Here is a 56,468-nt window from a genome sequence, read left to right as displayed (position 1 = left end):
TGGACGGCAACGACATCATCTACCACGGCTACCAGGACATCTCGATCGCCGTGTCCACCGACAAGGGCCTGGTGACGCCGGTGCTGCGCAACGCGCAGGACCTCTCCTTCGCCGAGGTCGAGCAGGGCATCGTGAACTACGCCAAGAAGGCGCGCGACGGCAAACTCGGCCTGGACGACCTCCAGGGCGGCACCTTCACCATCACCAACGGCGGCACCTTCGGCTCGCTGCTCTCCACCCCGATCGTCAACCCGCCGCAGAGCGCCATCCTCGGCATGCACACGATCAAGGAGCGCCCGGTGGTGGAGAACGGCCAGATCGTCGCCGCGCCGATGATGTACATCGCGCTCTCCTACGACCACCGCATCATCGACGGCCGCGACGCGGTGCTGTTCCTGGTCGACATCAAGAACCAGCTCGAAAATCCGCAGCGTATGCTGCTAGGTCTTTGAGCGCCCCGCTCAAAGACAAATTAGGTAACAAGGCTCTGGCGGCGAGTCGTGACGTCCATCCCGCGCTCGCCGCTGTCCTGACCGCTTTCCCCTGATTCGCGCCCGGCGCGAATCACGCAGCAAGGAACCACCATGAGCGACAAATTCGACGTCATCGTCATCGGCGCCGGCCCGGCCGGCTACCACGCCGCGATCCGCGCGGCGCAGCTGGGCCTCAAGACCGCCGTGGTCGATGCCTTCGTCGGCAAGGACGGCAAGCAGGCGCTGGGTGGCACCTGCCTCAACGTGGGTTGCATCCCGTCCAAGGCACTGCTCGATTCGTCCAAGCAGTTCTACAACCTGTCACACAACCTGCCCGCGCACGGCATCAGCGTGGAGAACGCCAAGGTCGACCTCAAGGCCTTCATCGGCCGCAAGGACAAGATCGTCAAGCAGTTCACCGGCGGCGTGGCGCAGCTGTTCAAGGCTAACAAGATCACCAGCTTCTTCGGCCAGGGCAAGCTGCTGAAGGGTAACCAGGTGGAGATCACCGGCAACGACGGCGCCAAGCAGGTCATCGGCGCCACCAACGTGATCCTCGCCTCCGGCTCCGTGCCGATCGAGCTGCCGTTCGCCAAGTTCGACGGCGAGCACATCATCGACAACGCCGGCGCGCTCGACATCACCGCGGTGCCCAAGCGCCTGGGCGTGATCGGTGCCGGCGTGATCGGCCTCGAACTCGGCAGCGTGTGGAACCGACTGGGTTCGGACGTGACCGTGATCGAGGCGCTGCCCGACTTCCTCGGCGCCGCCGACGCCGACATCGCCAAGATCGCGCTGAAGGAATTCGGCAAGCAGGGCCTGACCATCAAGCTCGGCGCCAAGCTCTCCAAGGCCGAGGTGAAGGGCGACGAGGTCCACGTGACCTACGCCGACAAGGACGGCGAGCAGACCCTGGTGGTGGACAAGCTGCTGGTGGCCGTGGGCCGCCGCGCCTACACCGAGGGCCTGCTGGGCGAGGACACCGGCGTCAAGCTCGACGAGCGCGGCCGCATCGTGGTGGACGAGCACAACCACACGGGCGTGGACGGCGTGTGGGCGGTGGGCGACGCGGTGCGCGGCCCGATGCTCGCGCACAAGGGCTTCGAGGAAGGCATGGCGGTGGCCGAGTGGATCGCCGGCAAGGCGGGCCACGTCGACCTCGACACCATGCCGTGGGTGATCTACACGGAGCCGGAGATCGCCTGGGCCGGCAGGACCGAGAAGCAGCTCAAGGAGGAAGGCGTGCCCTACAAGGTCGGCACCTTCCCCTTCGCCGCCATCGGCCGCGCCGTGGCGATGAACGAGGCGGTGGGCCAGGTGAAGATGATCGCCCACGCCGAGACCGACCGCATCCTCGGCGTGCACATGGTCGGTCCGGGCGTGTCCGAGCTGATCGCCGAGTGCGTGGTGGCGATGGAGTTCAAGGGCTCCTCCGAGGACCTCGCCCGCATCGTCCACGCCCACCCGACGCTGTCCGAGGCCGTGCACGAGGCCGCCCTGGCGGTGGACAAGCGCGCGATCCACAAGGGCAACTGAGGAAAGACCCTCGTCTCGTGCGACCCACGAACGGTCGGCGATACGAGCTTCGCGGCCCGCTCGTGGCAACATGGGCGGGCCGTTCGCTTTCCGGCAAGCGCCCGCACGACCTCGTCGCCATGCCGGCTTCCGCCGGCATGGCGGACCTCCCCTTCTCACGCACCACTTACCCACCATGCCCCAGCCCACTGCCCTCTGCGTCTACTGCGGCTCCAACGCCGGCATCCATCCCGACTACGCCGCCCAGGCCCGCGCCTTCGGCGCCGAGATCGCGCGCCGCGGCATCACCCTGGTCTACGGCGGCGGCAAGGTCGGCCTGATGGGCACGGTGGCCAACGCGGTGCTGGCCGCGGGCGGGCGCGTGGTGGGCGTGATCCCGCGCCACCTGATGGAGAAAGAGGTCGGCCACACCGGCCTCACCGAACTGGTGGTGGTCGACACCATGCACCAGCGCAAGACGCGCATGTTCGAGCTCTCCGACGCCTTCGTCGCCCTGCCCGGCGGCTTCGGCACGCTGGACGAGATGTTCGAGATGCTGACCTGGGCCCAGCTCGGCCTGCACGCCTACCCCTGTGCCTTCCTCAACCTGCGCGGCTATTTCGACGGGCTGCGCCAGACCATGGACCACATGGTGGCGGAAGGCTTCGTGCGCGCCGCGCAGCGCGAGAGCGTGTGGTTCGGCGACGACCAGCAGGCGATGTTCGACTGGATGGAGCACTACCAGGCCGGCTATACGCCCAAGTGGATCGACGCCGACACCGTCAAGGCGTGAATGCGCGCCAGCCCGGCCGGCCCAACGCCCCCACGAGCCACGTAGGAGCGCGCCTTGCGCGCGACCGCAGCGTGACGCCGCTGCGTAGGCCAGTCGCGCGCAAGGCGCGCTCCTACACGTGACGGCTCTTTTGCACGTTCCGGCACGGCGCCATGCAGCCGGAGCGGTACGCTAGGCCCCTTCCTTTGCAGGTACCCGGCATGACCGACTTCCGCGCCTTCCGCATCCGCCACGACGACGCCGGCCACCGCGCCGGCATCGAGACCATGGACACCTCCGGCCTGTCGCCCGGCGAAGTGCTGGTGAAGGCGGCCTGGTCCTCGGTCAACTACAAGGACGCGCTGGCCGGCACCGGCAAGGGCAAGATCCTCCGCCAGTACCCGCTCAACGGCGGCATCGACGTGGCCGGCCACGTGGCCGCCTCCGCCGACCCCGCCTTCCGCGAGGGCGACGCCGTGCTGTGCACCGGCTGCGGCCTGTCCGAAACGCGCGACGGCGGCTACGGCGAATACGTGCGCCTGGAGTCGCGCTGGACCATCCCGCTGCCCCGGGGCTTGAGCTTGCGCGAGAGCATGGCGCTCGGCACCGCCGGCTTCACCGCCGCGCTGGCCCTGCTGCGCCTGCAGGACAACCGCCAGGCGCCCTCGCTCGGCCCCGTCGCCGTCACCGGCGCCAGCGGCGGCGTGGGCATGCTGGCCATCGACATCTTCAGCCGCGCCGGCTACGCCGTGCACGCGATCAGCGGCAAGGCCGAGCACTTCGACTTCCTGCGCGGGCTCGGCGCCGCCGAGTGCATCGACCGCCACGCGCTCGCCTTCAGCGGCAAGCCGATGGATTCGGTGCGCTTCGGCGGCGCGCTGGACAACGTCGGCGGCGCCACGCTCGCCGGCCTGCTGCCGCTGATCGCGCCCTACGGCAACCTCGCCCTGTGCGGCAACGCCGGCGGCATCGCCTACGAGGGCACGGTGATGCCCTTCATCATCCGCGGCGTGAGCCTGCTCGGCATCGCCTCCGCCGGCACCGCCCGCGACCTGCGCGCGCGCGTCTGGCAGCGGCTCGCCGGCGACTGGAAGCCGCGCCACCTGGACCGCATCGCCACCCGCGAGGCCACGCTGGAGGAACTGCCGCAGGTGTTCGACCAGATGCTCGCCGGCGGCTCCTTCGGCCGCACCCTCGTACGCCACCGCGACGCGGCGTAAGAGCCTGTTGATGATCTCCCCATGGGCCGCGCTTGGAAGCCCCTCCCCGGCGACATAGAATCGCGGCTGAATACCTTCAAGGAACCACCTCTGTCATGGCACGCATCCTGATCGTCGACGATTCACCGTCCCAGCTCCTGGGTCTCAAGCGCATCGTCGAGAAGCTCGGGCATGAGGCGCTGACCGCCGAAGACGGCGCGGCCGGTGTCGAGGCGGCCAAACGCGAGCGCCCCGACCTGATCCTCATGGACGTGGTAATGCCGAACCTCAACGGCTTCCAGGCCACCCGCACGATCAGCAAGGACCCGGACACCGCGCACATCCCGGTGGTGCTGGTGACCACCAAGGACCAGGAGACCGACAAGGTCTGGGGCATGCGCCAGGGCGCCAAGGCCTACGTGACCAAGCCGGTGAAGGAAGACGAGCTGGTCCGCACGCTGCAGGAATTCCTGCCGGGCCAGTGAGCCCGCCGGCGGAAGGCGCTGGCACGCGCCATGCTCGCCTGCAGGAACCACTCCTGCGCGAGGCCCCGCCATGTCTTCCGTTCCCAACCGCGACCCGCGGTTCCACGCCAAGCGCATCGGCGGCCAGCTCGACGCCCTCGTGACCCATCTGCGCGAGGACATCGGGCAAGTGGACGAGCCCAAGGCCCAGGCCTTGTTCGAGACGGCGGCCGAAGTGCTCATCGGCCTGCGCCAGGCGTTCCGGCACTACCAGCAGGGCAGCGAGGCCGCGATGCGGCCGCCGCGCTGAGCGGCGCGGGGCACCACGTCGCCTGCAAACTTTGCCGGAACGCGAAAATGCTTCGCGCGCCCCGCGACCAAAAAGACCGCGCCGTCATGGCCGGCAGCCCCCGCCGGCAGCAACGGCAACGACGGCGCAGCGGCCGCCGGTCAGGTCGATACCGCGGTCAATGCCGCGGGTCGTAGTCCGCGAAACTGGCATGCAGCGCCTCGTAGGCGGCGCGCTGCTTGTCGTCCGCCGCGGCGGGCGTGCGGATGGACAGTTCCACCAGCTGGTCGCCCGGCTGCGGCCCGGGCATGCCGCGCCCCTTCAGGCGCAGCTTGCGGCCCGACTGCGAGCCGGCCGGTACGCGCAGGTCGACCGTGCCGGCCAGGGTCGGCACCGGCACAGTCGCGCCCAGGGCCGCCTCCCACGGCGCGACCGGCAGCACGTGCAGCACGTTGCGGCCGTCCAGCCTGAAACGCGCATCGTCGCGGATACCCACTTCGAGCAGCAGGTCGCCGCTCGGCCCGCCGGCGGCGCCCGCCTGGCCCTGGCCGGCCAGGCGGATCACCTGCCCCGGCTGGATGCCGGCCGGGATCTTCACTTCCAGCACCCGCTCGTGGCCGCTGCCGTCGACCAGGCTCAGGCGCGTGCGGCCGCCGTCGTAGGCCGTCTGCAGGTCGATCTGCACCTGCGCCTGCACGTCGCGCCCGCGGCGCGCGCGCGGCTGGCCGCGCGGGCCGGCGGCGCGGCCGCCGAACAGGCTCTCGAAGAAGTCGCTGAAGTCGCCGCCGGCGCCCTCGCCGAAATCGAAGCCCTGGCCGAAGCCCGGCGGCGGGCGGAACTGCTCGCCGCCGCGGTAGCCGCCGGCGCGCAGCTCGTCGTAGGCGGCGCGCTTCTCCTTGTCGCGCAGCACTTCGTTGGCCTCGTTCACGGCCTTGAAATGCTCCTCCGCACCCGGCTCCTTGTTCTTGTCCGGGTGGTACTTGCGCGCCAGCTTGCGGTAGGCCGCCTTGATCTCGGCTTCGCTGGCGTCGGGCTTCACGCCCAGGATGTCGTAATAGTCTTTGAACTCCACTGCCGCTCCCTACGTGCTCGCCTCATACGGACGGCCCGCGGCGGATCATCGTCCGCCGCGGGCCGTCCCCGCAACACCGCAGGCCGCGGTCAGTTGACCGCGTTGATGGTGATGCGGCGAGGCGTGGTCTGCGCCTTCTTCGGAATGGCGATCTCCAGCACGCCGTGCCGGCCGGTGGCGGTGATGCCCTCGGCGTCGGCGCTGTCCGGCAGCGCGAAGCGGCGGTGGAAGCTGCCGTGCGCGCGCTCCAGGCGCGTGTAGCGGCCGCTCTGCTCGCCGCTCTCCACCGTGCGCTCGCCCTTGATGGTGAGAATGCCCTTCTCCATGCTCACTTCGATGTTGGCCGGGTCCACGCCGGGGATGTCGGCGAAGATCACGAAGCGCTGGTCCTCCTCCTTGATGTCCACGCGCGGTGCCCACTGGCTGGTGACCACGTTGGAACTGTCGCTCTCCTCCTGCTGGAAGAAGCGGTCGAACACGTGGCGCACTTCCTGCGGCAGCGCGCCGGCGGCATTCCACATCAGGTTGCGGTTGGCACTCATGGCTGGTTTCCTCGATGGGTTTGCGGCTCGCTGCCGCTTGATGAACTAAGTAGGTGCGGGCGGCCGCAGTTCAAGCCGGCGGCGCGTGCCGGCTCGCTGTGGCATGCTCGCCGTTGCCCTCGCTTAAGGATCGCCGCCGTGACCATCCAGATCGGACGAGTACTGCCCGACGCCGAGCTGGCGGTCATCGACGGCGCCGTCCCGGACGTGCGGCGCCAGCGCACCGTCGAGCTGTTCGGCGGCCGCAAGGTGGTGCTGTTCGCGGTACCCGGCGCGTTCACGCCGACCTGCTCGGAGCGCCATCTGCCCGGCTACGTGGCGAAGTTCAACGCCTTCCGCGCCCGCGGCCTCGACGTGTTCTGCCTCGCGGTGAATGACGCCTACGTGATGAAAGCCTGGGCCGCCGCGCAGCACGTGCCGCCCGGCCTGCTCATGCTCGCCGACGGCGACGCCGCCTTCACCCGCGCGCTGGGCCTGGCGTTCGAGGGCAGCATGGGCGTGCGGTCGCGCCGCGCCGCGCTCTATGCCGAGGACGGCGTGCTGCGCCAGCTGCACGTGGAGGCGCCGGGCGAATTCCGCGTATCGAGCGCCGAGGCCATGCTGGAGGCGGTCGGCGCCGCCTAGGCTTGGCCCCTCGCGTCCGCCGCCCTATGCCTAGTCCGGGCTTCTTGGCTTCTTCCCTGGCAACTTCGCTAGCAAGCTCGACCAGCCCACCCGGCCATAGCGGGGAACGGCAAGCCCGCTCCCGAAACGAAACGGGCGCGATGGCCATGCGCCATCGCGCCCGTCGTCACGCACGCCGCCCAACGCTCAAGGACGAATGCTCGAGATGCGGGTCGCCCAATTGCCCAGCGCCGCGCGCGTGCCCCCGCACTGGAACAGCGGAGGACTGAGGTATTCGGCCAGCGTGCACGTCTGGGCGATATACTCCGAGGCGGTCCAGATCGTGTTGCCGTCGGCCGCCGCCGCGCCGTAGTCGCCCCAGCGCGGCCGGTCGCCGCCCAGATACGGTATGCCGGTAAAGCCGTCCCAGGGGCCCGCGCCCGCGGCGGCGATATGCACGCTGCCGGCGCCGAGCTTCGCGTCCAGCCCCGCGTAGCCCGCGCTCGGATGGTCGTTGGGGCCCACTACGGTGAATGCGATGACGCCGCGCCCGCTCTGCGTGACGGCCGCCGCGCCGTAGGTCAGGTTGGCATCAGGCAAAGCCAGCGTGCCGTTGGCGAAAACGCCGCGGACCAGCGGGTCGATCACGAAATAGTTGATGCCCGAGCCGTGGCTGCCGTCGGCCAGCACCACATCGGTATCCAGCGTGCCCCAGAGCTTGCCGTTGGCGTAGCTCACCTGCTGCATGCGCGAGTCGTTCACGGCCATCGGACGCGGCGTCGGATAGACGATGGTGGGGTAGCCGAGATAGGTCGGCGCGCAGCCGGGCGTGGCGAAACAGTCGCGCAGCGGCGCGCTGCCCGGCTTCTGCTGGGCCAGGCTGGTCGGCACGGCATATTCGCGCACCGTCAGCGGCGAGACCTTGAGCTTCAGCGACAGCGGCGCCGTGTCGATGGCCCGCGTGTTCGATACCGCCCACAGCCACAGCGTGTTCGAGCGGCCCGAGTCATAGAACACGGCATCCGAGCTCAGCAGGAACTCGGTTCCGCCCTGCACGCCGGCATACTGCCCGCCGGAGGAAATGGCCGGCCACACCGTGAACGCCGGTGCCGGCACGCTCGGATCGCCGCCGTTGAACAGCACCACGTTCGGCGATGCCGCGCCCGCGGCCAGCGCCCGCTTGGAGATGGCGTAGATCTGCGCGCCGTAGAAGCCCGGGCCGAACAGCGAGAACTCGTTGGTGGTGATGAAGAACGCATTGGCGTCGGCGCCGATGTGCGGGTAGTCGCCCAGGCAGAAGCCATCCTCGCAGCCGTGATCCGGCGTGCCCTGCGTGCCGTTGTTCTGCACCGGCAGGTGGTAGATGTTCCACGCGCCCGTGGGGTCGGCGGTCTGGCTGACCGCGATGTCCAGGTGGTTGGGGCCGGCGAGGGCCGAGGTGGTGCCCACCCGGTCCAGCGTCAACACGACCTGGAACCAGCGCCGGGTGCCCGCGTCGTAGTAGCAGGACGGGTCGGTGATGAAAGGCCCGTACGCGCCGGTGCTGCGATTGATCGCGGCCGGGTAGCCGTAGAACGTGTTGAGGTCCACGGGCCCGACGAGCTTGTGGCCGGCCGTGTCGTAGATCGCCAGGACGTCGTTGACGCTCTCCATGACGAACCCGTTGCCGACGCACAGGCCCTGGTCGGGCGGCTCCACCGAGAACTGGTTGCCGTTGTTGGCGTAGCGCTGGTCGTGGAAATTGAGCCCGTCGAAACCGCCGAGCAGTTCGGGGTTCGCCTTGGCGCGCCCGGCGTTGCCCATGACGTTGCTGCCGAAGCGGCCATGGGCGACAGTGCGGTTCACCAGGGGCGGGGGCCCCAGTTCGCCGCCTTCGCCGGAATCGGAGTCCCCGGCCGTCGTCGCGGGGTCCAGCTCGAGGCTGGTCAGCGGCGCGCCCCCGAGGGGCGTGGTCTTCGGCACGGTGGTGCCGCCTTTCTGCAGCGTGAGCGTCGTTTGGGGCGTCGCCGTGGCGCACATGGCGAACGCCGCGGTTGCCGCCGCGATGAGCCATCGAGTCCTCATAACCGGTCTCCCGTTCGTTTGCTAGGTGGCCGCGTCCCCCTGTCAGGCGCTGTGATCGGCCACGCCGACGAGCGTCTCCGCAAGTACGCATACAGGCATATGCGCGCAGGCACGATAGTCCCGTGCGGAGACGTTCTCCATCGGTCAAAGGACAGGTGCCCGCCCCGCCGCCTAGTCCAAAAGAAAAGCCCGGCTTGCGCCGGGCTCTTCTCGTCCTTGCCGATGAAGGCGGACTCAGCCTTCGTCAGGCGCCTGCGCCGGCGCGCCGTCGCCCGGCGGCTGGTCGTCGAGGCCCGCGGCCTCGGCTTCCTCGCCGTTCTCCTCCTCTGCATCCAGCCGCACCACGCTGACCAGCGACTCGCTGGCCGGCAACTTGATCAGGGTCACGCCCTGGGTGTTGCGGCTGGTCTGCGAGACCCCCGCCACGCGGGTGCGCACCAGGGTGCCCTGGTCGGAGATCAGCATCAGCTCGTGCGCCTCGGTGACCTGCACCGCGGCGACCAGCCTGCCGTTGCGCTCGGAGCACTGGATGCCGATCACGCCCTGCGTGCCGCGGCCCTTCTTGGGGAACTCCTCCAGCCTGGTGCGCTTGCCGTAGCCACGCTCGGTGGCGGTGAGGATATCGCCCTCGCCCGCGGCCACGATCAGCGACACCACCTCGGCCTCGTCCGCCAGCTTCATGCCGCGCACGCCGGTGGCGGTGCGGCCCATCGAGCGCACCTCGCTCTCGTCGAAGCGCACCGCCTTGCCGTTGGAGGCGAACAGCTGCACGTCGCTGTTGCCGTCGGTGAGCGCCACGCCGATCAGCGCATCGCCCTCGTCGAGGTTGATCGCGATCTTGCCCTTCTGCAGCTGGAAGGCGAACTCGGTCAACGGCGTCTTCTTCACCGTGCCCTGGCGGGTGGCGAAGAACACGAAGCGGTCCTCGCTGTACTCGCGCACCGGCAGCACCGCCTGCACCTTCTCGCCCTCGCCCAGCGGCAGCAGGTTCACCATCGGCTTGCCGCGCGCGTTGGGGCCGGCCTCCGGCATCTGGTAGACCTTGAGCCAGTACACGCGGCCGGTGCTGGTGAAGGTGAGCAGGGTGTCGTGGGTGTTCACCACCCACAGCTGCTCGACGAAATCCTCGTCCTTCAGCGCGGAGGCCGAACGGCCCCTGCCGCCGCGCTTCTGCGCGCGGTAGGTGCTGGCCGGCTGGCGCTTCACGTAGCCGGTGTGCGAGAGCGTCACCACCACGTCCTCGGGCGCGATCAGGTCGAGCACGTCCAGATCGGTGAGCGAATGCTGGATCTCGGTGCGGCGCGCGTCGCCGTACTCGGCGCGGATCGCCTCCAGCTCCTCGCGGATCACCGCCAGCAGCTTGTCGGGGTCTTCCAGGATCGCGATCAGGCCGCGGATGGTTTCGAGGATCTGGCGGTATTCGTCGGAGAGCTTCTCCTGCTCCAGCCCGGTGAGGCGGTGCAGGCGCATGGCCAGGATTTCCTGCGCCTGCACGTCGGAGAGCTGGTAGCCGTCGGCCTTGAGGCCGTCGCGCGGGTCCATCTCCTCCGGCCGTGAGGCTTCGGCGCCGGCGGCGGAGAGCAGCGCGCTCACCATGCCCGGCTGCCACTTGCGGGCCAGCATGCGCTCGCGCGCCTCGGCCGGCGAGGCCGAGCTGCGGATCAGCTCGATCATCTCGTCGATGTTCGCCAGCGCGACGGTGAGGCCCTCGAGGATATGCGCGCGGGCGCGCGCCTTGCGCAACTCGAAGATGGTGCGGCGGGTCACCACCTCGCGGCGGTGGCGGATGAAGGCCTCGAGGATATCCTTGAGGTTCAGGAGCCGCGGCTGGCCGTCCAGCAGCGCCACCATGTTGATGCCGAAGGTGACCTGCAGCTGGGTCTGCTGGAACAGGTTGTTGAGCACCACGTCCGCCATCGCGTCGCGGCGGATCTCGATCACCACGCGCATGCCGTCCTTGTCGGACTCGTCGCGCAGCTCGCTGATGCCCTCGACCTTCTTCTCCTTCACCAGCTCGGCGATCTTCTCGATCAGCCGCGCCTTGTTCACCTGGTACGGCAGCTCGGTGACGATGATGGTCTCGCGGCCGTTCGACTCGGTCTCGATCTCGGCCTTGGCGCGCACCAGGATGCGTCCGCGGCCGGTGCGGTAGGCCTCGACGATGCCGGAGGAGCCGTTGATGATGCCGGCGGTGGGGAAATCCGGGCCCGGCACGTAGGCCATCAGCCCGTCGATGTCGAGCGAGGGCTCGTCGATCAGCGCGATGGTGGCGTTCACCACCTCGGTGAGATTGTGCGGCGGCACGTTGGTGGCCATGCCCACCGCGATGCCGGCCGAGCCGTTGATGAGCAGGTTCGGCACGCGGGTCGGCAGGACCAGCGGCTCCTGCTCGCTCTCGTCGTAGTTGGGGCCGAAGTCGACGGTGTCCTTGTCGATGTCGGCCAAGAGCTCATGGGTGAGGCGCGACATGCGCACCTCGGTGTAGCGCATGGCCGCGGCGTTGTCGCCGTCCACCGAACCGAAGTTGCCCTGGCCGTCCACCAGCATGTAGCGCAGCGAGAACGGCTGCGCCATGCGCACGATGGCGTCGTAGACCGAGGCGTCGCCGTGCGGGTGGTATTTACCGATCACGTCGCCGACCACGCGGGCCGACTTCTTGTACGCCTTGTTCCAGGCGTTGCCCAGCTCGTTCATCGCGAACAGTACGCGGCGATGCACCGGCTTGAGACCGTCGCGCACATCGGGAAGCGCACGGCCCACGATCACGCTCATGGCGTAATCGAGATAGCTCTGGCGCATCTCGTCTTCGATGTTGACGCGGATGACTTCTTTGGCGAGTTCTGCCATCAATCGGCTTCCCTGATAACGAAGAAAAGCCAGCGCGACGTGCCTTGGGCGCACGCCGTATCGCTGGCCTGACGCAACCTTCGAAGCATAGCACAAGCCGCCTCGAAAGTCGCGTTATTTGCCTAGTTGAATCAATGAGTTAAGCGGATGATTTGGCGCGCTTGAAAAGCATCAGCCGGGCGCCGAGGAAATTCACCCCGGCGGCCGCCACCGAGCCGGCCGCCACCGCCGCCGCGGGCCAGCGATGCAAGGCCGGAGAGAGCAGCAGGCAGGCGGCGTAGACGGCGTAGTTGACCGCCGCGCCGCCGCTCATCAGCGCCATCCAATGCAGCCACTCGGCGGCCAGCGAGCGGCCGCTGCGGCGATGCCGGAAAGTGCGCCGGCGATTCCACCACCACGTCGCGGTGGCGGCGGCGAGGAACGACACCACGCGCGCGGCGTAGGCGTTCCAATGCAGGCCGCTGACCAGCGCCTGCACGATGCCGGCGTCGATCACCAGGCCGATCAGGCCGCCGACGGCGAACAGCGCGATTTCCTCGCGCAGCTTCACGCCCCGAACAGCGCCTGCATCGAGCGGGCGTCCGGCCGCTCGATCACCCCGCGCTCGGTGACGATGGCGTCGATCAGCTCCGCCGGCGTCACGTCGAACACCGGATTCCAGGCCTCGGCGCCCTCCACCACCACGCGGCGGCCGGCCACAGCGAACAGTTCGCTCGGATCGCGCAGTTCGATCTCGATGTCTTCGCCCGAAGCGGTGGCCATGTCCACCGTGGAAGACGGCGCCGCGACCATGAACTTCACGCCGTGGTGGCGCGCGGCGATGGCGAGCTGGTAGGTGCCGATCTTGTTGGCCGTATCGCCGTTGGCGGCGATGCGGTCGGCGCCCACGATCACCCACTGCACCGCGCCGGACTTCATCAGGTGCGAGGCGGCCGAGTCGGCGATCAGCCGGGCCGGGATGCCGTCGCGCACCAGTTCGTACATGGTCAGCCGCGCGCCCTGCTGCCACGGCCGCGTCTCGCCGGCGTACACCTGCGCGATGCGCCCGGCGGCGACGCCGGCGCGGATCACGCCCAGCGCGGTGCCGTAGCCGGCGGTGGCGAGCGAGCCGGTGTTGCAATGGGTCATCACGCCCGAGCCCGGCGCGATCAGCGCGGCGCCCAGCTCGCCCATGTGGCGGTTGGCGGCGAGGTCCTCGTCCTGGATCGCCTGCGCCTCGCGTTCCAGCGCCGCGGCGTCCGCACCCGCGGCGATGCGCGCCTTCATGCGGTCCAGCGCCCACATCAGGTTCACCGCGGTGGGACGCGCCGCGCGCAGGGTGGCGAGCACCGGCTCCAGCGCCGCGCCCTGCTGCGCCGCCATCACCACGCCCCAGGCGGCGGCGATGCCGATCGCCGGCGCGCCGCGCACGGCGAGATCCTTGATGGCCTGGGTCACGGCGGCGGCGTCGCGGCAGTCGATCCAGCGCTCCTCGGCCGGGAGCAGGCGCTGGTCGAGCAGGCGCAGGTGGTCGCCCTGCCATTGCACGGCACGGATGGTGTCGTGGGTATCGTGCGGAGAAGTGATGGCGTTCATCGCGCCATTCTAGAAGAGCGGGGAACGCGGGGCGAGCGGCGGCGACGCGGCAACCGGCCACACGGCGATCCGCAAAGGCTCACTGCTCCCGCTGGCGCAGCCAGCGATGGATCGCCGGCGGCACCTCGCGCTGCGCGCGGCTCGACACGTAGATGCCGATGTGCCCGCCCTTGAAGGCCAGCTCGCTGTAGTCGGCGCTGGAGGTGTGCTGCGCCAGCGCGCGCGAGGCCGCGGGCGGCACCAGGTGGTCCTGCTCGGCGTAGATGTTGAGGATCGGCTGGCTGATCGCTTCCAGCCGCACCGGCCGCCCGTCGATGTCGAGGCTGCCCGCGACCAGCCTGTTGCCCTGGTAGAACGCCTGGATGAACTCGCGGAACGCCTCGCCGGCGAGGTCCGGCGAATCGAAGATCCAGCGCTCCATGCGCAGGAAGTTCTCCAGCTCCGCGGGATGGTCGAGGATGTCCAGCAGGCCCACGTATTTCTGCTGGGTGAGCCGCAGCGGCTTGAGCGTGAGGTACACCCAGTTCATCAGCGCCGCCGGGATGTTGCCCAGCGTGTCGACCAGGAGGTCCACGTCGATGTTGCGCGCCCAGTGCGCCAGCATGTTGCCCGGCGTGTGGAAGTCCACCGGCGTGACCATGGTGACGAGGTTCTTTACCTTGGCCGGCTGGAGCGCCGCGTAGCACAGCGAGAAGGTGCCGCCCTGGCAGATACCGAGCAGGTTGATCGCCCCGCAGCCGCTGCGCGCGCGCACCGCGTCCACGCAGCGGTCGAGATAGCCGTCCAGATAGTCGCCGAGGGTGAGCCAGCGGTCGGCGCCGTCGGGGTAGCCCCAGTCGATCAGGTAGACGTCCTCGCCCTGTTCCAGCAGGTTGCGCAGCAGCGAGCGGCCCGGCTGCAGGTCGGTCATCCACACCGTGTTGACCAGCGCGTAGACGATCAGCGTCGGCGTCTTCGCCGTCGGCGCGTAGTCGCCGCGCATGTGCCAGAGCGTGAGCTTGTCTTCGCGGTAGACCGCCTCGCGCGGCGTGTCCGCATAGCCGGGTTCGGGCATGCCGCGCAGCCGGGTCAGGCCGTCGGCGAACTTGCGCTGGAAGGCGGCGATCTCCTGCAGCGCGAGCAGCGGGTCGATATGCAGTGGCGAGCCCATCATGGCTGCCGTTATGTGCGTTGACGTACGGCACCGGCCGCGGCGCCCTTGCCGCGACGCGCCGCCGGCCCCTTGGCGGCCTTGCCCTTGGCCGGCGCCGCCTTGTTCTTGGGCTCTGCCGCCTTGCTCTGGGTCCCTGCCGGCGCAGCGCTCTTGCGCGCCGCCTTTGGTGCGGCCGCCGATGCCGGCGGCTTGGCGGCCGGCTGCCGCCTGAGTTCGGCCACCTCGCGGCGCAGCGCCTGCAGGCGCTGCCCGAGGCTGTCGACCTCCTCGCGCGTGGGGATGCCCAGTTCGCGGCACACCTCGCTGGTCTGCTGGCGCTGCAGCTGGCGCACGCGCATCTGCGCGTTGGCCATGGCGCCGTAGATCGCCTTGAACTCGTCCGACAGCGCCACCTCGGCGTACACCTCTTCGGTGGCGTCGACCCAGCGGTCGTAGAGCCCCTTGAGCGACTCCACCGGCTTTCCGGCATCGCCCGCCAGCCGCTGCTGCAGGCGCTCGATCGCCTGCACGTTCACGCGCTGGAGCAGGTCGCGGTAGCGCGCGGAGGTCTCGGCGTATTCGAGCATGGCCGCGGTGAGCGCCTGGTGCTGCAGCTGCTGCTCGCGGGTCAGGCCCAGCGGCGGCATCGGCGGCGGCGCGCCGGGGCCGGCCTGCACCGCCTGCAGCCAGCTCTGCCACATCTGCGCGAAACCCTGCGCGCCGTGCTGGTCCAGGCCCGCGAAGGCCTGGCCGAAGAGCGGGTTGTCGCCACCGAAGAGTTGCTGCAGCTGCTGCGTCCAGTCCTGGCCGCCGCTCGGCGCGGCCACGCTGGCGGCGGCGCCCTGCATCCAGTCGAGATAGCTTTTCAGCGCCGCCTGGCTGCGCGCGGCGACGTCGTCGGCCACCGACGCCCTGGCGCCCGCGGCCGGGTCCGGCGCGCCGGCCGGCGGCGGCTGCCACTGGCGCATCCAGGCCTCCCACGTCTGCTGGGCGAACGCCCGGTAGTCGGGCGCGGAATCGTTCGCCTGCTCGGCCATGCCTGCCTCCATGTTGCGGATGCTTTTCATCCTAGCAAATGCGCGGCGCCCGAAACGCGCGGGGCCCGGCATCGCTGCCGGGCCCCGCGCTCCGAAGCACGCTTCGAAGAGGCGATCAGACGTTCGCCGCCTCGTCCTCGGCCACGGCCTTGATGGACAGGCGGATGCGGCCCTGCTTGTCCACTTCCAGCACCTTCACCTTGACGATGTCGCCTTCCTTGAGCTTGTCGGAGACCTTCTCGACGCGCTCGTTGGAGATCTGCGAGACGTGGACGAGGCCGTCCTTGCCCGGCAGGATCGTCACGAAGGCGCCGAAGTCCATCAGCTTGGCGACCTTGCCCTCGTAGATGCGGCCCGGCTCGACGTCGGAGACGATCTGCTCGATGCGCTTCTTCGCCTCGTCGGCGGCGAGGCGGTTCACCGAGGCGATGATCACGGTGCCGTCGTCGCTGATGTCGATGGTGGTGCCGGTCTCCTCGGTGATCGAGCGGATGGTGGCGCCGCCCTTGCCGATGACCTCGCGGATCTTGTCCGGATGGATCTTGATGGTGAGCAGGCGCGGGGCGTACTCGCTCATCTCCGAACGCGGCGCGCTCAGGCCCTTGGCCATCTCGCCCAGGATGTGCAGGCGGCCGCGCTTGGCCTGCGCCAGCGCCACCTTCATGATCTCCTCGGTGATGCCGTCGATCTTGATGTCCATCTGCAGCGCGGACACACCCTCGGCGGTGCCGGCCACCTTGAAGTCCATGTCGCCGAGGTGGTCCTCGTCGCCCAGGATGTCCGACAGCACGACGAAGTCGCCGCCTTCCTTCACCAGGCCCATGGCGATGCCGGCCACCGGCGCCTTCAGCGGCACGCCGGCGTCCATCAGGGCCAGCGAGGAACCGCACACCGATGCCATCGAGGAGGAGCCGTTGGACTCGGTGATCTCCGAGACCACGCGCAGCACGTACGGGAATTCCTCGATCGAGGGCTTCACCGCCTGCACGCCGCGCTTGGCGAGGCGGCCATGGCCGATCTCACGGCGCTTGGGCGCGCCGAAGCGGCCGGCCTCGCCCACCGAGAAGGGCGGGAAGTTGTAGTGGAACAGGAACGGATCCTTCGACTCGCCTTCCGGCGCGTCGATGATCTGCGAGTCGCGCGTGGTGCCGAGGGTGGCCACCACCAGCGCCTGCGTCTCGCCGCGGGTGAACAGCGCCGAGCCGTGGGTGCGGGGCAGCACGCCCACGCGCACGGTGATCGGACGCACGTCGTCCAGCTGGCGGCCGTCGATGCGCACCTTGGTGGTGAGCACGCTGTCGCGCAGGGTGCGGTATTCGAGCTCGGCGAATTCCTTCGCGAGGTCGCCCGCGTTCCAGCCCTGCGCCTCGGCCTGCGGCTTCAGCGATTCGAGCACGTCGGCCTTGATCGCGGCGATGGCGTCGCGACGCTGCAGTTTGTCGCGCACCTGGAAGGCCTCGGCCAACTTGCCGCCGACGGCTTCCTTGAGCGCGGCGACCAGCGCCTCGTTGCGAGCCGGCGGCTGCCAGTCCCAGGACGGCTTGGCCGCCTCGGTGGCGAGCTCGGCGATGGCGCGGATCGCGGCCTGCATCTGCTGGTGGCCGAACACCACCGCGCCCAGCATCACTTCCTCGCTGAGCAGCTTGGCCTCGGACTCCACCATCAGCACGGCGTTGGCGGTGCCGGCGACGACCAGGTCGAGGTCGGAGGCCTTCAGTTCCGTGGCGGTCGGGTTCAGCAGGTACTGGCCGTTGGCGTAGCCGACGCGGGCGGCGCCGATCGGGCCCTTGAACGGGATGCCGGCCAGGGTCAGCGCGGCGGAGGCGCCGAGCATCGCCGGGATGTCGCCGTCCACTTCCGGGTTCAGCGAGATCACCTGGGCGATGACCTGCACCTCGTTCTTGAACTCTTCCGGGAACAGCGGGCGCACCGGACGGTCGATCAGGCGCGAGGTCAGCGTCTCCTTCTCGGTCGGACGGCCTTCGCGCTTGAAGAAGCCGCCCGGGATGCGGCCGGCGGAGTAGAACTTCTCGACGTAGTCGACGGTGAGCGGGAAGAAGTCCTGCCCTTCCTTCGCCTTGGCGGCGGCCACGACCGTCACCAGGACGACGGTGCCGCCCATGTTGACCACAACGGCGCCGGACGCCTGGCGGGCGATTTCGCCCGTCTCCAGCGTGACTTCGTGATTACCGTACTGGAACGACTTGGTTACTTTCGCCACGGATGGTGTCCTCGTCCGATTAACGACGCAGGCCGAGGCGCTCGATCAGGCCCTGATAGCGGGCCAGATCGCGATCCTTCAGGTAGCCCAGCAGGCGCTTGCGCTGGTTGACCAGCTTGAGCAGGCCGCGGCGGGAGTGGTGGTCCTGCTTGTGGGTCTTGAAGTGCTCGGTGAGGTGGTCGATGCGGGCGGACAGCAGGGCCACCTGCACTTCCGGCGAACCGGTGTCGTTCGGCACGCGGCCGTAGTCAGCAATGATCTTGCCGGTCTGTTCTGCGGTAAGAGACATGGGTATCACTTCCTTAAAAAAAGCGGATGCGGAACTTGCGCAACCCCACCTCCGATGAGGTTGCGCAAGCTCCGCCAGGTTAATGAAAGTACTGGAACAAGCGGGGTATTCTACCGAGCCGGGAGGCCCGGCAACAAGCCCGCAACACGGGCGTCACGGCGCGCCGGGCCCGGGCGGCAGGTTGAAGCCGCGCAGGATGCGCAGGCGACCGTCCTCGCCGCGCTCGATCAGCGCCATCAGAGTGCCCTCCTGATCGAAGGCGGCCTGCGGCCCGGCCGCCGTGCCGAACGCGGCCGGCCAGGGGATCTGCTGGCCCTGCAGCACCGCCAGGCTCTGCGCCTCGTCCAGCTGGACCCTGGGCAGATGGGCCACGCCGGCCGCCAGCGGCAGCACCAGCGCGTCCAGTGCCGCATCGCCCTGCCCGGCCGCCTGCTCGATCTGCGCCAGCGTCAGCATCGCCGGCTCGTGGAACGGCTCCACCCACAGGCGGCGCAGGGAGGCCAGGTGCGCGCCGCAGCCGAGCGCCTCGCCCAGGTCCACCGCCAGGCTGCGCACATAGGTGCCCGAACCGCACTCGACCAGCAGCCGCAGGGTGTCGCCCTCGCGCGCCAGCAGTTCGAGCCGGAACACCTCCACCTCGCGCGGCGGCGCCTGTACGGCCTCGCCGCGCCGAGCCTTCAGGTACAGCCGCTCGCCGTCCTGCTTGAGCGCCGAGTGCGCCGGCGGGATCTGCACGATGCGCCCGCGCAGCCGGGCCAGCGCGGCCTCGATCGCGGCCGCGTCCAGCGGCGGCACCGGCCGCGTCGCCACCACCTCGCCCTCGAGGTCGGCCGTGCTGGTGGTCACGCCGAGCCGGCACTCGGCCAGGTAGGCCTTGCGCGAACCCAGCAGGTTGCCGGCGAGCTTGGTCGCCTCGCCGAAGCACAGCGGCAGCAGGCCGGTGGCCAGCGGGTCCAGCGCCCCGGTGTGGCCGCCCTTCCTGGCGCGCAGCAGCAGGCGCACCGCCTGCAGGGCCTGGCTGGAACTCAGGCCCAGCGGCTTGTCGAGCAGCACGATGCCGTGCACGTCGCGCCAGCGGATCCGCTCGCGCGATGACTTCTTGCGGGATGCCATGCGTGAACGGAGAGGCTCAGGCGCCGTCGTCGTCGGCCGGGGCCGGGGCCGGCGGGTTCTCGCGCAGCAGGGTGTCGATGCGCTCGCCCTTGTCGACCGAGTCGTCGTACTTGAAGCGCAGGTCCGGCACCCGGCGGATGCGCATGCTGCGCGACAGCGCGCGGCGGAATTCGCCGCTCATCTCGTTCAGCGCCTTCACCGCCGCCACGGACTGGTCCGGCAGCAGCGCGGTCACCCACACCGTGGCCCAGTCGAGGTCGCGGGTCACCTCCACGTCCGACACGCTGACCGACGGCAGGCCATGGTCGCGCACGGCAGCATGGACCAGAAGGCCCAGCTCGCGGCGCAGCTCGGCGCCGACGCGGTCGGTACGTTTGAAATCGCGTGAGGGCATGGGGTGGGAGCCGGGAGTCGGGAATAGAGAATGGGGAATAGTAAAAGCTAAAGCGTTGGGCGCGGCGGGAAGCGGGAGGAACCGGGAGCAGTCTTCAGCTATTCCCGATTCCCTGCTCCCGATTCCCGCGCACGCTGTACGCCGCAAGGCGTTACAGCGTGCGCGCCACCTCGATGCGCTCGAAGCACTCGATCTGGTCGCCGACCTTCACATCGTTGTACTGCTTCACGGCGATGCCGCACTCCATGCCGTTGCGCACTTCGTCCACCAGCTCCTTGAAGCGGCGCAGCGATTCCAGTTCGCCCTGGAAGATCACCGTGTTGTCGCGCAGCACGCGGATCGGCTTGTTCCGCTTGACCGTGCCCTCGACCACCATGCAGCCGGCCACCGCGCCGAACTTGGAGCTGCGGAACACCTCGCGCACCTGGGCGGTGCCGATGATCTCCTCGCGTACCTCCACGCCCAGCAGGCCGGACGCCGCCTGCTTCACCTGGTCGATCACGTCGTAGATGATCGAGAAGTAGCGCACGTCCAGGCCGCTGGTCTCGATCACCTTGCGGGCCGAGGCGTCGGCGCGCACGTTGAAGCCGATCAGCAGCGCCTTGGAGGCCGCCGCCAGGGTGGCGTCGGACTCGGTGATGCCGCCGACGCCGGCCGCGATCACGTTGACCTTCACGTTCTCGTTGCCGATCGCGCCGAGCGACTCACGCAGCGCCTCCACCGAACCCTGCACGTCGGCCTTGACCAGGATGTTGAGCGTCTGCTGCTCCGCGCCCTGGCCCATCTGGGCCATGATGTCCTCCAGGCGATTGGCCTTGGAGACCAGGCGCGTCTCGCGGCGCTTCTGCTGGCGTTCGGCGGCCACCTGCTTGGCCAGCTTCTCGTCGGCCACGGCGACGAAGTCGTCGCCCGCCTCCGGCACGCCGGAGAGGCCGAGCACCTGCACCGGGATCGACGGGCCGGCTTCCTGCACGGTCTTGCCGGTCTCGTCGATCAGCGCGCGCATGCGGCCGTACTCAATGCCGCACACCACGAAGTCGCCGCGCTTCAACGTACCCTGCTGCACCAGCACGGTGGCGACCGGGCCGCGGCCCTTGTCCAGGCTGGACTCGATCACCACACCGGAGGCCGGGCCGTCTTCCACCGCGGTCAGCTCCATCACCTCGGCCTGCACGGAGATCGCGTCGAGCAGCTCGTCGATGCCTGAGCCGGTCTTGGCCGACACCGGCACGAACATGGTGTCGCCGCCCCATTCCTCGGGCACCACCTCGAGGTTGGAAAGGCCCTGCTTGACGTTGTCCGGATTGGCGTCGGACTTGTCCATCTTGTTGACCGCGACGATCAGCGGCACCTTGGCCGCGCGCGCGTGCTGCACGGCCTCCTGGGTCTGCGGCATCACGCCGTCGTCGGCCGCCACCACCAGCACCACGATGTCGGTGGACTGGGCGCCGCGCGCGCGCATCGAGGTGAACGCGGCGTGGCCGGGGGTGTCGAGGAAGGTGATCACGCCCTTGGGCGTTTCCACATGGTAGGCACCGATATGCTGGGTGATGCCGCCGGCTTCGCCCGAGGCGACCTTGGTGCGGCGGATGTAGTCCAGCAGCGAGGTCTTGCCGTGGTCGACGTGGCCCATGATGGTGACCACCGGCGGACGCGCGACCTTCTCGCCTTCCAGCTCGGCGCTCTGCGTCTGCGCGGCCAGCGCGGCCTCGGCGTTGTCCTGGTTGGCGTCGACCGGCCTGTGGCCGAGCTCCTCCACCACCAGCACCGCGGTGTCGTGGTCGATGGTCTGGTTGATGGTCGCCATGACGCCCATCTTGAACAGCGCCTTGACCACCTCCGAACCCTTGACCGCCATCTTCTGCGCCAGGTCGGCGACGCCGTTGCTGTCGCCCACCACCACCTCGCGCACCACCGGTGCGGTCGGGCGCGAGAAGCCGTGCGGGCCGCCGGAGGACGCGCCGCCGCGCACCGCTTCGCGCGCGCCGCCGCGGCCGGGCTTGCCGCGCTTGCCGGAACGGCGCGCGCGCTCGGCGTCGGACAGGTGCAGCTCGCCGGCGGCGAAGCGCTTGCCGCCCGGCACGTCGTCGCGCTCGCGACCGTGGCGTGCCGTCTTGGCACGCGCGTCGGCCGCCGCCGCGGCCGGCGCGGGAGCCGGCGCCGGTGCCGGCGCGGGGGCCGGCGTCACCACTACCTTCTTCTCGCGCTTGCGCGGCTCGTGGATGCGCGGAAGGATCATGCCCAGCGAACTGGGGTCGATGCGCTGCACGACCGGCTGCTCGGCGGACGCCGCCTCCCCGGCCGGCGCGGGCTGCGCCACCGTTTCCGGCTGCTCCACGGCAGGCTCGGCCTCTTCGGGCTCCGCTTCCTGCGCCTCGGACTCGGCGCGCGCGGCGGCCTCGGCCGCCAGGCGCTGCCGCTCGGCCTCGGCCTGGCGCTGGCGCTCTTCCTCGGCGCGGCGCTTGACCTCTTCCTCGCGGCGCTGCTCGGCCTCGAGCCGCTCGTGTTCTTCATGCTCGCGCTGCTGCTGCGACTCCTGCAGCAGGCGGCGCGCCTCTTCGCGCTCGGTATCCGCACCCGCCTCTTCGGCGATCACGCTGCGCTTGACGTAGGTGCGCTTGGCGCGCACTTCCACGTTGACCGTCTTGGCGCTGCTGGCCGCGCCGCGCCCGCCGGGCGTTGCGACCTTGAGCTCGCTGATCTTGCGCCGCTTGAGCGTGATCTGGCGCGGCGAGCTCTCCTCGACCTCGGCCGCGAGCTCGCCCTTGCCGTGCGCACGGCGCAGGAAGCCGAGCAGTTTCACCTTTTCGGTGCTGCTGATGACCTGGTCAGGGTCGGAGAATTTCATGCCCGCTTCGGCAAGCTGGGTCAGCAGCTTGTCCACCGACATGCCCAGTACCTGGGCGAGTTGTTTGATCGTGACGTCCGACATCGTGTTCTTTCTCCGCCGTTCCCGCGCTCATCGTCCGTACGGCACTCGCCGCACGGCCAAACCGTCCCTGGCGGGAAGCCGCATGCGGCTTCCCTCGGAGCGCCCATCCGAAGGCGCTTCCGTCCGCGGTTAGCCGCCCTTCTCCAGTCGCTCGATCATCGGGGCGCGCGCGGCCATGATCAGCGCCGCCGCGCGAGCCTCGTCCATGCCTTCGATATCAATCAGGTCGTCGACCGCGAGGTCGGCCAGGTCGTCCAGGGTATGCACGCCCCGCTCGGCCAGCGCGGCCGCCACGGCGTCATCCATGCCCTCCAGGTTGAGCAGCTCGTCGGAGAGATCGGTTTCGCTCTCCTCCACCGCCAGCGCCTCGGTGAGCAGCGCGTCGCGGGCGCGGGCGCGCAGCTCCTCGACGATGTCCTCGTCGAAGCCCTCGACCGCCAGCAGCTCGGCGCTCGGCACGTAGGCGATTTCCTCGATGCTGGAGAAGCCCTCCTGCACCAGGATGTTGGCGATCTCCTGATCCACCTCGAGCTTGTCCATGAACAGCTGGCAGGCGGCCTGCTGTTCGGCCTCGCTCTTGGCGGCGACCTGGTCCTGGGTCATCACGTTGAGCTGCCAGCCGGTGAGCTTGCTGGCCAGGCGCACGTTCTGGCCGCCGCGGCCGATGGCCTGGGACAGCTTGTCCTCGGCCACCGCGATGTCCATCGAGTGCTTGTCCTCGTCCATGATGATCGACTGCACCTCGGCCGGCGCCATCGCGTTGATCACGTACTGCGCCTGGTTCTCGTGCCACAGGATGATGTCCACGCGCTCGCCGTTGAGCTCGTTGGACACCGCCTGCACGCGCGAGCCGCGCATGCCGATGCAGGCGCCGATGGGGTCGGTGCGTGTGTCATGCGCCACCACCGCGATCTTGGCGCGGTCGCCCGGGTCGCGCGCGCAGCCCTTGATCTCGACCAGGCCCTGGCCGACTTCCGGCACCTCGAGCTTGAACAGTTCGATCATGAACTCCGGCGCCGCGCGCGAGACGAACAGCTGCGGGCCGCGCACTTCCGAGCGCACGTCGAACAGGTAGCCGCGCACGCGGTCGCCCACGCGCACCGACTCGCGCGGAATGGTCTTGTCGCGCGGGATGAAGGCCTCGGCGTTGCTGCCCAGGTCGAGGTACACGTTGCCGCGCTCCACGCGCTTGACGATGCCGGTGACCAGCTCGCCGATGCGATCCCTGAAGGCATCGACCACCTGCTGGCGCTCGGCCTCGCGCACGCGCTGCACGATCACCTGCTTGGCGGCCTGCGCCGCGATGCGGCCGAACTCGGCGTTCTCGATCTGCTGCTCGATGTACTCGCCGACCTGCGCACCCTCGCGCTCGTCCACGGCGTCCATCAGGCGCACCTGGTGGAACGGGGATTCCATCTCGCCGTCGTCGGCGATCACTTCCCAGCGGCGGAAGGTCTCGTAGTCGCCGCTGTTGCGGTCGATCGACACGCGGATGTCCGGATCCTCGTCCGGATAGCGCTTCTTGGCGGCCGAGGCCAGCGCGGCCTCCATCGCCTCGAAGATCACCTCGCGCGGCACGCCCTTCTCGTTGGCAACCGCATCGACCACCAGCAAAAGTTCTTTGCTCATTGCAGCAACTCCGTGGACGCCGCCCGGCGCCCGCTGTTTAACTTTCTGCGCCCGTCCACGGCGCGAGGATCACGACGCGGCCAGCCATGGCCGCACTAGCTTGTTTCTTGCGCCCCCTTCCGAGGGCGCGAGGATCAAACGGCGGCCGTCCAGAGCCGCACTCTTCACGCTTTTTGCGCCCATCCATGGGTGCGAGGATCGAACAGCGGCCATCCAGGGCCGCACTCTTCAATTCACTTCCGGCGGGCCGGCTTCTTGCCGGGCGTCCTGCCGCCCGGCTTGGGCTGCGGCACGTAGCCGAGCGCCGCCCAGTCCGGCACCACGCGGGCGCTTTCCACCTCGGCGTGGTCGAATTCGAACGTCTTGCCCTCGGCTTCCAGCGAGATGCGCTCGCCTTCCACCGCCAGCACCTTGCCGCGCAGGCGACGACGGCCATCCAGCGGCGCCTTCAGCAGCAGCTTCACTTCCTGCCCGCCCACCTTGGCGAACTGCGCCGCGGTGAACAGCGGACGGTCGATGCCCGGCGAGGACACTTCCAGCACATAGTGGCCGGGGATCGGATCCTCAACGTCGAGCAGCGCCGACAGCTCGCGGCTGGCCGCCTCGCAGTCGTCGAGGGTGACCTCGCGCCCCGCCTCGACGGGCTCCGGAATATCCAGGTAGACGCGCAGGGTACTCTGCCCCTGCGACGGGGTGAACTCCACACCGAGACAGACCAGGCCCAGATCGGCCAGAGCCTCGGAGAAGCGTTGTGCAAGTGCCTGCGTATCCATGACCTAATCGTTTTTCTATCGCCGGAAACAAAAAATGGGCTCGAAGCGGCCCATTCCCTTACCACGCCGATGTCCCGCTCTGCGCCAGGCTCTTTCCCGCACCATCGCCAGCTTGACCAGGCGTCGGCGCCACGCATCCTTGCGCCCAACAAAAAAGCCTCACGAGGAGGCTTTCTTGTTCTAAGAAAGATCTGGTAGCGGGGGCAGGATTCGAACCTGCGACCTTCGGGTTATGAGCCCGACGAGCTGCCAGACTGCTCCACCCCGCATCAGAGTCCGCAAAGTGTAATCAGGTGGCTGGCTTCTTGCAAGTCTTCGCGGCGAAATTCGCCGAGTTTTTTTCGCTCCACCGCATTGCGCGCGATGGAGCGCAGCGACCTCAGCCGGGAAACACCGCGCGGCACCAGTTGAGCAGCGGGCCCCAGCCCAGGCCCAGCGCCAGCAGCACCAGCGCATTGACCGACAGCACCGCGCGCAGCGCGAAGTCCGGCTGCACGCGGGTTTCCATGCCCTCGTCCGGACGGTCGAAGTACATCACCTTCACCACCCGCAGGTAGTAGTACAGGCCGACGATCGCGGCGATCGCGCCGACCACGGCCAGCCACACCATGCCGGCATGGATCGCGGCCTCGAGCACCATCAGCTTGGCGAAGAAGCCGAACAGCGGCGGCACGCCGGCGAGCGAGAACATCACCAGCAGCATCAGGAAGGCCAGCCAGGGCGAGCGGTGGTTGAGGCCCTTCAAGTCGTCGATGCGGTCGCACTCGAAGCCGGCACGCGCCAGCGCCAGGATCACGCCGAAGGCGGCGGTGCCCATCAGCGCGTAGCTGATCGCATAGAACATCGCCGAGGCGTAGCCTTCCGGCCCCGCGTTGACCAGGCCCAGCAGCAGGTAACCCATGTGCGAGATGGTCGAATAGGCGAGCAGCCGCTTGAGGTTGCTCTGCACGATCGCGACCAGGTTGCCGATCGCCAGCGACAGCACCGCCAGCACCGCCAGCACCGGCTGCCAGTAGTGCGACAGGTCGCCCAGCCCGGTATCGAGCAGCCGGTAGGCCATGCCGAACGCGGCCAGCTTGGGCGCGGAGCCGATGAAGATGGTGACGGCGGTGGGCGAGCCCTCGTACACGTCGGGGATCCACATGTGGAACGGTGCCGCGCCGAGCTTGAAGCCGATGCCCACGATCATGAAGATCAGCCCGAACACCAGCAGGTTCGGCATCGCCGTGTGCGCCGCCGCGCCGTGCAGCTGGGCCAGCGCCAGCGTGCCGGTGGCGCCGTAGACCATCGACATGCCGTACAGCAGCATGCCCGAGGCCATCGCGCCCAGCACGAAGTACTTGATCGCCGCCTCCGAGGACAGCCGCGAGTCGCGGTTGAGCGCCACCAGCGCGTAGGAGGACAGCGTCAGCAGTTCCAGCCCCAGGTACACCATCACCAGGTTGCCGGCCGAGACCAGCAGCATCACGCCGATCACCGCGAAGATCGCCAGGGTGTAGAACTCGCCCACGAACAGCTTGCGGTCGACCAGGTAGGGCCGCGCGTAGACGAACACCAGCGCGGTGGTGAGCAGCGCGAAGACCTTGAGGATCTCCGCCACGCCGTCGCGCACGAACATGCCGCCGAAGGCGGTGACCGGCACGTCCGGCTGGCCGGACACCACCAGGTAGATGCCCACCAGCAGCACCGCGATCGACAGCCAGTGCAGCACGCCGCGCTGGGCCGGCTTCATGAAGGCATCGAGCAGCAGCAGGACGCAGGCCGCCGCCACCAGGTAGAACTCCGGCAGCAGGATGAGAATGTCGTTCAGAGTGGGCATGGCGGGGCGCTCAAATCTTGGGGCTGGCGATCTGGTGGACCAGCTGGGACACCGAGGCGTCCATCAGGTCGATGAACGGTCGCGGCCACACGCCCGCCACCATGACTGCGCCTGCGAAGGCCGCCAGCACGGCCGCCTCGCGCAGGTTGATGTCCTTCATGGCGGCCACATGCGCGTTGCCGATCTCGCCCCACAGCACGCGCTTGACCATCCACAGCGTGTAGGCCGCGCCGGTGACCAGGGTGATGGCGGCGAACAGCGCCACCCACGGGCTGACCGCGAAGCTGGCCAGGATCACCATGAACTCGCCGACGAAGCCGCTGGTGCCCGGCAGGCCGCTGTTGGCCATGGCGAACAGCACGTAGAAGAAGCCGAACCACGGCATCACGTTCATGACGCCGCCGTAGTCCTTGATCATGCGGGTGTGCAGGCGGTCGTAGAGCATGCCCACGCAGGTGAACATGGCGCCGGAGATGAAGCCGTGCGAGAGCATCTGCACCATCGCGCCCTGCATGCCGAGCAGCGCGGTGTCCGCGCTGCCGCCCTCGTGCACCAGCGCCACCGCCACGAAGATGCCGAGCGTGACGAAGCCCATGTGCGCCACCGAGGAGTACGCCATCACGCGCTTCATGTCCTCCTGCACCAGCGCCACGTAGCCGATGTAGACCACGGCGACCAGGCTCAGCACGATGATCAGCCAGGCGTATTCGGCCGAGGCGTCGGGCGCGATCGGCAGCATGAAGCGCACCATGCCGTAGCCGCCGATCTTGAGCATGATCATCGCCAGGTCCACCGAGGCGCCGGTGGGCGCCTCAACGTGTGCGTCGGGCAGCCAGGTGTGCACCGGCACCATCGGGATCTTGATCGCGAAGGCGACCAGGAAGGCGAAGAACAGCCAGGTCTGCTCCGTCATGCTGAGCGGCAGCGCCGCCAGCGCGCGAATGTCGAAGGTGCCGGCCTTGGTGTACAGGTAGATCAGGCTGACCAGCAGCAGGATCGAGCCGCAGAAGGTGTAGATGAAGAACTTCAGCGCCGCATAGATGCGCCGCGGGCCGCCCCACACGCCGATCAGCAGGAACATCGGGATCAGCATGCCTTCGAAGAAGACGTAGAACAGCAGCGCGTCGGTGGCCGAGAAGCAGCCGATCATGAGGCCTTCCATGATCATGATGCAGGCCATGTACTGGTGCAGCTTGTAGGAGATCGAGCCCCAGGAGCCCGCCACCACCAGCATGGTGCCGAAGGTCACCAGCAAGGTCATGGCGTAGGCGATGCCGTCCACGCCCAGCGCATAGGCGGTGTGGATCGGGCCGCCCCACGAGAGGTGTTCGACGAACTGCAGCCCCGGGTTGGCGTGGTCCATCATCGGCCACATCGAGATGTTCACCACGAACATGGCGATGGCGGTGAGCAGCGTGATCCAGCGCAGCAGGTCGGGGCGGCGATCGCGCACGATCAGCAGCACCACGCCGCAGAGCACCGGCACCCAGGTCAGCAGGCTGAGCAAGTAGTTCGACATTCGTGTGCTTCCCTGTGGCTCAGCGCCCGAACAGCCAGTAGCCGCCGAGCAGCAGGACCAGGCCGAAGATCATGGCGAAGGCGTAGTGGTAGAGGTACCCGGACTGCAGCTGGCGCATGCCCGCGGCGGTGCGCCGGACCAGGCCGGCCGAGCCGTTGACCAGCGCGCCGTCGATCAGCTTGCCGTCGCCGCGCTTGGCGAACAGGCGGCCGAGCGCCACGCCGCCCTTGGCGAACACCGCGTAGTACACCTCGTCCACCCAGTACTTGCGGTCGAGCAGGGTGTAGAGCGGCAGGAACGCCTTCTTGATCCGGCCCGCCAGCGCCGGTTTGAACAGGTAGATGTAGGTGGTGATCGCGAACGCGGCCAGCACCAGGAAGAACGGCAGCTGGGTGAAGCCGTGCAGCGCCATCGCCAGCGAGCCGTGGAACTCGCGGCCGAGTTCCGCCAGCACGTTGCCGCCCTCCTCCACGTGGATCGCGCCGCCGAACCAGTCGCCGAACAGCACCGGCCCGATGGTGAAGTAGCCGACCGCCAGCGACGGGATCGCCAGCAGCACCAGCGGCAGCGTCACCACCCACGGCGACTCCTTCGGCGGGTGCGCCAGCACGCCCGGCGCGTGGTGGCCGTGGTCGTCGTGCGCGCCGTGGCCGTGATGCGCCGCCACGGTGAAGCGCTCCTTGCCGTGGAAGGTCAGGTACATCTGGCGGAAGGTGTACAGCGCGGTGACGAAGACGCCGGCCATCACGCAGAAGTAGGCGTAGCCCGCGCCCCAGCGGTGCGATTCGCCCACCGCCTCGATGATCGAGTCCTTGGAGTAGAAGCCGGCGAAGAACGGCACGCCGCACAGCGCCAGCGCGCCCACCCACATGGTGATCCAGGTCACCGGCATGTACTTGCGCAGACCGCCCATGTAGCGCATGTCCTGCTCGTGGTGCATGGCGATGATCACCGAGCCCGCGCCCAGGAACAGCAGCGCCTTGAAGAAGGCGTGCGTCATCAGGTGGAACACCGCGCCGGCGTAGGCGGAGACGCCCAGCGCCACCGTCATGTAGCCCAGCTGCGACAGCGTGGAGTACGCCACCACGCGCTTGATGTCGTTCTGCACGATGCCGATCAGGCCGGTGAACAGCGCGCCGGTGGCGCCGATCACCATCACGAAGCTGAGCGCGGCCGGCGACAGCTCGTAGATCGGCGACATGCGCGCCACCATGAAGATGCCCGCGGTCACCATGGTCGCGGCGTGGATCAGCGCCGAGATCGGCGTCGGACCCTCCATCGAGTCGGGCAGCCACACGTGCAGCGGCACCTGGGCCGACTTGCCCATGGCGCCGATGAACAGCAGCACGGCGATCACCGTGGCGGCGTCCCAGTGCACGTTCTGGCTGATCGCCAGCGTCTTGCCGGCCAGGCTGGGCGCGGCGGCGAACACGGTGGCGTAGTCGAGCGAGCCCAGGAAATACAGCACCGCGGCGACGCCGAGCACGAAGCCGAAGTCGCCCACGCGGTTGATCAGGAAGGCCTTGAGGCTGGCGAAGGTGGCGGTCGGCCGCCTGGCCCAGAAGCCGATCAGCAGGTAGGACACCAGGCCCACCGCCTCCCAGCCGAAGAACAGCTGCATGAAGTTGTTGCTCATCACGAGCATCAGCATCGAGAAGGTGAACAGCGAGATGTAGCTGAAGAAGCGCTGGTAGCCGTCGTCGTCGGCCATGTAGCCGATGGTGTAGACGTGCACCAGCAGCGAGACGAGGGTGACCACCACCATCATCATCGCGGTGAGGCGGTCGACCAGGAAGCCCACGCTGAGGCTGATCTGGCCGACGTCGAGCCAGGTGTAGACGTTGTGGTTGTAGACCGCCGCGCCGCCGAGCACCAGCTGATAGAGCACGTAGAACGAGAGGCCGCAGGACGCCGCCACGCCGAGAATGGTGACCGTGTGCGCGCCGGCCCGGCCGATCACGCGACCCAGGAAGCCGGCGAGGAAACAGCCGGCCAGCGGCGCCAGCGCGATGGTGAGCAGGATCGATGTGGAGAGTTCCATCCGCTCAGCCCTTCATGCTGTCGATTTCGGCGATGTTGATGGTGCTGCGGTTGCGGAACAGCAGCACCAGGATCGCCAAACCGATGGCGGATTCGGCTGCCGCCACCGTGAGGATGAAAAACACGAACACCTGGCCGGAAACGTCGCCCAGGAAGCGCGAGAAGGCCACGAAGTTGGTGTTGACCGCGAGCAGCATCAGCTCGATCGCCATCAGCAGCACGATCACGTTCTTGCGGTTGATGAACAGGCCGGCGACGGCGATGCAGAACAGCACCGCGCCCAGCACGATGTAATGCGACAGCGTGATCATGTCCGGGTCTCCTCCTGCACGGCTTCCGGCTCTTCGGCGCGGACCGCCGCCATCTTGACGACGCGCACGCGCCGGCTCGGGTCGATGCCGACTTGCTGGCCGGCGCTCTGGTGGCGCGAGCCGGTACGGTGGCGCAGGGTCAGCGCCACCGCCGCGATCACGCCCACGGTGAGGATCAGCGCGGCGACCTCGAACGGCAGCAGGTACTGCGTGTAGAGCGCGGTGCCCAGCCAGGCGGTGTTGGACACGCCCGCCGCGGCGGCCGGGTCGGCGCCCATCGACACCGCGTGCATCGCCCGCACGCCGATCAGCGCCAGCATCTCGACCAGCATCACCAGCGCCACCACCAGGCCCACCGGCAGGTAGCGGATGAAGCCCTCGCGCACCTGCTCCTGCTTGATGTCCAGCATCATCACCACGAACAGGAACAGCACCATCACCGCGCCCACGTAGACCACGATCAGCGCGATGGCGAGGAACTCCGCCTCGGCCAGCAGCCAGACGCAGGCGGTGCTGAAGAAGGTCAGCACCAGCGCCAGCACGGCGTGCACCGAGTTGCGCAGCAGGATCACCGACAGCGCCGCAAGCACGGTCACCGCGCTGAAGGCGTAGAAACAGACGAGTTGGAACAGGTTGGGATCGATCATGTCGGTGCCTCAGCGGTACGCCGCATCCTGGGCGCGGGCGGCGGCGATCTCCCGCTCGAAGCGGTCGCCGATCGCCAGCAGCTGCGGCTTGGTCACCACGTTCTCGCCGCGGTGCTCGAAGTGGTACTCGTGCACGTGCGTCTCCACGATCGAGTCCACCGGGCAGCTCTCCTCGCAGAAGCCGCAGTAGATGCACTTGAACAGGTCGATGTCGTAGCGCGTGGTGCGGCGCTGGCCGTCGCTCTCGCGCGGCGCCGAGTCGATGGTGATGGCAAGCGCCGGGCACACCGCCTCGCACAGCTTGCAGGCGATGCAGCGCTCCTCGCCGTTGGGGTAGCGGCGCAGCGCGTGCAGGCCGCGGAAGCGGCTGGACTTGGGGATGTGCTCCATCGGGTAGCGCATCGTGTACTTCGGGCTGAACATGTAGCGCAGGGTCAGCCCCATGCCCTTGAACAGCTCGATCAGCAGCAGACTCTTGAAATAGCGGGTGATGCTGGACATGGCTCTCTTCAGACTCCCGTGCCGACGCTGACCCAGCCGAAGTACTTCATGCAGCCGGCCACCAGGACCCACACGATGGTGATGGGGATGAACACCTTCCAGCCGAGCCGCATGATCTGGTCGTAGCGGTAGCGCGGGAAGCTGGCGCGGAACCACAGGAACAGGAAGGCGAACGCGAAGGCCTTGGCGAGGAGCCACAGGAAGCTGCCCTGCCCGAGCCAGCCCCACGAGGCCGGGAACGGCGACAGCCAGCCACCGAGGAACAGCACCGAGGCCAGAAAGCTGACCAGGATCATGTTGGCGTATTCGGCCAGGAAGAACAGCGCGAAGGCGGAACCCGAATACTCCACGTGGAAGCCGGCGACGATCTCCGACTCGCCCTCGGCCACGTCGAACGGCGCGCGGTTGGTCTCGGCCACGCCGGAGATGAAGTAGACGACGAACACCGGCAGCAGCGGCAGCCAGAACCAGTCGAAGAGGCCCTTGCCGCCGGCCTGCGCGTGCACGATGTCGGTGAGGTTGAGCGAACCGGCCAGCACCAGCACGCAGACCAGGCACAGGCCCATGGCCAGCTCGTAGGAGATCACCTGCGCCGCCGAGCGCATCGCGCCGAGCAGCGCGTAGCGTGAGTTGGAGGCCCAGCCGGCGAGGATGATGCCGTACACGCCCAGCGAGGTCATCGCCAGCAGGTACAGCAGGCCCGCGTTGACGTTGGCCAGCACCAGCCGGTCGCCGAAGGGGATCACCGACCAGGCCGCCAGCGCCGGCACCAGGGCCAGCAGCGGCGCCAGGTAGTAGAGGAAGCGGTTGGCGTTGGTGGGCAGGATCACTTCCTTGAGCAGCAGCTTCACCACGTCGGCGAAAGCCTGCAGCAGGCCGAGCGGGCCGACCTTGTTCGGCCCCATGCGCACGTGCATCCAGCCGATGACCTTGCGCTCCCAATACACGAACATCGCCACCGCCAGCACCAGCGGCAGCACGATGGCCACGATGTGCAGCAGCGGCCACACCACCTGGTTGAGGATCTGTTCGCCCATGGGTTACGCCTTGCTCACGGTGAGGGTCGCGCCATACGGCGGCAGCGTGGCGGTGTCGTCCTGCGCCGCCTCGATCCAGGCGGCGCCGTCCGGCACCGCGGCATCGACGAGAAGCGGCAGCACGGCGTCGGCGACGCGCACCGTGGCGCCGTCCGCCAGGCCGAGCCGTTCCGCCTCGGCCGCGTTGAGGCGCACCGCCGGCACACGGTTGAGCGGGTGCGCATTGAGTGCCCCGGCGCGGCGCAGCACCGCGTCGCCGCGGTAGATCGGCCAGGTCGCCAGGCGCGCGAGGCCGGCGGCCGGCCGGCGCTCGGCCAGGCCCTCGCGCCGCGGCGCCTCGCGTTCGGCGATGGCCTCGCGCAGCCCGGCCAGGTCGTCGAACTCGAAACCGGGCACGCCGAGCAGCCCGCCCAGCGCGCGCAGCACCTTCCAGCCCGGCCGCGCCTCGCCCGGCGCGCGGGCGCCGGCCAGCACGCCCTGCGCCAGGCCGTCCACGTTGACCAGGGTGCCGTCGATCTCCGGCAGCAGCGCGATCGGCAGGATCACGTCGGCCACCTCGCGCAGCGCCGAGCCGGCGAAGGCGGTGAACGCCACCACCTGCTGCGCGCCGTGCAGCGCCTCGAGTGCCGCGGCGCCGTCGGCGAAGTCGTGCGGCGGCTCCACGCCGTAGAGCAGGTAGGCCTGGCGCGGCTGCGCCAGCATCGCCTGCGCGTCGAGGCCGCCATTGCCCGGCACCACGCCGAGCCTGCCCAGGCCCACGGCGTTGGCGCCGACGGGCAGTTCGTCGTAGCCGGCGCCGGTGGCGGCGGCGATGAAGCGGGCCAGCGCGCGCAGCCAGGACGCCTGCGGATGGGTGACCGCGGCCTCGCCGAGGATCACCGCCGCCTTGCCGGCCTTGAGCGCGGCGACCGCCTCGGCATCGCCCTGATCGCTGGTGGCGGCGTCGATGGCGACAGCCAGTGCGGCCGGCGCGACGGCGCCGTTCGCCACCGCGGCCTTGGCCAGCGCCAGCAGCGCGTCGACCATGGCCGGCGGCGCCACGACGGCCTCGCCGGCCAGCGTGTAGTTGAAATCGAAATGGACGGGGTTGACCGCGTAGACCTTGGCGCCCTTGCGCGTGGCCTGGTGCAGGCGGTGGTTGAGCAGCGGCATCTCGTGGCGCGGGTTCGAGCCCACCAGCAGCGCGGCCCGCACCTGCGCGAGCTCGGCCACCGGCAGCGCGAACGGCTGCGCCACCGCGTTGTCGGCGAAATCCAGCTGGCGCAGGCGATGGTCGAGGTGGGCGCTGCCGAGGCCGCGCGCGAGGCGCACCAGCAGGTCGCCCTCCTCGTTGGTGGCGGCCGGATGCGCCAGAATGCCCAGCTCGCTGCCCGGCACCTGCTTGAGCGCCTCGGCGGCGGCCCCCAGCGCATCCTCCCAGGTGGTCGCCTGCCACTTGCCGTTGCGCTTCACCTCCGGCGCGCGCAGGCGGTCGGCGGCGTACAGGCCCTGGTGGCTGTAGCGGTCGCGGTCGGACAGCCAGCACTCGTTGATCGTCTCGTTGTCGCGCGGCACGGTGCGCAGCACCTCGCCGCGGCGGGTGTGCAGCCACAGGTTGGAGCCGAGCGCGTCGTGGTAGCCGACCGAGGGCCGCGCCACCAGCTCCCAGGCGCGCGCCTTGAACTGGAACGGCTTGTTGGTGAGGGCGCCGACCGGGCACACGTCGATGATGTTGCCCGAGAGTTCCGTCTCGACGGTCTTGCCGATGTAGGTGCCGATCTGCAGGTTGTCGGCGCGGCTCAGGCCGCCCAGTTCGTAGGTGCCGGCGATCTCGCTGGTGAAGCGCACGCAGCGCGTGCACTGGATGCAGCGGGTCATCTCGGTGGCGACCAGCGGGCCGATGTCCTCGTCGGCGACGGTGCGCTTGCGCTCGGTGAAGCGCGACACGCTGCGGCCGTAGCCCAGCGCCACGTCCTGCAGCTCGCACTCGCCGCCCTGGTCGCAGATCGGGCAGTCCAGCGGATGGTTGATCAGCAGGAACTCCATCACGTCGCGCTGGAACTTCAGCGCGCTGCCCGAGCGGGTCTGCACCTTCATGCCGTCGGCCACCGGGGTGGCGCAGGCCGGCTGCGGCTTGGGCATCGGCCGGCCGCCCATCTCCACCTCGACCAGGCACATGCGGCAGTTGGCGGCGATCGGCAACTTGCGGTGGTAGCAGAAGCGCGGGATGGCGATGCCGACGGCGTCGGCCGCCTCGATGATCATGGCGCCCTTGCGGATCTGCGTGGGCTTGCCGTCGATCTCGATGCTGACCAGGTCGGGCGCCGTGTTGTTGGCCGGTTGCGCGCTCATGCGGCGACTCCAAGCTTGGCCTCGGTCATGGAATGACCGTTGACCACGTAGTATTCGAACTCGTCCCAGAACTGGCGCAGGAAGCCCTGCACCGGCCAGGAGGCCGCCTCGCCGAAGGCGCAGATGGTGTGGCCCTCGATCTGGCCGGCGATGGCCTTGAGCTTGTGCAGGTCCTCCAACGTGCCCTGCCCGGCCACGATGCGGTCGAGCATGCGGTGCATCCAGCCAGTGCCCTCGCGGCACGGCGTGCACTGGCCGCAGGATTCGGCGTGGAAGAACTGCGAGATGCGGCGGGTGAATTTCACCGCGCAGACGGTATCGTCGAGCACCACGATGGCGCCCGAGCCCAGGCCGGTCTTCAGGTCGCGCAGGGTGTCGTAGTCCATCGGCAGCCCCTTGAGCTGCTCGGCGCGCAGCACCGGCATCGACACGCCGCCCGGCACCGCGCCCTTGAGCGTGCGCCCCGGACGCAGGCCGCCGGCCATCTCCAGCAGCTCGTCGAAGGTGGTGCCCAGCGGCACCTCGAAGTTGCCGCCCTTCTGCACGCAGCCGGAGACGGAGAAGATCTTCGGGCCGCCGTTCTTCGTTCTACTCTGCGCCAGGAACCAGTCGGCGCCCTTGCGGATGATCGCCGGCACCGAGGCGTAGGTCTCGGTGTTGTTGATGGTGGTGGGCTTGCCGTACAGGCCGAAGTTGGCCGGGAACGGCGGCTTGAAGCGCGGCTGGCCCTTCTTGCCCTCCAGCGACTCCATCAGCGCGGTTTCCTCGCCGCAGATGTAGGCGCCGGCGCCGAGCGCGGCGTGGATGTCCACGTCGATGCCGCTGCCCTGGATGTTCTTGCCCAGCAGGCCCGCCGCGTAGGCCTCCCTGAGCGCCTCCTCGAAGTGCTCGAACGGCTCGTGGTGGAACTCGCCGCGCAGGTAGTTGTAGCCCACCGTGGTGCCGGTGCAGTAGCAGGCGATCGCCATGCCCTCGATCACCGCGTGCGGATTGAAGCGCAGGATGTCGCGGTCCTTGCAGGTGCCGGGCTCGGACTCGTCCGAGTTGCACAGGATGTACTTCTGCATGCCGCCCTTGGGCATGAAGGACCACTTGAGGCCGGTCGGGAAGCCCGCGCCGCCGCGGCCACGCAGATTGCTCTTCTTGACCTCCTCGACCAGCGCGGCCGGGTCGGGCTGCTCGGCGAGGATCTTGCGCCACGCCTCGTAGCCGCCGACCTGGACGTAGCTGTCCATCGCCCACGGCTTGTCGAAATGCAGCGTGGTGTAGACGACCTGGTGTTCCTGGGGGGCGGGACCGTATGCCATGGCCTTAGTCTCTGCTTGAGCGATCGTCCCTGATCGCGAAGGTCGAAAAGCGGCCGTCCGTGGCCGCGCTGTCCAATGGGCTCATCACTCCAGCCCGTCGAGGATCTCGTCGATCTTCTCGATCGTGAGCCGCTCGTGGTAATGCCCGTTGACGGTCATCGCCGGCCCGCCGGCGCAGGCGGCGATGCACTCCTGTTCGTTCTTGAGGTAGACGCGCCCGTCGGGCGTGCTCTCGCCCAGCTTGATGCCCAGCTTCTTCTCGCAGTGGCGCACCAGGCCCTCCGCGCCGTTGAGCCAGCAGGAGATGTTGGTGCAGATCGCCACGTTGTTGCGGCCGACCGGGCGGGTCTCCAGCATCGAGTAGAAGCTCGCCACCTCGTAGGCCCAGATCGGCGGCAGCTCGAGATACCTGGCCACCGCGGCGATCAGCTCGTCGGTGAGGAAGCCCTGGTTCTGCTCCTGCGCGGCGATGAGCGCCTGGATCAGCGCCGAGCGCTTGCGGTCCGGCGGGAACTTGGCCACCCACTGGTCGATGTGGTGGCGGGTGTGCTCGCTGAGCACGGCAAGCGGATCGACGTGCTTGACCTGCTCGTAGTTGCCGGTGGCTTTCATGGGTTGGACTCCGGGAATGGAGCATCGTGGGCCGGGAATCGGAAAACTCCCCGCGCCACCGCATCGCCATTCCGTACAGACGTTTTGGAAAAAGCCCGACCACCCATGCAAACCGCCAAGCAACCGCGCTCGCCCGATTCCCTATTCCCTCCTCCCGACTCCCTTGGCATCGCCATCACCGGTCGACCTCGCCGAACACCAGGTCATAGGTGCCGATCATCGCCACCACGTCGGCCAGCATGTGGCCGCGGATGATCGTGTCGATCGAGGAGAGGTGGGCGAAGCCCGGCGCGCGCAGGTGCACGCGGAAGGGCTTGTTGGCGCCGTCGGAGACCAGGTAGCAGCCGAACTCGCCCTTGGGCGCCTCGACTGCGGCGTAGGTCTCGCCGGCCGGCACGCCGTAGCCCTCGGTGAACAGCTTGAAGTGATGGATCAGCGCTTCCATGTCGTTCTTCATGGCCTCGCGCCTAGGCGGCGCGACCTTGAAGTTCTCCACCATCACCGGGCCGGGGTTGGCGCGCAGCCAGTCCACGCACTGCCTGATGATGCGGTTGGACTGGCGCATCTCCTCCACCCGCACCAGGTAGCGGTCGTAGCAGTCGCCGTTGACGCCGACCGGGATGTCGAAATCCACCTCGGCGTACTTGGCGTAGGGCTGCTTCTTGCGCAGGTCCCACTCGATGCCCGAGCCGCGCAGCATCACGCCGGTCATGCTCCACTGCTGGGCCAGCTCGGGCGAGATCACGCCGATGCCCACCGTGCGCTGCTTCCAGATGCGGTTGTTGGTGAGCAGTTCCTCGTACTCGTCCACCTTGGACGGGAAGTCGGCGGTGAAGGCGTCGAGGAAGTCGAGCATGGAGCCTTCGCGCCAGCTGTTGAGGCGGCCGAGGTCCTTGCCCTTGTGCCAGGGCGATTCGCGGTACTGCGACATCTTCCCGGGCAGGTCGCGGTAGACGCCGCCGGGGCGGTAGTAGGTGGCGTGCATGCGCGCGCCCGACACCGCCTCGTACACGTCCATCAGTTCCTCGCGCTCGCGGAAGGCGTAGAGGAACACTGCCATCGCGCCGAGGTCGAGCGCGTTGGAGCCCACCCACATCAGGTGGTTCAGGATGCGCGTGATCTCGTCGAACATGGTGCGGATGTACTGCGCGCGCTCCGGCGCCTCGATCCCCAGCAGGGTCTCGATGGCGCGCACGTAGGCGTGCTCGTTGCACATCATCGACACGTAGTCGAGGCGGTCCATGTAGCCGATGGACTGGTTGAACGGCTTGGACTCGGCCAGCTTCTCGGTGCCGCGGTGGAGCAGGCCCACGTGCGGGTCGGCGCGCACCACCGTCTCGCCGTCCATCTCCAGCACCAGGCGCAGCACGCCGTGCGCGGCCGGGTGCTGGGGGCCGAAGTTCATCGTGTAGTTGCGGATTTCCTGGGCCATGTATCAGTTCCTCCGCCAGTCGTCGGCGGCCTCGGCCTTGGCTTGGATCAAGCCGGCGTCGTCGCGGATCACGCGCGGCACCAGCACGCGCGGCTGGATCGACACCGGTTCGTAGACCACGCGCTTCTGCTCCGGGTCGTAGCGCACCTCGACGTTGCCGATCAGCGGGAAGTCCTTGCGGAACGGATGGCCGACGAAGCCGTAGTCGGTGAGGATGCGGCGCAGGTCCGGATGCCCCTCGAACAGGATGCCGTAGAGGTCGAAGGCCTCGCGCTCGAACCAGTTGGCGCCCGGCCAGATGCCGGTGACGGAGGGCAGCACCGGCAGCGCGTCGTCCTCGGCGAACGCGCGCAGGCGCAGGCGCTGGTTGAGCTCGAGCGAGAGCAGGTGGATCACCGCGGCGAAGCGGCGCGGCTGGGCCTCGGCGCGCGGGCGGTCGGCCCAGTTGAAGCGCCCCACCGCCTGCCCTTCCACGCCGCGCGAGAAGCCGGTGCCGGAGACGTCGGTCTCCCACTCGCTCTGGCCGTAGCCCAGGTAGTCGATGCCGCACACGTCGATCAGCACGCCGAAACGGAAGCCCGGCTCGTCGCGCAGCGCGGCGGCCACGGCCAGCAGGTCGACGCCGGCGATCTCCACCGTGACGTCCTGGCCCACCGTGGCGATCGACAACATGTCGCCGAACCGCGCGGCAAGGCGCTCGGCCAGCGAGTTCTTCTGCGTGTCAGTCATTTGTACGCCTTCAGGAGCGGGCGATGGTGTGGGTGCGACGGATCTTCTTCTGCAACTGCAGGATGCCGTGGATCAGCGCCTCGGCGGTCGGCGGGCAGCCGGGCACGTAGATGTCCACCGGCACGATGCGGTCGCAGCCGCGCACCACGGAGTAGGAATAGTGGTAGTAGCCGCCGCCGTTGGCGCAGCTGCCCATGGAGATCACCCATTTCGGGTCGGGCATCTGGTCGTAGACCTTGCGCAGCGCCGGCGCCATCTTGTTGACCAGGGTGCCGGCCACGATCATCACGTCGGACTGGCGCGGGCTGGGCCGGAAGATCACGCCGTAGCGGTCGAGGTCCAGGCGCGCGGCGCTGGCGTGCATCATCTCCACCGCGCAGCAGGCCAGGCCGAAGGTCATCGGCCACATCGAGCCGGTGCGCGCCCAGTTCATCAGCGCGTCCACCGAGGTGGTGGCGAAGCCGCGCTGCACCACCGGGTTGTCCGGGGCCGGACGCAGGATGTCGTCGACGAGATTGAGCGGCTCCGGGTTGTGCATCACCCGGCTGACGGCATCGATCACTCCCATTCCAGCGCTCCCTTCTTCCAGACGTACGCGAAGCCGATCACCAGGAGCAGCAGGAACAGCGCCATCTCGATGAGAGCCACGATGCCGATGTGCTGGAACACCACCGCCCAGGGAAACAGGAAGGCGATTTCCAGGTCGAAAATGATGAAGAGGATGGCCAGCAGGTAATAGCGCACGTCGAAGCGCATGCGCGCGTCCTCGAAGGCCTCGAAGCCGCACTCGTAGGGCGAGAGTTTTTCCGACTCGGGGCGGCGCGGGCCGGCCAGCAGGCCGATGGCCAGCAGGACCAGGCCGAGCCCCGTGGCGACGCCGATGAAGAGGAGGATGGGCCAGTATTCGGCAAGCACGACGAAACGACCTCCACGCCCGCAGGCGTATCAGTGACCGTGGGGGAGCACGGTCCACTTCTGTGATTCGGCAAGCCTTGCGCGGCCAAGCTCGGGGGAAGCCGCGGTGCGCGTTGAAGGCCACGAATTACCCGGTGCCGCCGTCAACCCAGGGCACCTGCGACATTGTATCAACGTGTGCGCCCGCAGCAACGTCTTGACGCGAGGTTCCCGTTATGCACAACGACCGCGCGCCAGCGCCGCCTGCGGCGCCCTCACATCGTGTGCGTGAGGCGCTCGGAGGCGAGCGCGCCGGCGAGGATGTTCTCGATGCGCTGCCGCGCGCCCTCGCCGTCGGCGGATTCGTTGAAATGCACGCCGATGCCGGCGGTGCGGTTGCCCTGCGCGCCCACCGGGCTGATCCACGCCACCTTGCCCGCCACCGAGAAGCGCTCGCTCTCGTCCGACAGCGTGATCAGCAGCACCACCTCGTCGCCCAGGGCATAGCGCTGCGCGGTCGGCGCGAACAGGCCGCCGTTCTTGAGGAAGGGCATGTAGGCGGCGTACAGCGCGGCCGCGTCCTTGATCTTCAGCGAGATGATGCCCTGGCGGGCGGCGACGGGATTCATGCCTGCGCTCCTGGCGGCCGGCCGGGGCGGCCGCACGGCGGCATCGTAGCGACCCCGGCCGGCGCGCGCAAAGCCACCCGCTCAGAACTCGCACCAGCCCCAGTGGTCGAAGATCCACGGCGAAGGCAGGTCGAGGTAGAGCTTGGCGAAACGCGGCCCGGCGCCCTGCCCGGCCAGCCGGAAGCCGCCATCCGCGCTGCGCTCGAGCGGCGCCTCGTGCCAGCGCCAGTCGCGCACGCCCTCGCCGTCGGCCACGGTGAGGCGCAGCAGGCGCCGCCACGGCGCCGGCGGCCGCCAGGGCAGCCGGCTGTCGCCGCCCGGCCCGGCCGGCGCGCGGAAGCGCTCGGGGCGGCCGGCCAGCCGGTGCATGCGCTTGGCGCTCAGCGCCAGCTGGCTGTGGTGGCAGTCGAGCGCGGCCAGCTTGACCGCGTGGCGCGGCGCGGCGGGCGCGGGGCCGACCTCCGGCCCCGCGCCGGTGGGCCGGCCGTGCACCAGGTAGCCGAGCAGCGCGGGCTCGCCGCCCCAGGCCGCCACCGCGAGCCGCGCGATCACGTGCGCCGCGCCGTGGTCGGGGTGGTGGTCGTCCAGCGCGGGCATCACCACCAGGCTGGGCCGGAAATCATCCAACTGGGCGAGCAGCGGCGCCAGCAACGCCGTGCCTTGCCGCTGCAGCAGGCCGGTGACGCCCATGTCGGGCCAGCCCAGCGCCTGCAGGTGGGAGGCAGCATCGAGCCCCAGCCGGTCCAGCGCCGCGGCGACTTCCTCGCGCCGGCGGCGCCCCCAGCGGCGGCGCTCGGCCTCGCCGATCCACAGCCGGCGCTCCAGCCAGCGCTGCGGCCAGGGGTTGTCGTCGCCGTCGGTGAGCAGCAGCACGCGCACCGCGCCGCCCGCCTCGCGCACCTGCTGGATCAGCTCGCCCGCGCCGATGGTCTCGTCGTCCGGATGCGGCGCCACCACCAGCAGGCGGGTCGTCGCCTCCGCTCGCAACGTGGTGGGCTGCGCCCCGGCCGCTTGAAGTTCCCACGCATCGCCGGCCCTTACCGATACCACGTCGCTCGCTCGCACATCGTCCTGTCTCGTCATGGCGTATCGCCGTCCTGCCCTGTCACCGCGCTCATGGCGCGTCCTCCAAGGCGGGGCGCCAGCCGCGCTCCCATGCCTTGCTGCCGACCAGGGCCAGTACCTGTCCGGACGATGCATCCAGGCGATGCATGCCGCGCGTCAGCGTCCAGTGATCGGCCGGCGCGGCACCGTCGAGGCTGGCCATCACCTTAGCCCGTCCATCGACGAGGGTATAGTCGCCGGGCACTTCCACCTCGAAGCGGTGCGCGTCGTCGCCGCCAGGCAGCAGCAGGCCCGCGATGCGGACCTGGCCCGCGGCCGGCAGGTAGTTGCGCAGCACGAACGCATCGGCGAGATCGGGCAGCCCGCGCCGGATCACCAGCATGGTGCCGTGCTCGGCCAGCGCCTCCGGCACCGTGTCCGCCATGAGGCCGTGCTGCAGGCGCTGGCGCGCCATCGTCTCCAGCACCAGGTAGTAGGGGCGGGGTCGGAAGATCGACGCGCCCTTGGCATCCATCACCGAGTCGCCCGCGTCGGTGTAGCGCAGCACGCTGCCGAGCTCGGCACGCTGCCCGCGCAGGGCATCGCGCCAGGGCGGCTCGTTGGAAGCCAGCAGCACCAATTCCAGCGCCACCACGGCACCGACCGCCAGCCAGCCGCGCCGGGGGCTCGCGGCCCATCGCCAGCGCCGCGCCGCCCAGCCGCACAAGGCCAGCAGCAGCAAGGGGATCGCCGGCAGGAAATCCTGCCGCGTGACCAGCGGCCAGATGCACTCCACCGCCAGCACCACCAGCACGCTCTGCAAGGCGATGAAGATCCGCCAGGGCGCCCGCGCGCCGTGCGAGCGCCGTTGCCGCCGCACCGCCACCGCCACGGCGGCCGGCGCCAGCACGAAGAACAGCAGCAGGCGCCAGAGGTTGGCGTCCCGCCCGGTCTCGGCCGTGTTGTAGCCGACCAGGTTGTAGACGGCGATCTCCAGCGCGCCCTGCGCCGCGAACCACGCCAGGAACAGCACCGGCAGCAGCAGCAGGCCCAAGCCGTAGCCGGCCGGCAGGCGCCAGTCGAGCCGCCACGCCGACCGGCGCGCCAGCCCCACCACCATGCCGGCCACCGCCGCGGTGACCAGCAGCATCACCGTCTTCTGCGAGACGCACAGCGCCGCGCCGGCGAGCAGGCCCGCGCCCAGGCCGCGCAGGAAACTTCCCCCGCGCATCGCCAGCACGGCCAGCGACGCGAGCCACAGCGCCGCCCACAGGTCGTCCGTGCGGAACTGCCCCATCACCAGGAAGAAGCGCGGCCACAGCGCGACCAGCAGCACGGCGGCCAGCGCGACGCGGCGGCCGTAGAAACGCCGGCCCAGATACCAGGCGGCGAACAGGGCGAGGAAGTACCACGGCTGCACCGCCAGCCGCAGCCAGCTCAGCGCGTCCGCCCGCTCGCCGACCCACGCCAGCACCGGCGCGTTGAGCAGGCCGAACAGCGGGCCATGGTTGTCGAAGACGTCGCGATAAGGCAGCAGCCCCTGCGTCCAGACCCAGGCGACATGCGCGTGCTGGGGCTCGTCCGAATCGAACGGATAGGCGTTCAGCCAGCACAGGCGCAGGCTCAGCAGGGCCAGCAGCAGCAACCACGGCCAGAATTCGCGACGGATCGACAAACGCATGCCATGGAGGCTAGGCAAGCGCCCTGTCGTCCAGCTTTCCGCCGCTTTAAGCGCGCGGAAAGCCGGGGTTGCCTAGCGCCAGCCGGCGAGCAGTTCCAGCAGCAGCAGGTCGCCACGCAGCGGGCCGCTCAGCGCGTCGCGGGTGCGGTTGGCGGCGGCGTACCACGCCTGCAGGCCGTCCGCATCGAGCTGGCTGGCGAGCGGCGGCGACTGGCCCGCGGCCTGCGCGCGGGCCTCGTCCGCCACCGCCTGCGCGGCGAACCACAGGCGCTGCGCCGGCTCGCTGTCCAGCCAGCGGCGGATCACCGCCATCGCCTCGCCGCGGCCGGCGGCCAGCGCCGCCAGGTCCTTGCGCACTTCCTGGCGCCGGTCCAGCGCGCCGGAGGCCGCCCACTCGCGCGCCAGGCCAGGGTTGCCGCCGGCCGCGGCCAAGGCGTCCGCCGCCTGCGCGACGCCCTGCGAGGCCAGCCAGGCCAACGCCTGCTCCGCCGGCGGCAGCTGGAACTCGATCCGCTGGCAGCGGCTGCGGATGGTCTGCGGTAGGCGCCACGGCGCGTCGGCCAGCAGCACCAGCAGGGTCTGCGCGGAAGGCTCTTCCAGCGTCTTGAGCAGCGCGTTGGCGGCGGCCGCGTTCATCGCGTCGGCGGGGTCGATCACCGCCACCTGCCAGCCGCCGAACTGACTGGCCATGGCCAGCCGCGCGGACAGTTCGCGGACCTGGTCCACCACAATCTCGCTGCGCTGCACGCCGTCCTTGCGCAGGGCGTAGCCCAGCGTGACGAAATCCGGATGGGTGCCGGCCTCGAACAAGCGGCAGCTGCGGCACTCGCCGCAGCCTTCGCCGTCCCGCGGGCGCTCGCACAGCAGGCCGCGCACGAAGCGCCGCAGGAAGTCGCGCTTGCCGAGTCCGGCCGGGCCGCACAGCAGCAGCGCATGCGGCAGCGCCCCGCGCTGCACGCGCGCCTGCAGGCGCACCCAATGCTCCGCGAGCCAGGGCGGCGCCGTCACGGCGCAGCCTCTGCCGGCAAGGGCGCGTGCGCGGCGAGGGCCGCGTCGGATACGCGAAAGCGCGAAGGCTCCGCGGCGGCGCGTCCGGCGACTCGCGCGCAGCCGGCCGCCGCCGGCAGGGCGCGCAACGGCGTACGCCTGCCGGCGCCTTCGGCGTCTTCAAGGGTGATGGGACGGCCGCGTGCGTTCATAGGCAATGCTTCAGCTGGTAACAGGCGACGTTGCGGTTGTGCTCGGCCAGTGTATGGGCGAACACGTGGCTGCCGTCGCCGCGCGCGACGAAGTACAGCGCATCGCCCGGCGCCGGGTGCAGCGCCGCCGCCAGCGCCGCCTTGCCCGGCAAGGCGATCGGCGTGGGCGGCAGGCCGGCGCGGGTGTAGGTGTTGTAGGGCGTGTCGAGGGCGAGGTCGGCCTTGCGGACGTTGCCGTCGTAGCGCTCGCCCATGCCGTAGATCACGCTGGGATCGGTCTGCAGCAGCATGTGGCCCTGCAGGCGGCGCACGAACACGCCGGCGATCTGCGGCCGCTCCTCGGCGCGACCGGTCTCCTTCTCCACCAGCGAGGCGAGGACCAGCGCCTCGTACGGCGAGGCCAGCGGCAGGTCGGCGGCGCGCTGCGGCCACAGCGCGTCGAGCGTGCGGGCCATGGCCGCGTGGGCGCGCCGCAGCACGTCGAGGTCGCTGTCGCCCATCACGTAGGCATAGGTCTCGGGCAGGAAGCGGCCTTCGGGCATCTCGCCGGGCGCGCCGAGCTTCTGCATCACGGCCGCGTCGTCCAGGCCCGCGCTGTCGTGCCGGAGCTTGAGCGCGCCGGCCAGCGCGGCGCGCAGCTGGCGGAAGCTCCAGCCCTCCACGATGGTGAAGGTGTGCTGCAGCACCTTGCCGTCGGCCATGTCCTCAAGCAGCGCGGCCGGCGTGATGCCGGGCGGCAGCGCGTATTCGCCGGCGTGCAGGCGGCCGGCCACGCGCTGGCGCTCGGCCAGCGCGCGCCAGTACCACGGGCTGGCCCCGCTCAGGCCGCGCCGGCGCAGCTGCTCGACGATGCCGCGCAGGCTGCTGCCGCGCTCGATCTCGATCGTCTGGCCCGGCCCCGCCACCGCCAGCGGCGTGCGTGCGAAGCGGCCGAAGTCGTAGGCGAGCCACGCCAGCCCCGCCGCCGCCAGCACCAGCACGGCGAGCAGCACGCGCCAGACGATTCCGCCGCGCATCGGGTGTGTGCGCCTCATCCCGCCTCCATCGAAAAACCTAGCCCGCGCCAATGCCGCTGCATGGCGCGCGCGACCGGACCGACCTCGAGCGTGCGTCCGTCCAGTTCGCAAACGGGCAGGATGCCCCGCACGCTCGAAGATAGGAAGACTTCCCTCGCGCGCAGCAGTTCATCCAGCGGCAGGTCGCGCACCTGCGCCGGCCGCGCCGCCAGCACCTCGGCGCGCCCGACGCCAGCGATGCCGCAACGCTCCAGCGCCGGCGTCACCAGCGCGCCATCTAGCACAGCGAAGAGGTTCATCATGGTGGCCGAGATGGCGCGGCCGGTGGCGTCGCACAGCAGGCCTTCGGCGATCGCCGGGTCGCTCCACTCGGCGCGGGCCAGCACCTGTTCCAGCCGGTTGAGGTGCTTCATGCCGGCCAGCAGCGGCTGCTCCGCCAGGCGCAGCCGGCACAGGCGCATGCGGATGCCGTGCCGGTAATGCGCAGCGGGCAGCGGCGGCAGCGGGAAGGCGGCGACGATGCGGGTCGGCTGCACCATGGCCGGCGGCGCATAGCCGCGCGCGCCGGTGCCGCGGGTGACGGTGATGCGCACCACCGCCTGCGCCAGGCCGGCGCTCACCGCACGGGCCTCCTCGCGCAGCAGCGCCGCATCGGGCGCCGGCAACCCCAAGCGCTCGCAACCCGACGCCAGGCGCTGCATGTGGCGCGGCCACAGCGGTGCCTCGCCGGCCTCGAAGCGGAGGGTTTCGAACAGGCCGTCGCCGTAGCTCAGGCCACGGTCGAACACCGACACGCGATCCTGCGCCTGCCCGTCGACCAGGACGCGCACGGCCGCCTCCGCCATCAGCCCGGCGCTCCCAGCGCGCGCAGCAGGCCACGCGCCTTGGCGCGGGTTTCCTCCAGCTCCTTCTCCGCCACCGAGTCGACCACGATGCCGGCGCCGGCGCGCAGGCTCACCTCGGCGCCCACCTGGGTCAGCGTGCGGATCAGGATGTTGAGGTCCAGGTCGCCGCTGCGGTCGAGGTAGCCCAGCGCGCCGGTGTAGGCGCCGCGCGGCGAGCGCTCCAGCGCGGCGATGATCTCCATGCAGCGCACCTTGGGACAGCCGGTGATGGTGCCGCCGGGAAAGGTGGCGGCGATCACCTGCCCCGGCGTCACGCCCTCGCGCAGCCGGCCGCGCACGTTGGAGACGATGTGGTGCACGTGGGCGTAGCTCTCCACCGCCATCAGCTCGTTCACCTCCACCGTGCCCGGACGGCATACGCGGCCGAGGTCGTTGCGCTCCAGGTCGATCAGCATCACGTGCTCGGCGCGCTCCTTGGGGTGGGCGTGCAGTTCGCGGATGCGCGCGGCCTCGTCCTCGCCCGGCAGACGCGGGCGCGTGCCGGCGATGGGGCGCGCCTGCGCCGCGTCGCCGCGCACCTCGACCAGCCGCTCCGGCGAGGAACTGGCCACCGCCCAGCCCGGCTGCTGCAGCAGGCCGGCGAAGGGTGCGGGATTGGCCGCGCGCAGCGCCGCATACAGCGCGGCCGGCGACGGCGCCGCGGCGTAGCGCGCCCGCCAGGCGCGCGCGAGATTCACCTGGAAGATGTCGCCCGCGCGCAGATGCTCGTGGATGCGCGCCACCCCGGCGAGGAAGCGCCCGGGCTCGTCCTCCTCGATGGCCTGCGGCGCGGGCAGGTTCGCGGGCGATGCCGGGGCGACGAGGTCCGCCTCCATCGCATCCAGCAGCGCCTCGCTACCCGCCTCGGCCACCAGCACGGTGCGCTCGCGCGCGTGATCGACGATCACCGCCGCCGGGCAGCGCAGCGCCAGCGCCACCGGCAGGCGCCCGTCCGCGGCAAGGCGCAGCGTCGGCTCGATCTCGCCGGCCAGCTCGTAGGCCAGGAACAGCACCCAGCCGCCGTGGAACGGCAAACCGTCGTCCTCGCGCGGCAACCGCTCCGCCTGCCAGGCCGCATCCAGCGCATCGAGGAAGCGGCCGCCCTGCCGCGCACCGTGCCCGTCGCGCACGATGCCGTCCGCCTCCAGGCTCAGCGAGCCCTGCGGAAAGGCGAACAGGATGTCGTAGCGCGCCTGCGGCGTGCCGCGCAGCACGCTCTCGAGCAGGCAGGGATAGCGTTGCGGAAACGCGGCGGCCGGCGCGAGCAGGTCGCGCCGGCCGCCGAGGATGCGGCAGCTGGCCGTCACGCGCGTCAGACGCGGCGGAACGCCAGCGTGCCGTTGGTGCCGCCGAAGCCGAACGAGTTCGAGATGGCCACGTCGAACTTCGCCTCGCGCGCCGTGTTCGGCACGAAGTCGAGGTCGCAGCCCTCGCCCGGCTCGTCGAGGTTGATGGTGGGCGGCAGCACCTGGTCGCGCAGGGCGAGGATGGTGAAGATCGCCTCCACGCCGCCGGCCGCGCCGAGCAGGTGGCCGGTGACCGACTTGGTCGAGCTCACCGCCAGCTTGTAGGCATGCTCGCCGAACACCGTCTTGGCCGCCATCACCTCGCCCAGGTCGCCCAGCGGCGTGGAGGTGCCGTGCGCGTTGATGTAGTCCACGTCGGTGGGGTTGAGGCCCGCGTCGTTGAGCGTGTTCCGCATGCAGCGCGCCGCACCCTCGCCGCCCTCGCTGGGCGCGGTGATGTGGTAGGCGTCGCCGCTCATGCCGAAGCCCACCAGCTCAGCGTAGATCTTCGCGCCGCGCGCCTTGGCGAACTCGTACTCCTCCAGCATCAGCACGCCGGCGCCGTCGGACAGCACGAAGCCGTCGCGGTCCTTGTCCCACGGGCGGCTGGCGCGGGTGGGGTCGTCGTTGCGGGTGGACATGGCCTTGGCCGAGCAGAAGCCCGCCATGGCGGTGCCGGTGGTGGAGTACTCCGCGCCGCCGGCGATCATCGCGTCGGCGTCGCCGTACTGGATCATCCGCGCGGCCAGGCCGATGTTGTGCGTGGCCGTGGTGCAGGCGGTGACGCAGGCGATGTTCGGGCCCTTCAGGCCGTACATGATCGACAGGTGGCCGGACACCATGTTGACGATCGAGCTCGGCACGAAGAACGGCGACACGCGGCGCGCGCCCTTCTCCTTCAGCTCGATCGCGGTGGATTCGATGGTGGAGATGCCGCCGATGCCGGCGCCCACCGCCACGCCGATGCGCGTGGCGTTCGCTTCCGTCACCTCCAGCCCGGAATCGCGCAGGGCCTGCGCGCCCGCGGCGATGCCGTAGTGGATGAACGGGTCCATCTTCTTGACGTCTTTCGGCGCGACCCACTGCGCCGGGTCGAAGTCACGCACCTCGCCGGCGATGCGCGTGGCAAAAGTGGCGGCGTCGAAATGCGTCACCGGACCGATGCCGCTGACGCCCTTCAGGATGTGCTCCCAGGCGGTGGCGATGTCGTTGCCGACCGGCGAGATGATGCCGAGGCCGGTCACTACCACACGTCGCTTGCTCATGCTGTGGTTCCTTCGTGGTTGCCGGAACGTCCGCGCGGACGAGTCCCGTCTCGCGGACATCGTAGCCGTCCGTTCCGGGCGCCGGACCTGCGGCACCATACGTGATCGGACGTTACAAACCTACAAACGAAAACTGCGCCGTAGCGGCGCAGTTCCCAGTATCGCTTCAGGACGGCCGACGACCGGAGGACGGTCGCGAACCGATCGGTCCCAAACCGATCAATCCTTGGCGTGGGCCTTGATGTAATCGACGGCCTGCTGCACGGTGGTGATCTTCTCCGCTTCCTCGTCGGGGATCTCGGTCTCGAACTCTTCCTCGAGCGCCATCACCAGCTCGACGGTGTCCAGCGAGTCCGCGCCCAGATCGTCCACGAACGAGGCGTTTGCCGTGACTTCGTCTTCTTTCACGCCCAACTGCTCGACGACGATTTTCTTGACGCGTTCTTCGATGGTGCTCATGTGTCCTAGACCTCCGGAGGGGTTAAAGCCGGCGCATTGTAGTGGCAAAGCCTCAGCCTCGCCAGCCACCGGCGATTGCATGCACGCGCCACCATCGAGGCAGCGACGCAAGCCCCGCATTCTTACCCAAAATCCCCCTCTTGGCGACACCCCGGCCGGCCGGGCGCCACCGCACCCCGGCGACGCCGGGATGGCGCCTGGTCAGCCGTGACAACGAATTCCCGGCCCGCCACGCCGGCGCCGGGCACGAAGTGTGACGATCCGACCGAATCGCGCCCCGACCCATTGACAACGTTGTCAGGCGTCTCCACGCTCGCCTGCGTCCGGATGATCGCTCCCCCGCGCGGGGACGTGTGCCGCGGGAGGCGGCGCACGCACGACGGCGATTCCGGGCCGACACCGGTCACCGCCGCGCGGCACGCAACGACGCACGGACGGCGCCCTCGACACCAAGTGGTACCCGCCCTCGCCCCGGCTTTGCACCGTGCGGCGGAGGCGAGCAGGCAACGAGTCCTCGGTTCCGATGCGCAAGGCGTCGGTTCTCCACCTGTGTCGGGAGTGATCGCCATGAATGCCAGATGTTTCCTATGGGCCCTGCTGGGCATCCTGCTGCTGGGCTGCTGCTGGAGCGCGGGCGCCGCGGCGCAGGAAGTCTCCTGCAGCGGCATCGCGAGCTGGAACGCCACCACCGTCTACAACCCCGGCGACAAGCTGGTCTACCAGGGCAGCCCCTACCAGGCCAACGTGCAGATCTGGAACGCCGCGCCCGACTACTGTCCCGGCTGCGGCTGGTACACCAGGCTCGGCACCTGCAGCGCCAGCGGCAACGTGCCGCCCACGGTGAGCCTCATCGCGCCCGCCGCCGGCGCGCAGTTCGCCGCGGGCGCCAGCATCACCGTGTCGGCCAGCGCGAGCGACAGCGACGGCAGCATCGCCAAGGTGGAGTTCTTCCGCGGCGCCACCTCGCTGGGCAGCGCCACCGCGCCACCCTACTCGGCGACCTGGCAGGGCGCGGCCGCGGGCAGCTACACGCTCACCGCCGTGGCCACCGACAACGCCGGCGCCAGCACCACCTCCGCCGCCGTCGCCATCACCGTGCAGGCCGCCGCCGACACCACCGCGCCGAGCGTGCCCGGCGGCCTCGCCTCGCCCTCGCAGAGCGCCTCCAGCATCACGCTGAGCTGGAACGCCGCCACCGACAACGCCGGCGGCAGCGGCGTGGCCGGCTACGACGTCTACCGCAACGGCACCCTGGTCGGCTCGCCCACCGGCACCGGCTACACCGACAGCGGCCTCGCCGCCGACACCGCCTACAGCTATGCGGTGCGCGCCCGCGACAAGGCCGGCAACGCCTCCGCCCAGAGCGCCGCGCTGAGCGTGCGCACCGCGGCCTCCATCGGCGACGGTGGCGGCAAGCACGTGATCGGCTACTTCACCCAGTGGGGCATCTACGGCCGCGGCTACACGGTGAAGAACATCGAGAGCAGCGGCGCGGCGGCGAACCTCACCGCCATCAACTACGCCTTCGGCAACGTGCGCAACAACCGCTGCGAGGTGGGCGTGACGCAGGCCTCCGACCCGAACACCGGCGCCGGCGGCGACGCCTACGCCGACTACACCATGTCCTACTCGGCGGCCAACAGCGTCAGCGGGGCGGCCGACACCTGGGACCAGCCGCTGCGCGGCAGCTGGAACCAGCTCAAGCAGCTCAAGGCCAAACACCCGGGCCTCAAGCTGCTGGTCTCGCTGGGCGGCTGGACCTGGTCGCGCGGTTTCTCGGAGGCGGCCAAGCCGGCCAACCGCCAGGCCTTCGTCGCCTCCTGCATCGACGCCTACATCAAGGGCAACCTGCCGGTGGCCGACAACGCCGGCGGCGCCGGCGTCGCGGCGGGCCTGTTCGATGGCATCGACATCGACTGGGAGTACCCGGCGGCCTGCGGCCTGCAGTGCGGCACCTCGGAGGACACGGCCAACTTCACCGCCCTGCTGGCCGAGTTCCGCCGCCAGCTCGACGCGGTGCGCCCCGGCCTGCTGCTGAGCATCGCGGCCGGCGCCGGCATCGACAAGATCCGCGTCACCGACCCGGGCCAGTACGCGGCGTACCTCGACTGGATCAACGTGATGAGCTACGACTTCCACGGCGCGTGGGAGGGCACCACCAACTTCCACTCGGCGCTGCTCGCCTCGCCCAACGATCCCTCCACCGGCGACGTGCTGAGCTACAACACGGACGACGCCATCCAGGCCCTCCTCGACCGCGGCGTGCCGGCCTCCAAGCTCAACCTCGGCATCGGCTACTACGGCCGCGGCTGGACCAACGTGCCCAACGTCAACCACGGCCTGTACCAGCCGAGCAGCAGCCCGGCGCCCGGCACCTACGAGGCCGGCATCGAGGACTACAAGGTGCTCAAGGGCCTCGGCTACCCCGCCTACGACGACCCGCAGGCGCACGCGCACTGGATCTTCAACGGCACCACCTTCTGGAGCTACGACGACCCGGCGACGGTCACCGAGAAGATGAACTACGTGAAGACGCGCAACCTCGGCGGCGCGTTCTTCTGGGAGTTCAGCGGCGACGACGCCAACGCCACGCTCACCCGCACCATCGGCAACGGCCTGAAGTGAGGCCCTCGCGCCGCGCCCCGCCCGGGGCGCGGGCAACGAAAAAGGCAGGCGTCGCCGCCTGCCTTTTTCGTGTACGCGATGCCGAAAGAAGCCTGTCCAGTATCTGCATCACGCATGGCTTGAGGTCATTGGGAGCAGAACGAACTTCACGCGCAGGACACCGGCAAGGATCAGCGGCCCGAAGGCGTGGCCATGAGACTGGAGAGTGTGCGCTGATTGGAAAACCGGACAGGTCAGTCTGGATCACTTGAAGGGGCCGGGGCGATCCCCTAAGTTGGCCACTGCCACGCGCTCCGGGCGCAACAAGGGACATGCATGGGATCGAGGTGCGGCCATCGTAACGAAAGCACCCTCAGGAGCTGCATCATGAAAGTCAGGATATTCGCCCTCGCCCCTGCCCTGCTCGCCTGCTGCATGGCCGCATCCGCTGCCGAAAGCAACAGCGAGTACATCAAGCCCGACGCCCCCAAGGGCATCAGCGATGCCTTCTACGCCTGCGTCGACAAGGCCGGTTCCGATACCGCCGCCATCGCCAACTGCCTGATGAGCGGCAGAAGCAGGATGCCCGCCTCAACAGCACCTACAAGACGCTGATGAGCAAGCTCGACGCCAAGGCCAAGGAAAAACTAGTCACGGCCGAGCGGTCATGGCTGGACCTGCAGGACAAGACCGGCAGGCTCGAAGACACCCTCTATGGCAGCGAGACGGTGAGCAATCTCCAGCGTACGCAGAACGAAACGTTCCGCATCTGCGAGCGCGCCAATGTGCTGCAGAAGTACTTGGCCGTCATCGATCTCAAGTAAGTCCATCGCACCCTTTCTTCACGGACGAAGACCATGCCCAATCCCAATACTCATGATCTCGACGCGCTTACCGGCGCCACCTACTTCGTACGCAGCTTCGATGCCGCGCACGGCCGGACTCCGGACCAGAAGAGCGCCAACTTTGCCGGTGCACTGACCACCTCGGCCCGCGCGGCGGGCCTGAAGCGCATCGACCACGTCGTGATGAGCGACGACGGCAAGCGTGCCTACGCGGTGCAGGGCGAGCTCAACTCGCCATTCAAGAAGATCGCTGAGGTGGACGTGGGCCAGGCCGTCGCCACGCCGCTGGAGCACAGCAGCGCCGAGTTCCAGAGGCTCAGCCAGCCGCAGCAGGAGCAGCAGCCGGGCCACGCGCAGCCACAGCGCCAGCCGCAGCAGTTGGAGCCGCAGGGCGTGCATCGGTAACCGTTCGCCGGCAACCGGCAATCACCAGCAACGCGCCTGCCAGCGCCAGATTGGCCTACCAGGCGCGGATCGCCGCTTCGTGCGCCGTGCCTGCGACAAAGCTCAAGGCATGTACATGCCGCCGTTGACGTGCAGCGTCTCGCCGGTGATGTAGGCCGCCGCGGGCGAGGCCAGGAAGCCCACCGCCTTGGCGATGTCGCTCGCCTCGCCCAGGCGCCCCAGCGCGATCTGGCCGAGCAGCGCCTGCTTGGATTCCTCCGGCAGCGCGCGCGTCATGTCGGTGTCGATGAAGCCCGGCGCCACCACGTTGACGGTGATGCCGCGGGTGCCGATCTCGCGCGCCAGCGACTTGGAGAAGGCGATGATGCCCGCCTTGGCCGCCGCGTAGTTGGCCTGGCCCGGGTTGCCGGTGAGGCCGATCACCGAGGCGATCGAAATGATGCGGCCCTTGCGCGCCTTCATCATGCCGCGCATCACCGCCTTGGAGGTGCGGTAGACCGAGGTGAGGTTGGTGTCGATGATGGCCTGCCAGTCCTCGTCCTTCATGCGCAGCAGCAGCTGGTCGCGGGTGATGCCGGCGTTGTTGACCAGGATCGAAACCGGCGCGAATGCCTTGGCGATGCCGTCGATCAGCGCCTCGACCGCGGCGCCGTCGGTGACGTTCAGCACGCGGCCGTGGCCGCCCTGCGCCGCCAGCCGCTCGCCGATCGCGGCGGCGCCGGATTCGCTGGTGGCGGTGCCGATCACGGTGGCGCCCTGCGCCGCCAGTTCATCGGCGATGGCCGCGCCGATGCCGCGGCTGGCGCCGGTCACCAGGGCGATCTCGCCTTGCAGTGGCTTGCTCATGCGTGGGTTCCTTCAGCTAGGGGTTCGGAGTCGTGGGGCCACGCCGCGCGAAGCGGCACGGCCCGGCGGCATTCGGAGCGGTCAGGCCCACTCGGCGCGGGCCGCGCCCAGCTCGGCCGGCGTACCGATCGCGCGCGCCTCGATGCCCTTGTCGATGCGCTTGATCAGGCCGCTCAGCACCTTGCCCGGCCCACACTCGGCGATGCGCGCGGCGCCGCCGGCGGCCAGCGCCTGCACGCACCCGGTCCAGCGTACCGGCAGGTAGAGCTGGCTGACCAGCGCCTCGCGGATCGCCTCGACGCCATGGTGCACCTTGGCGTCGACGTTCTGCACCACGCCGATCTTCGGCGCGTGCCAGACGTAGGCGGTCATCGCCTCGGCCAGGCGGTTGGCCGCCTCGCGCATCAGCGGCGTGTGCGAAGGCACGCTCACCGGCAGCTTCACCGCCTTGCGCACGCCGCGCTCGGCGAGCAGCGCCAGCGCCTTGTCCACCGCGTCGGCGTGGCCGCCGATCACCACCTGGCCCGGCGAGTTGTAGTTGGCGGGCACCGCCACGTGGATGCCGGAGGCTTCGCGGCAGGCCTCCTCGACCACCGCGTCCTCGGCGCCGAGCACGGCGGCCATCGCGCCGGAGCCTTCCGGCGCGGCTTCCTGCATGCGCTGGCCGCGGATGCGCACGAGGTGCGCGGCGTCGCGCAGCGAGATCACCTCGGCGGCGACCAGCGCGCTGTACTCGCCCAGGCTGTGCCCCGCCAGCTGCGCCGGCAGCGCGCCGCCCTGCGCGCGCCATACGCGCCACACGGCGATGCTGGCGGCCAGCAGGGCCGGCTGGGTGTATTCGGTGCGGCTGAGCAGCTCCTCCGGCCCCTGCTGGCTCAACGCCCACAGGTCGACGTCGGCGCCGTCGGAGGCTTCCTCGAAGGTCGCCTTCACTTCGTGGTGGGCTTCGGCCAGCTCGGCCAGCATGCCGACCGATTGCGAACCCTGGCCGGGGAAAACGAAGGCGAGCGAGGCGTCACGTTGGCTCATGGAGCGAGGCATCCTGATGGCGAAAGTGCGGAATGGTGCCAGCAATGGGCGCCGTGCGCAGCTGTATTGGGTGGAAGCGCGGGATGCGGGACGGGCGGCGAGGGGGCATGGCGGCGTGCCGCGCGTCGCGCGCGCAGCGGATGGAGCGAGCGCGAGGTCGCGCCCGTCCAATGCCCTGTCGACAGGCTTTCGCGCCCGCACCACCCGCCCCCGGCGCCAAAACGCCGAAGGCCGCGCTCGAAGCGCGGCCTTCAGGTCGGATCCCGGCAATGCTAGTCGCGCCGCTTCAGTAGCGCAGCAGCGCCGAAGCCCAGGTAAAGCCGCCGCCGAACGCTTCCAGCAGCAGGTTCTGGCCGCGCAGCACCTTGCCCGAGCGCACCGCGTAGTCCAGCGCCAGCGGCACCGAGCCGGCCGAGGTGTTGGCGTGCTGGTCCACCGTCACCACCACCTGGTCCATCGACATGTTGAGCCGCTTGGCGGTGGCCTCGATGATGCGCAGGTTGGCCTGGTGCGGGATCAGCCAGTCCAGCTGCGAAGCCTCCATGCCGGCGGCCCGCAGCGTCTCCTCGACCAGCGAGTCCAGCGTCTTCACCGCGACCTTGAACACCTCGCGCCCGGCCATGCGGATGCGCACGCCGTGGTTGGGCTCGTCGGTGAAGCCGGCGGAGACGCCCACCGGGTTCCACAGCAGCTCCTTGTAGCCGCCGTCGGCATGCATGCAGGTGGTGTAGATGCCCGGCTCCGGCGAAGCCTCCAGCACCACCGCGCCGGCGCCGTCGCCGAACAGCACGCAGGTTTCGCGCTCGCCCCAGTCGACCATGCGGGTCAGCGTCTCGGCGCCGATCACCAGCACCTTCTTCGACTGGCCGCTCTTGATGAACTTGTCGGCCACGCCGAGCGCGTAGACGAAGCCCGAGCAGGCGGCGTTGACGTCGAACGCGGCGCAGCCGTTGGCGCCCAGGCGGTGCTGCACCAGGCAGGCGGTGGAGGGGAAGATCAGGTCCGGCGTGGTGGTGCCCACCACGATCAGGTCCAACTCCGACGCCTTGACGCCGGCCGCCTCCAGCGCGCGCTGCGCGGCGGCGAAGGCGAGATCGCCGGTGGTCTCGCCCTCGGCGGCGATGTGGCGCTGGCGGATGCCGGTGCGGGTGCGGATCCACTC

At 69.6% G+C, this 56,468-nt stretch carries 52 protein-coding genes and 1 tRNA gene (1 of these 53 cut by a window edge); 11 read left to right on the top strand and 42 right to left on the bottom strand.

Annotated features, from left to right (window positions below; genetic code table 11):
* The 6 genes from ACH65_RS02050 to ACH65_RS02025 all read left to right on the top strand — a co-directional run.
* Positions 1-452, top strand: a 452-nt coding sequence (locus ACH65_RS02050; RefSeq protein ID WP_049620909.1) for a 2-oxo acid dehydrogenase subunit E2, incomplete at its 5' end; no start/stop codon positions are given.
* Positions 453-584: 132 nt separating this feature from the next.
* On the top strand, positions 585-2,009 hold the full coding sequence (gene lpdA / locus ACH65_RS02045; RefSeq protein ID WP_049620908.1) for a dihydrolipoyl dehydrogenase: 1,425 nt from the start codon (positions 585-587) through the stop codon (positions 2,007-2,009).
* 175 nt (positions 2,010-2,184) lie between these two features.
* Positions 2,185-2,781 (top strand): LOG family protein, encoded by a 597-nt coding sequence (locus ACH65_RS02040; RefSeq protein WP_049620907.1) that lies wholly within the window; start codon positions 2,185-2,187, stop codon positions 2,779-2,781.
* Positions 2,782-2,981: 200 nt separating this feature from the next.
* A complete protein-coding gene (locus tag ACH65_RS02035) occupies positions 2,982-3,980 on the top strand; it encodes a YhdH/YhfP family quinone oxidoreductase (RefSeq protein WP_049620906.1) in 999 nt (332 codons plus the stop codon).
* A 95-nt stretch (positions 3,981-4,075) separates the two neighbouring features.
* Positions 4,076-4,444, top strand: a complete 369-nt coding sequence (gene pilH / locus ACH65_RS02030) for a twitching motility response regulator PilH (RefSeq protein ID WP_049620905.1) — start codon at positions 4,076-4,078, stop codon at positions 4,442-4,444.
* Positions 4,445-4,514: 70 nt separating this feature from the next.
* Positions 4,515-4,733 carry a hypothetical protein gene (locus tag ACH65_RS02025; RefSeq protein WP_049620904.1) on the top strand — a complete coding sequence of 73 codons (219 nt, stop codon included), beginning with the start codon at positions 4,515-4,517 and terminating at the stop codon, positions 4,731-4,733.
* A 157-nt stretch (positions 4,734-4,890) separates the two neighbouring features.
* Here ACH65_RS02025 and ACH65_RS02020 read toward each other — a convergent pair whose 3' ends face one another.
* Together ACH65_RS02020 and ACH65_RS02015 are read right to left on the bottom strand one after the other, a co-directional pair.
* On the bottom strand, positions 4,891-5,784 hold the full coding sequence (locus ACH65_RS02020) for a DnaJ C-terminal domain-containing protein (RefSeq protein WP_049620903.1): 894 nt from the start codon (positions 5,782-5,784) through the stop codon (positions 4,891-4,893).
* A gap of 89 nt (positions 5,785-5,873) precedes the next feature.
* The gene (locus ACH65_RS02015) at positions 5,874-6,326 is read right to left on the bottom strand and encodes an Hsp20/alpha crystallin family protein (protein ID WP_049620902.1); all 453 of its coding nucleotides are present in this window, start codon (positions 6,324-6,326) and stop codon (positions 5,874-5,876) included.
* A gap of 138 nt (positions 6,327-6,464) precedes the next feature.
* Between ACH65_RS02015 and ACH65_RS02010 the strand changes: the two genes are divergently transcribed.
* The gene (locus ACH65_RS02010) at positions 6,465-6,950 is read left to right on the top strand and encodes a peroxiredoxin (protein WP_049620901.1); all 486 of its coding nucleotides are present in this window, start codon (positions 6,465-6,467) and stop codon (positions 6,948-6,950) included.
* 186 nt (positions 6,951-7,136) lie between these two features.
* Here the strand turns inward: ACH65_RS02010 and ACH65_RS02005 are convergent, their stop codons facing one another.
* The 37 genes from ACH65_RS02005 to acpP form a co-directional block, all read right to left on the bottom strand.
* A complete protein-coding gene (locus ACH65_RS02005; RefSeq protein ID WP_049620900.1) occupies positions 7,137-8,993 on the bottom strand; it encodes a hypothetical protein in 1,857 nt (618 codons plus the stop codon).
* Between the two features lie 234 nt (positions 8,994-9,227).
* Entirely contained in the window at positions 9,228-11,840 is a 2,613-nt protein-coding gene (gene gyrA / locus ACH65_RS02000; protein ID WP_049620899.1) for a DNA gyrase subunit A, read from the bottom strand.
* A 139-nt stretch (positions 11,841-11,979) separates the two neighbouring features.
* Positions 11,980-12,390, bottom strand: a complete 411-nt coding sequence (locus tag ACH65_RS01995; protein WP_049620898.1) for a GtrA family protein — start codon at positions 12,388-12,390, stop codon at positions 11,980-11,982.
* Positions 12,387-13,415, bottom strand: coding sequence for an S-methyl-5-thioribose-1-phosphate isomerase (gene mtnA, locus ACH65_RS01990; protein ID WP_049620897.1), 1,029 nt, complete (start codon positions 13,413-13,415; stop codon positions 12,387-12,389). Before mtnA ends, ACH65_RS01995 begins: the two co-directional genes overlap by 4 nt.
* 79 nt (positions 13,416-13,494) lie before the next feature.
* The gene (phaC, locus tag ACH65_RS01985; protein WP_049620896.1) at positions 13,495-14,565 is read right to left on the bottom strand and encodes a class III poly(R)-hydroxyalkanoic acid synthase subunit PhaC; all 1,071 of its coding nucleotides are present in this window, start codon (positions 14,563-14,565) and stop codon (positions 13,495-13,497) included.
* 11 nt (positions 14,566-14,576) lie between these two features.
* On the bottom strand, positions 14,577-15,584 hold the full coding sequence (locus tag ACH65_RS01980; protein ID WP_049620895.1) for a poly(R)-hydroxyalkanoic acid synthase subunit PhaE: 1,008 nt from the start codon (positions 15,582-15,584) through the stop codon (positions 14,577-14,579).
* 115 nt (positions 15,585-15,699) lie between these two features.
* On the bottom strand, positions 15,700-17,805 hold the full coding sequence (pnp, locus tag ACH65_RS01975) for a polyribonucleotide nucleotidyltransferase (protein ID WP_049620894.1): 2,106 nt from the start codon (positions 17,803-17,805) through the stop codon (positions 15,700-15,702).
* Positions 17,806-17,824: 19 nt separating this feature from the next.
* Complete coding sequence (gene rpsO / locus ACH65_RS01970) at positions 17,825-18,094, bottom strand: 30S ribosomal protein S15 (protein ID WP_049620893.1); 270 nt, start codon at positions 18,092-18,094, stop codon at positions 17,825-17,827.
* A 153-nt stretch (positions 18,095-18,247) separates the two neighbouring features.
* A complete protein-coding gene (gene truB / locus ACH65_RS01965) occupies positions 18,248-19,207 on the bottom strand; it encodes a tRNA pseudouridine(55) synthase TruB (protein ID WP_049620892.1) in 960 nt (319 codons plus the stop codon).
* Positions 19,208-19,223: 16 nt separating this feature from the next.
* The gene (rbfA, locus tag ACH65_RS01960) at positions 19,224-19,601 is read right to left on the bottom strand and encodes a 30S ribosome-binding factor RbfA (protein WP_049620891.1); all 378 of its coding nucleotides are present in this window, start codon (positions 19,599-19,601) and stop codon (positions 19,224-19,226) included.
* 151 nt (positions 19,602-19,752) lie between these two features.
* Positions 19,753-22,533, bottom strand: a complete 2,781-nt coding sequence (gene infB / locus ACH65_RS01955) for a translation initiation factor IF-2 (RefSeq protein WP_049620890.1) — start codon at positions 22,531-22,533, stop codon at positions 19,753-19,755.
* A 129-nt stretch (positions 22,534-22,662) separates the two neighbouring features.
* Complete coding sequence (gene nusA, locus ACH65_RS01950; RefSeq protein WP_049620889.1) at positions 22,663-24,162, bottom strand: transcription termination factor NusA; 1,500 nt, start codon at positions 24,160-24,162, stop codon at positions 22,663-22,665.
* 233 nt (positions 24,163-24,395) lie between these two features.
* Positions 24,396-24,935 carry a ribosome maturation factor RimP gene (locus tag ACH65_RS01945; protein ID WP_049620888.1) on the bottom strand — a complete coding sequence of 180 codons (540 nt, stop codon included), beginning with the start codon at positions 24,933-24,935 and terminating at the stop codon, positions 24,396-24,398.
* Between the two features lie 192 nt (positions 24,936-25,127).
* Positions 25,128-25,204 (bottom strand) — tRNA-Met (locus tag ACH65_RS01940).
* Between the two features lie 110 nt (positions 25,205-25,314).
* Positions 25,315-26,754: an NADH-quinone oxidoreductase subunit NuoN gene (nuoN, locus tag ACH65_RS01935; RefSeq protein WP_049620887.1), complete on the bottom strand. Its 1,440-nt coding sequence runs from the start codon at positions 26,752-26,754 to the stop codon at positions 25,315-25,317.
* A gap of 10 nt (positions 26,755-26,764) precedes the next feature.
* Positions 26,765-28,273 carry a complex I subunit 4 family protein gene (locus ACH65_RS01930; RefSeq protein ID WP_049620886.1) on the bottom strand — a complete coding sequence of 503 codons (1,509 nt, stop codon included), beginning with the start codon at positions 28,271-28,273 and terminating at the stop codon, positions 26,765-26,767.
* A gap of 19 nt (positions 28,274-28,292) precedes the next feature.
* The gene (gene nuoL / locus ACH65_RS01925) at positions 28,293-30,314 is read right to left on the bottom strand and encodes an NADH-quinone oxidoreductase subunit L (RefSeq protein WP_049620885.1); all 2,022 of its coding nucleotides are present in this window, start codon (positions 30,312-30,314) and stop codon (positions 28,293-28,295) included.
* 4 nt (positions 30,315-30,318) lie between these two features.
* Positions 30,319-30,624: an NADH-quinone oxidoreductase subunit NuoK gene (gene nuoK, locus ACH65_RS01920; RefSeq protein WP_049620884.1), complete on the bottom strand. Its 306-nt coding sequence runs from the start codon at positions 30,622-30,624 to the stop codon at positions 30,319-30,321.
* Positions 30,621-31,271 (bottom strand): NADH-quinone oxidoreductase subunit J, encoded by a 651-nt coding sequence (locus tag ACH65_RS01915; RefSeq protein WP_049620883.1) that lies wholly within the window; start codon positions 31,269-31,271, stop codon positions 30,621-30,623. Before ACH65_RS01915 ends, nuoK begins: the two co-directional genes overlap by 4 nt.
* Before the next feature lie 9 nt (positions 31,272-31,280).
* Positions 31,281-31,772, bottom strand: coding sequence for an NADH-quinone oxidoreductase subunit NuoI (nuoI, locus tag ACH65_RS01910; protein WP_049620882.1), 492 nt, complete (start codon positions 31,770-31,772; stop codon positions 31,281-31,283).
* Positions 31,773-31,780: 8 nt separating this feature from the next.
* Positions 31,781-32,809, bottom strand: a complete 1,029-nt coding sequence (nuoH, locus tag ACH65_RS01905) for an NADH-quinone oxidoreductase subunit NuoH (RefSeq protein WP_049620881.1) — start codon at positions 32,807-32,809, stop codon at positions 31,781-31,783.
* 3 nt (positions 32,810-32,812) lie between these two features.
* Positions 32,813-35,140, bottom strand: coding sequence for an NADH-quinone oxidoreductase subunit NuoG (gene nuoG / locus ACH65_RS01900; protein ID WP_049620880.1), 2,328 nt, complete (start codon positions 35,138-35,140; stop codon positions 32,813-32,815).
* Positions 35,137-36,471, bottom strand: coding sequence for an NADH-quinone oxidoreductase subunit NuoF (nuoF, locus tag ACH65_RS01895; protein ID WP_425478250.1), 1,335 nt, complete (start codon positions 36,469-36,471; stop codon positions 35,137-35,139). Before nuoF ends, nuoG begins: the two co-directional genes overlap by 4 nt.
* A gap of 60 nt (positions 36,472-36,531) precedes the next feature.
* Positions 36,532-37,059, bottom strand: a complete 528-nt coding sequence (gene nuoE / locus ACH65_RS01890; RefSeq protein WP_049620878.1) for an NADH-quinone oxidoreductase subunit NuoE — start codon at positions 37,057-37,059, stop codon at positions 36,532-36,534.
* Positions 37,060-37,234: 175 nt separating this feature from the next.
* A complete protein-coding gene (locus ACH65_RS01885; RefSeq protein WP_049620877.1) occupies positions 37,235-38,491 on the bottom strand; it encodes an NADH-quinone oxidoreductase subunit D in 1,257 nt (418 codons plus the stop codon).
* A gap of 3 nt (positions 38,492-38,494) precedes the next feature.
* On the bottom strand, positions 38,495-39,220 hold the full coding sequence (locus ACH65_RS01880; protein ID WP_049620876.1) for an NADH-quinone oxidoreductase subunit C: 726 nt from the start codon (positions 39,218-39,220) through the stop codon (positions 38,495-38,497).
* 10 nt (positions 39,221-39,230) lie between these two features.
* Positions 39,231-39,788: a NuoB/complex I 20 kDa subunit family protein gene (locus ACH65_RS01875; RefSeq protein WP_049620875.1), complete on the bottom strand. Its 558-nt coding sequence runs from the start codon at positions 39,786-39,788 to the stop codon at positions 39,231-39,233.
* On the bottom strand, positions 39,779-40,135 hold the full coding sequence (locus ACH65_RS01870; protein ID WP_049620874.1) for an NADH-quinone oxidoreductase subunit A: 357 nt from the start codon (positions 40,133-40,135) through the stop codon (positions 39,779-39,781). Before ACH65_RS01870 ends, ACH65_RS01875 begins: the two co-directional genes overlap by 10 nt.
* Before the next feature lie 254 nt (positions 40,136-40,389).
* The gene (locus tag ACH65_RS01865) at positions 40,390-40,743 is read right to left on the bottom strand and encodes a PilZ domain-containing protein (protein ID WP_049620873.1); all 354 of its coding nucleotides are present in this window, start codon (positions 40,741-40,743) and stop codon (positions 40,390-40,392) included.
* An 81-nt stretch (positions 40,744-40,824) separates the two neighbouring features.
* Positions 40,825-41,826 carry a PIG-L deacetylase family protein gene (locus ACH65_RS01860; RefSeq protein WP_082190089.1) on the bottom strand — a complete coding sequence of 334 codons (1,002 nt, stop codon included), beginning with the start codon at positions 41,824-41,826 and terminating at the stop codon, positions 40,825-40,827.
* Positions 41,827-41,857: 31 nt separating this feature from the next.
* Positions 41,858-43,468, bottom strand: a complete 1,611-nt coding sequence (locus ACH65_RS01855; protein WP_153242426.1) for a glycosyltransferase family 39 protein — start codon at positions 43,466-43,468, stop codon at positions 41,858-41,860.
* A gap of 72 nt (positions 43,469-43,540) precedes the next feature.
* The gene (holB, locus tag ACH65_RS01850) at positions 43,541-44,476 is read right to left on the bottom strand and encodes a DNA polymerase III subunit delta' (RefSeq protein WP_049620870.1); all 936 of its coding nucleotides are present in this window, start codon (positions 44,474-44,476) and stop codon (positions 43,541-43,543) included.
* 187 nt (positions 44,477-44,663) lie between these two features.
* The gene (gene mltG, locus ACH65_RS01845) at positions 44,664-45,701 is read right to left on the bottom strand and encodes an endolytic transglycosylase MltG (RefSeq protein WP_049620869.1); all 1,038 of its coding nucleotides are present in this window, start codon (positions 45,699-45,701) and stop codon (positions 44,664-44,666) included.
* Positions 45,698-46,528: an aminodeoxychorismate lyase gene (gene pabC / locus ACH65_RS01840; protein WP_049620868.1), complete on the bottom strand. Its 831-nt coding sequence runs from the start codon at positions 46,526-46,528 to the stop codon at positions 45,698-45,700. The genes mltG and pabC overlap by 4 nt, the downstream gene beginning before the upstream one ends.
* Positions 46,528-47,874: an aminodeoxychorismate synthase component I gene (locus ACH65_RS01835; protein WP_049620867.1), complete on the bottom strand. Its 1,347-nt coding sequence runs from the start codon at positions 47,872-47,874 to the stop codon at positions 46,528-46,530. The genes pabC and ACH65_RS01835 overlap by 1 nt, the downstream gene beginning before the upstream one ends.
* 5 nt (positions 47,875-47,879) lie before the next feature.
* Complete coding sequence (gene fabF / locus ACH65_RS01830) at positions 47,880-49,118, bottom strand: beta-ketoacyl-ACP synthase II (protein ID WP_049620866.1); 1,239 nt, start codon at positions 49,116-49,118, stop codon at positions 47,880-47,882.
* Positions 49,119-49,337: 219 nt separating this feature from the next.
* Positions 49,338-49,577, bottom strand: a complete 240-nt coding sequence (gene acpP / locus ACH65_RS01825) for an acyl carrier protein (RefSeq protein WP_049620865.1) — start codon at positions 49,575-49,577, stop codon at positions 49,338-49,340.
* A 567-nt stretch (positions 49,578-50,144) separates the two neighbouring features.
* Here acpP and ACH65_RS21070 point away from each other — a divergent pair.
* The 4 genes from ACH65_RS21070 (at position 50,145) to ACH65_RS01805 (ending at position 53,431) form a co-directional block, all read left to right on the top strand.
* Entirely contained in the window at positions 50,145-52,202 is a 2,058-nt protein-coding gene (locus tag ACH65_RS21070; RefSeq protein WP_082190088.1) for a glycosyl hydrolase family 18 protein, read from the top strand.
* A 366-nt stretch (positions 52,203-52,568) separates the two neighbouring features.
* Entirely contained in the window at positions 52,569-52,796 is a 228-nt protein-coding gene (locus ACH65_RS20685; protein ID WP_237561415.1) for a hypothetical protein, read from the top strand.
* Positions 52,796-53,005 carry a lysozyme inhibitor LprI family protein gene (locus ACH65_RS20680; protein WP_049620863.1) on the top strand — a complete coding sequence of 70 codons (210 nt, stop codon included), beginning with the start codon at positions 52,796-52,798 and terminating at the stop codon, positions 53,003-53,005. Before ACH65_RS20685 ends, ACH65_RS20680 begins: the two co-directional genes overlap by 1 nt.
* 33 nt (positions 53,006-53,038) lie before the next feature.
* The gene (locus ACH65_RS01805; protein WP_049620862.1) at positions 53,039-53,431 is read left to right on the top strand and encodes an XVIPCD domain-containing protein; all 393 of its coding nucleotides are present in this window, start codon (positions 53,039-53,041) and stop codon (positions 53,429-53,431) included.
* 102 nt (positions 53,432-53,533) lie between these two features.
* Here the strand turns inward: ACH65_RS01805 and fabG are convergent, their stop codons facing one another.
* The 3 genes from fabG to ACH65_RS01790 form a co-directional block, all read right to left on the bottom strand.
* Entirely contained in the window at positions 53,534-54,277 is a 744-nt protein-coding gene (gene fabG, locus ACH65_RS01800) for a 3-oxoacyl-ACP reductase FabG (protein ID WP_049620861.1), read from the bottom strand.
* 81 nt (positions 54,278-54,358) lie between these two features.
* Positions 54,359-55,306 carry an ACP S-malonyltransferase gene (gene fabD / locus ACH65_RS01795; RefSeq protein WP_049620860.1) on the bottom strand — a complete coding sequence of 316 codons (948 nt, stop codon included), beginning with the start codon at positions 55,304-55,306 and terminating at the stop codon, positions 54,359-54,361.
* A gap of 286 nt (positions 55,307-55,592) precedes the next feature.
* Positions 55,593-56,468, bottom strand: the 3' portion of a protein-coding gene (locus ACH65_RS01790; RefSeq protein WP_049620859.1) for a beta-ketoacyl-ACP synthase III. Its footprint extends 99 nt past the window's final position; 876 of the gene's 975 nt are visible here — the last part of the coding sequence; its start codon lies off the right edge, out of view — the gene reads right to left on this strand; it ends in the stop codon at positions 55,593-55,595.

The sequence above is a fragment of the Frateuria defendens genome (genome assembly GCF_001182895.1).
Taxonomy (GTDB): domain Bacteria; phylum Pseudomonadota; class Gammaproteobacteria; order Xanthomonadales; family Rhodanobacteraceae; genus Frateuria_B; species Frateuria_B defendens.
This window is presented reverse-complemented; position numbering and strand designations above follow the sequence as displayed.

Coding starts and splice junctions, on each gene's coding strand:
- lpdA (WP_049620908.1), top strand. CDS start 585: ATGAGCGACAAATTCGACGTCATCGTCATCGGCGCCGGCCCGGCCGGC.
- ACH65_RS02040 (WP_049620907.1), top strand. CDS start 2,185: ATGCCCCAGCCCACTGCCCTCTGCGTCTACTGCGGCTCCAACGCCGGC.
- ACH65_RS02035 (WP_049620906.1), top strand. CDS start 2,982: ATGACCGACTTCCGCGCCTTCCGCATCCGCCACGACGACGCCGGCCAC.
- pilH (WP_049620905.1), top strand. CDS start 4,076: ATGGCACGCATCCTGATCGTCGACGATTCACCGTCCCAGCTCCTGGGT.
- ACH65_RS02025 (WP_049620904.1), top strand. CDS start 4,515: ATGTCTTCCGTTCCCAACCGCGACCCGCGGTTCCACGCCAAGCGCATC.
- ACH65_RS02015 (WP_049620902.1), bottom strand. CDS start 6,326: ATGAGTGCCAACCGCAACCTGATGTGGAATGCCGCCGGCGCGCTGCCG.
- ACH65_RS02005 (WP_049620900.1), bottom strand. CDS start 8,993: ATGAGGACTCGATGGCTCATCGCGGCGGCAACCGCGGCGTTCGCCATG.
- gyrA (WP_049620899.1), bottom strand. CDS start 11,840: ATGGCAGAACTCGCCAAAGAAGTCATCCGCGTCAACATCGAAGACGAG.
- mtnA (WP_049620897.1), bottom strand. CDS start 13,415: ATGAACGCCATCACTTCTCCGCACGATACCCACGACACCATCCGTGCC.
- phaC (WP_049620896.1), bottom strand. CDS start 14,565: ATGGGCTCGCCACTGCATATCGACCCGCTGCTCGCGCTGCAGGAGATC.
- ACH65_RS01980 (WP_049620895.1), bottom strand. CDS start 15,584: ATGGCCGAGCAGGCGAACGATTCCGCGCCCGACTACCGGGCGTTCGCC.
- rpsO (WP_049620893.1), bottom strand. CDS start 18,094: ATGTCTCTTACCGCAGAACAGACCGGCAAGATCATTGCTGACTACGGC.
- truB (WP_049620892.1), bottom strand. CDS start 19,207: ATGGCATCCCGCAAGAAGTCATCGCGCGAGCGGATCCGCTGGCGCGAC.
- rbfA (WP_049620891.1), bottom strand. CDS start 19,601: ATGCCCTCACGCGATTTCAAACGTACCGACCGCGTCGGCGCCGAGCTG.
- infB (WP_049620890.1), bottom strand. CDS start 22,533: ATGTCGGACGTCACGATCAAACAACTCGCCCAGGTACTGGGCATGTCG.
- nusA (WP_049620889.1), bottom strand. CDS start 24,162: ATGAGCAAAGAACTTTTGCTGGTGGTCGATGCGGTTGCCAACGAGAAG.
- ACH65_RS01945 (WP_049620888.1), bottom strand. CDS start 24,935: ATGGATACGCAGGCACTTGCACAACGCTTCTCCGAGGCTCTGGCCGAT.
- nuoN (WP_049620887.1), bottom strand. CDS start 26,754: ATGCCCACTCTGAACGACATTCTCATCCTGCTGCCGGAGTTCTACCTG.
- ACH65_RS01930 (WP_049620886.1), bottom strand. CDS start 28,273: ATGTCGAACTACTTGCTCAGCCTGCTGACCTGGGTGCCGGTGCTCTGC.
- nuoL (WP_049620885.1), bottom strand. CDS start 30,314: ATGGAACTCTCCACATCGATCCTGCTCACCATCGCGCTGGCGCCGCTG.
- nuoK (WP_049620884.1), bottom strand. CDS start 30,624: ATGATCACGCTGTCGCATTACATCGTGCTGGGCGCGGTGCTGTTCTGC.
- ACH65_RS01915 (WP_049620883.1), bottom strand. CDS start 31,271: ATGATCGATCCCAACCTGTTCCAACTCGTCTGTTTCTACGCCTTCAGC.
- nuoI (WP_049620882.1), bottom strand. CDS start 31,772: ATGTCCAGCATCACCCGCTATTTCAAGAGTCTGCTGCTGATCGAGCTG.
- nuoH (WP_049620881.1), bottom strand. CDS start 32,809: ATGGGCGAACAGATCCTCAACCAGGTGGTGTGGCCGCTGCTGCACATC.
- nuoG (WP_049620880.1), bottom strand. CDS start 35,140: ATGAGCGCGCAACCGGCCAACAACACGGCGCCCGACCTGGTCAGCATC.
- nuoE (WP_049620878.1), bottom strand. CDS start 37,059: ATGAAAGCCACCGGCAACTACGAGCAGGTCAAGCACGTCGATCCGCTT.
- ACH65_RS01885 (WP_049620877.1), bottom strand. CDS start 38,491: ATGGCCCAGGAAATCCGCAACTACACGATGAACTTCGGCCCCCAGCAC.
- ACH65_RS01880 (WP_049620876.1), bottom strand. CDS start 39,220: ATGACTGACACGCAGAAGAACTCGCTGGCCGAGCGCCTTGCCGCGCGG.
- ACH65_RS01875 (WP_049620875.1), bottom strand. CDS start 39,788: ATGGGAGTGATCGATGCCGTCAGCCGGGTGATGCACAACCCGGAGCCG.
- ACH65_RS01865 (WP_049620873.1), bottom strand. CDS start 40,743: ATGAATCCCGTCGCCGCCCGCCAGGGCATCATCTCGCTGAAGATCAAG.
- ACH65_RS01860 (WP_082190089.1), bottom strand. CDS start 41,826: ATGACGAGACAGGACGATGTGCGAGCGAGCGACGTGGTATCGGTAAGG.
- ACH65_RS01855 (WP_153242426.1), bottom strand. CDS start 43,468: ATGCGTTTGTCGATCCGTCGCGAATTCTGGCCGTGGTTGCTGCTGCTG.
- mltG (WP_049620869.1), bottom strand. CDS start 45,701: ATGAGGCGCACACACCCGATGCGCGGCGGAATCGTCTGGCGCGTGCTG.
- pabC (WP_049620868.1), bottom strand. CDS start 46,528: ATGGCGGAGGCGGCCGTGCGCGTCCTGGTCGACGGGCAGGCGCAGGAT.
- fabF (WP_049620866.1), bottom strand. CDS start 49,118: ATGAGCAAGCGACGTGTGGTAGTGACCGGCCTCGGCATCATCTCGCCG.
- acpP (WP_049620865.1), bottom strand. CDS start 49,577: ATGAGCACCATCGAAGAACGCGTCAAGAAAATCGTCGTCGAGCAGTTG.
- ACH65_RS21070 (WP_082190088.1), top strand. CDS start 50,145: ATGAATGCCAGATGTTTCCTATGGGCCCTGCTGGGCATCCTGCTGCTG.
- ACH65_RS20685 (WP_237561415.1), top strand. CDS start 52,569: ATGAAAGTCAGGATATTCGCCCTCGCCCCTGCCCTGCTCGCCTGCTGC.
- ACH65_RS20680 (WP_049620863.1), top strand. CDS start 52,796: ATGAGCAAGCTCGACGCCAAGGCCAAGGAAAAACTAGTCACGGCCGAG.
- ACH65_RS01805 (WP_049620862.1), top strand. CDS start 53,039: ATGCCCAATCCCAATACTCATGATCTCGACGCGCTTACCGGCGCCACC.
- fabG (WP_049620861.1), bottom strand. CDS start 54,277: ATGAGCAAGCCACTGCAAGGCGAGATCGCCCTGGTGACCGGCGCCAGC.
- fabD (WP_049620860.1), bottom strand. CDS start 55,306: ATGAGCCAACGTGACGCCTCGCTCGCCTTCGTTTTCCCCGGCCAGGGT.